This is a genomic window from Bizionia sp. (assembly GCF_048259285.1).
Classification (GTDB): Bacteria; Bacteroidota; Bacteroidia; order Flavobacteriales; family Flavobacteriaceae; genus Algorimicrobium; species Algorimicrobium hallyeonense.
Genome location: NZ_JBLXHU010000016.1, coordinates 1 through 57,671, shown reverse-complemented (window position 1 = coordinate 57,671; position 57,671 = coordinate 1). Strand labels below are relative to the sequence as shown.

54 protein-coding genes (1 of these 54 running past the window's edge) are annotated in these 57,671 nt (G+C 34.1%); 25 read left to right on the top strand and 29 right to left on the bottom strand.

Translation table 11 applies throughout. The features are described 5' to 3' along the window. On the top strand, positions 1 to 511 hold the 3' portion of the coding sequence (meaB, locus tag ACN0QX_RS09515) for a methylmalonyl Co-A mutase-associated GTPase MeaB (protein ID WP_417196617.1). It extends 578 nt beyond the left edge of the window; the window shows 511 of its 1,089 coding nt (coding positions 579-1,089); its start codon lies beyond the left edge, outside the window; its stop codon occupies positions 509 to 511. Here the strand turns inward: meaB and ACN0QX_RS09510 are convergent. Next, positions 506 to 1,447 (bottom strand): NAD-dependent epimerase/dehydratase family protein, encoded by a 942-nt coding sequence (locus tag ACN0QX_RS09510; RefSeq protein ID WP_417196615.1) that lies wholly within the window; start codon positions 1,445 to 1,447, stop codon positions 506 to 508. The two genes, meaB and ACN0QX_RS09510, sit on opposite strands and share 6 nt — an antisense overlap. A gap of 90 nt (positions 1,448 to 1,537) precedes the next feature. Here ACN0QX_RS09510 and ACN0QX_RS09505 point away from each other — a divergent pair, with 90 nt between their 5' ends. From ACN0QX_RS09505 to ACN0QX_RS09495, 3 genes are read left to right on the top strand one after another with little or no spacing between them, the layout of a single operon-like run. Further along, complete coding sequence (locus ACN0QX_RS09505) at positions 1,538 to 2,251, top strand: glycosyltransferase family 2 protein (protein WP_417196613.1); 714 nt, start codon at positions 1,538 to 1,540, stop codon at positions 2,249 to 2,251. Then, positions 2,251 to 2,880 carry a lipid-A-disaccharide synthase N-terminal domain-containing protein gene (locus ACN0QX_RS09500; RefSeq protein WP_248395144.1) on the top strand — a complete coding sequence of 210 codons (630 nt, stop codon included), beginning with the start codon at positions 2,251 to 2,253 and terminating at the stop codon, positions 2,878 to 2,880. The genes ACN0QX_RS09505 and ACN0QX_RS09500 overlap by 1 nt, the downstream gene beginning before the upstream one ends. Next, the gene (locus ACN0QX_RS09495) at positions 2,864 to 4,486 is read left to right on the top strand and encodes an ArnT family glycosyltransferase (RefSeq protein WP_417196611.1); all 1,623 of its coding nucleotides are present in this window, start codon (positions 2,864 to 2,866) and stop codon (positions 4,484 to 4,486) included. Before ACN0QX_RS09500 ends, ACN0QX_RS09495 begins: the two co-directional genes overlap by 17 nt. On the opposite strand, the gene ACN0QX_RS09490 is transcribed toward ACN0QX_RS09495, so the two are convergent. The 3 genes from ACN0QX_RS09490 to ACN0QX_RS09480 are packed head-to-tail and all read right to left on the bottom strand — an operon-like array spanning position 4,487 to position 6,678. Continuing rightward, positions 4,487 to 5,062, bottom strand: coding sequence for a phosphatase PAP2 family protein (locus ACN0QX_RS09490; RefSeq protein ID WP_248395146.1), 576 nt, complete (start codon positions 5,060 to 5,062; stop codon positions 4,487 to 4,489). 2 nt (positions 5,063 to 5,064) lie between these two features. Beyond that, positions 5,065 to 5,292, bottom strand: a complete 228-nt coding sequence (locus ACN0QX_RS09485) for a hypothetical protein (protein WP_248395147.1) — start codon at positions 5,290 to 5,292, stop codon at positions 5,065 to 5,067. A gap of 9 nt (positions 5,293 to 5,301) precedes the next feature. Then, positions 5,302 to 6,678, bottom strand: coding sequence for an MATE family efflux transporter (locus ACN0QX_RS09480; protein ID WP_417196608.1), 1,377 nt, complete (start codon positions 6,676 to 6,678; stop codon positions 5,302 to 5,304). Between the two features lie 136 nt (positions 6,679 to 6,814). On the opposite strand from ACN0QX_RS09480, the gene ACN0QX_RS09475 reads away from it, so the two are divergent. Next, the gene (locus ACN0QX_RS09475) at positions 6,815 to 7,747 is read left to right on the top strand and encodes a TolB family protein (protein ID WP_417196606.1); all 933 of its coding nucleotides are present in this window, start codon (positions 6,815 to 6,817) and stop codon (positions 7,745 to 7,747) included. Here ACN0QX_RS09475 and ACN0QX_RS09470 read toward each other — a convergent pair. Next, positions 7,744 to 8,685 carry an NAD(P)H-dependent flavin oxidoreductase gene (locus ACN0QX_RS09470; protein WP_417196605.1) on the bottom strand — a complete coding sequence of 314 codons (942 nt, stop codon included), beginning with the start codon at positions 8,683 to 8,685 and terminating at the stop codon, positions 7,744 to 7,746. The genes ACN0QX_RS09475 and ACN0QX_RS09470 overlap by 4 nt on opposite strands. 73 nt (positions 8,686 to 8,758) lie before the next feature. Continuing rightward, positions 8,759 to 9,955: a tRNA 2-thiouridine(34) synthase MnmA gene (mnmA, locus tag ACN0QX_RS09465; RefSeq protein ID WP_248395151.1), complete on the bottom strand. Its 1,197-nt coding sequence runs from the start codon at positions 9,953 to 9,955 to the stop codon at positions 8,759 to 8,761. Positions 9,956 to 10,126: 171 nt separating this feature from the next. Between mnmA and ACN0QX_RS09460 the strand changes: the two genes are divergently transcribed. Further along, positions 10,127 to 11,557: a fasciclin domain-containing protein gene (locus ACN0QX_RS09460; RefSeq protein ID WP_417196603.1), complete on the top strand. Its 1,431-nt coding sequence runs from the start codon at positions 10,127 to 10,129 to the stop codon at positions 11,555 to 11,557. Between the two features lie 311 nt (positions 11,558 to 11,868). Here the strand turns inward: ACN0QX_RS09460 and ACN0QX_RS09455 are convergent, their stop codons facing one another. The 9 genes from ACN0QX_RS09455 to bshC form a co-directional block, all read right to left on the bottom strand. Continuing rightward, entirely contained in the window at positions 11,869 to 12,573 is a 705-nt protein-coding gene (locus tag ACN0QX_RS09455; protein ID WP_417196601.1) for a toxin-antitoxin system YwqK family antitoxin, read from the bottom strand. Positions 12,574 to 12,662: 89 nt separating this feature from the next. After that, entirely contained in the window at positions 12,663 to 14,567 is a 1,905-nt protein-coding gene (gene yidC / locus ACN0QX_RS09450) for a membrane protein insertase YidC (RefSeq protein WP_417196599.1), read from the bottom strand. Between the two features lie 132 nt (positions 14,568 to 14,699). Further along, positions 14,700 to 16,340, bottom strand: a complete 1,641-nt coding sequence (locus tag ACN0QX_RS09445; protein ID WP_248395155.1) for a CTP synthase — start codon at positions 16,338 to 16,340, stop codon at positions 14,700 to 14,702. A gap of 183 nt (positions 16,341 to 16,523) precedes the next feature. Continuing rightward, complete coding sequence (locus ACN0QX_RS09440) at positions 16,524 to 16,754, bottom strand: DUF3820 family protein (protein ID WP_248395156.1); 231 nt, start codon at positions 16,752 to 16,754, stop codon at positions 16,524 to 16,526. 12 nt (positions 16,755 to 16,766) lie between these two features. After that, on the bottom strand, positions 16,767 to 17,168 hold the full coding sequence (locus ACN0QX_RS09435; protein ID WP_417196596.1) for an OsmC family protein: 402 nt from the start codon (positions 17,166 to 17,168) through the stop codon (positions 16,767 to 16,769). Positions 17,169 to 17,173: 5 nt separating this feature from the next. Beyond that, positions 17,174 to 19,093, bottom strand: a complete 1,920-nt coding sequence (locus ACN0QX_RS09430; protein ID WP_417196594.1) for a PBP1 and LysM peptidoglycan-binding domain-containing protein — start codon at positions 19,091 to 19,093, stop codon at positions 17,174 to 17,176. Positions 19,094 to 19,267: 174 nt separating this feature from the next. Further along, positions 19,268 to 20,803 carry a glutamine-hydrolyzing GMP synthase gene (guaA, locus tag ACN0QX_RS09425; RefSeq protein ID WP_248395159.1) on the bottom strand — a complete coding sequence of 512 codons (1,536 nt, stop codon included), beginning with the start codon at positions 20,801 to 20,803 and terminating at the stop codon, positions 19,268 to 19,270. Between the two features lie 59 nt (positions 20,804 to 20,862). After that, positions 20,863 to 22,233 carry a pyridoxal phosphate-dependent decarboxylase family protein gene (locus ACN0QX_RS09420; protein WP_376860210.1) on the bottom strand — a complete coding sequence of 457 codons (1,371 nt, stop codon included), beginning with the start codon at positions 22,231 to 22,233 and terminating at the stop codon, positions 20,863 to 20,865. A 3-nt stretch (positions 22,234 to 22,236) separates the two neighbouring features. After that, the gene (gene bshC / locus ACN0QX_RS09415) at positions 22,237 to 23,841 is read right to left on the bottom strand and encodes a bacillithiol biosynthesis cysteine-adding enzyme BshC (RefSeq protein ID WP_417196592.1); all 1,605 of its coding nucleotides are present in this window, start codon (positions 23,839 to 23,841) and stop codon (positions 22,237 to 22,239) included. 116 nt (positions 23,842 to 23,957) lie between these two features. On the opposite strand from bshC, the gene ACN0QX_RS09410 reads away from it, so the two are divergent. The 4 genes from ACN0QX_RS09410 (at position 23,958) to mgtE (ending at position 27,365) form a co-directional block, all read left to right on the top strand. Continuing rightward, positions 23,958 to 24,539 (top strand): tRNA-(ms[2]io[6]A)-hydroxylase, encoded by a 582-nt coding sequence (locus ACN0QX_RS09410; RefSeq protein WP_066250111.1) that lies wholly within the window; start codon positions 23,958 to 23,960, stop codon positions 24,537 to 24,539. 107 nt (positions 24,540 to 24,646) lie between these two features. After that, positions 24,647 to 25,915: a carboxypeptidase-like regulatory domain-containing protein gene (locus tag ACN0QX_RS09405; RefSeq protein ID WP_376860205.1), complete on the top strand. Its 1,269-nt coding sequence runs from the start codon at positions 24,647 to 24,649 to the stop codon at positions 25,913 to 25,915. A gap of 177 nt (positions 25,916 to 26,092) precedes the next feature. Then, positions 26,093 to 26,506 carry a magnesium transporter MgtE N-terminal domain-containing protein gene (locus ACN0QX_RS09400; protein WP_248395164.1) on the top strand — a complete coding sequence of 138 codons (414 nt, stop codon included), beginning with the start codon at positions 26,093 to 26,095 and terminating at the stop codon, positions 26,504 to 26,506. Continuing rightward, entirely contained in the window at positions 26,481 to 27,365 is an 885-nt protein-coding gene (mgtE, locus tag ACN0QX_RS09395; protein WP_417196589.1) for a magnesium transporter, read from the top strand. Before ACN0QX_RS09400 ends, mgtE begins: the two co-directional genes overlap by 26 nt. 13 nt (positions 27,366 to 27,378) lie before the next feature. On the opposite strand, the gene rimO is transcribed toward mgtE, so the two are convergent. The 9 genes from rimO to ACN0QX_RS09350 form a co-directional block, all read right to left on the bottom strand. After that, a complete protein-coding gene (gene rimO, locus ACN0QX_RS09390; protein WP_417196587.1) occupies positions 27,379 to 28,686 on the bottom strand; it encodes a 30S ribosomal protein S12 methylthiotransferase RimO in 1,308 nt (435 codons plus the stop codon). Between the two features lie 131 nt (positions 28,687 to 28,817). Then, on the bottom strand, positions 28,818 to 29,771 hold the full coding sequence (ftsY, locus tag ACN0QX_RS09385; RefSeq protein ID WP_248395167.1) for a signal recognition particle-docking protein FtsY: 954 nt from the start codon (positions 29,769 to 29,771) through the stop codon (positions 28,818 to 28,820). 145 nt (positions 29,772 to 29,916) lie between these two features. After that, complete coding sequence (locus tag ACN0QX_RS09380; protein WP_248395168.1) at positions 29,917 to 30,069, bottom strand: DUF4295 domain-containing protein; 153 nt, start codon at positions 30,067 to 30,069, stop codon at positions 29,917 to 29,919. A gap of 123 nt (positions 30,070 to 30,192) precedes the next feature. Next, positions 30,193 to 30,375: a 50S ribosomal protein L33 gene (rpmG, locus tag ACN0QX_RS09375; RefSeq protein WP_129016606.1), complete on the bottom strand. Its 183-nt coding sequence runs from the start codon at positions 30,373 to 30,375 to the stop codon at positions 30,193 to 30,195. A gap of 26 nt (positions 30,376 to 30,401) precedes the next feature. After that, on the bottom strand, positions 30,402 to 30,638 hold the full coding sequence (gene rpmB / locus ACN0QX_RS09370; protein WP_066250092.1) for a 50S ribosomal protein L28: 237 nt from the start codon (positions 30,636 to 30,638) through the stop codon (positions 30,402 to 30,404). Between the two features lie 101 nt (positions 30,639 to 30,739). After that, a complete protein-coding gene (locus ACN0QX_RS09365; RefSeq protein ID WP_417196583.1) occupies positions 30,740 to 31,987 on the bottom strand; it encodes a competence/damage-inducible protein A in 1,248 nt (415 codons plus the stop codon). Then, on the bottom strand, positions 31,987 to 32,328 hold the full coding sequence (locus tag ACN0QX_RS09360) for an Hpt domain-containing protein (RefSeq protein WP_248395170.1): 342 nt from the start codon (positions 32,326 to 32,328) through the stop codon (positions 31,987 to 31,989). Before ACN0QX_RS09360 ends, ACN0QX_RS09365 begins: the two co-directional genes overlap by 1 nt. Beyond that, the gene (locus ACN0QX_RS09355; protein WP_417196581.1) at positions 32,329 to 32,940 is read right to left on the bottom strand and encodes a fumarylacetoacetate hydrolase family protein; all 612 of its coding nucleotides are present in this window, start codon (positions 32,938 to 32,940) and stop codon (positions 32,329 to 32,331) included. Between the two features lie 44 nt (positions 32,941 to 32,984). Then, positions 32,985 to 33,761: a 3'-5' exonuclease gene (locus tag ACN0QX_RS09350; protein ID WP_248395172.1), complete on the bottom strand. Its 777-nt coding sequence runs from the start codon at positions 33,759 to 33,761 to the stop codon at positions 32,985 to 32,987. Positions 33,762 to 33,970: 209 nt separating this feature from the next. Here ACN0QX_RS09350 and ACN0QX_RS09345 point away from each other — a divergent pair, with 209 nt between their 5' ends. The 3 genes from ACN0QX_RS09345 (at position 33,971) to ACN0QX_RS09335 (ending at position 36,129) form a co-directional block, all read left to right on the top strand. Beyond that, complete coding sequence (locus ACN0QX_RS09345; protein ID WP_417196578.1) at positions 33,971 to 34,630, top strand: hypothetical protein; 660 nt, start codon at positions 33,971 to 33,973, stop codon at positions 34,628 to 34,630. A 100-nt stretch (positions 34,631 to 34,730) separates the two neighbouring features. After that, positions 34,731 to 35,261, top strand: a complete 531-nt coding sequence (locus ACN0QX_RS09340) for a DUF421 domain-containing protein (RefSeq protein ID WP_417196577.1) — start codon at positions 34,731 to 34,733, stop codon at positions 35,259 to 35,261. Between the two features lie 61 nt (positions 35,262 to 35,322). Further along, positions 35,323 to 36,129, top strand: a complete 807-nt coding sequence (locus ACN0QX_RS09335; RefSeq protein WP_417196575.1) for an alpha/beta hydrolase — start codon at positions 35,323 to 35,325, stop codon at positions 36,127 to 36,129. 96 nt (positions 36,130 to 36,225) lie between these two features. On the opposite strand, the gene ACN0QX_RS09330 is transcribed toward ACN0QX_RS09335, so the two are convergent. The 3 genes from ACN0QX_RS09330 to recR all read right to left on the bottom strand — a co-directional run bounded on the left by ACN0QX_RS09330 (position 36,226) and on the right by recR (position 39,333). After that, entirely contained in the window at positions 36,226 to 37,524 is a 1,299-nt protein-coding gene (locus ACN0QX_RS09330; RefSeq protein ID WP_417196573.1) for a dihydrolipoamide acetyltransferase family protein, read from the bottom strand. Between the two features lie 80 nt (positions 37,525 to 37,604). Then, complete coding sequence (locus ACN0QX_RS09325; RefSeq protein ID WP_417196571.1) at positions 37,605 to 38,711, bottom strand: glycosyltransferase family 2 protein; 1,107 nt, start codon at positions 38,709 to 38,711, stop codon at positions 37,605 to 37,607. 4 nt (positions 38,712 to 38,715) lie between these two features. Then, positions 38,716 to 39,333: a recombination mediator RecR gene (gene recR, locus ACN0QX_RS09320; protein WP_248395178.1), complete on the bottom strand. Its 618-nt coding sequence runs from the start codon at positions 39,331 to 39,333 to the stop codon at positions 38,716 to 38,718. Between the two features lie 80 nt (positions 39,334 to 39,413). Here recR and ACN0QX_RS09315 point away from each other — a divergent pair, with 80 nt between their 5' ends. Beyond that, a complete protein-coding gene (locus ACN0QX_RS09315; RefSeq protein WP_248395179.1) occupies positions 39,414 to 40,856 on the top strand; it encodes a sodium:solute symporter in 1,443 nt (480 codons plus the stop codon). Here the strand turns inward: ACN0QX_RS09315 and ACN0QX_RS09310 are convergent. Both ACN0QX_RS09310 and ACN0QX_RS09305 read right to left on the bottom strand, forming a co-directional pair. Next, the gene (locus ACN0QX_RS09310; RefSeq protein WP_248395180.1) at positions 40,833 to 41,195 is read right to left on the bottom strand and encodes a CoA-binding protein; all 363 of its coding nucleotides are present in this window, start codon (positions 41,193 to 41,195) and stop codon (positions 40,833 to 40,835) included. The genes ACN0QX_RS09315 and ACN0QX_RS09310 overlap by 24 nt on opposite strands. Positions 41,196 to 41,642: 447 nt before the next feature. Continuing rightward, positions 41,643 to 42,653, bottom strand: coding sequence for a 3-oxoacyl-ACP synthase III family protein (locus ACN0QX_RS09305; protein WP_248395181.1), 1,011 nt, complete (start codon positions 42,651 to 42,653; stop codon positions 41,643 to 41,645). Positions 42,654 to 42,868: 215 nt separating this feature from the next. Here ACN0QX_RS09305 and ACN0QX_RS09300 point away from each other — a divergent pair, with 215 nt between their 5' ends. The 11 genes from ACN0QX_RS09300 to ACN0QX_RS09250 all read left to right on the top strand — a co-directional run bounded on the left by ACN0QX_RS09300 (position 42,869) and on the right by ACN0QX_RS09250 (position 57,520). After that, positions 42,869 to 45,313: a prolyl oligopeptidase family serine peptidase gene (locus ACN0QX_RS09300; RefSeq protein ID WP_417196567.1), complete on the top strand. Its 2,445-nt coding sequence runs from the start codon at positions 42,869 to 42,871 to the stop codon at positions 45,311 to 45,313. Positions 45,314 to 45,840: 527 nt separating this feature from the next. Further along, positions 45,841 to 47,751, top strand: a complete 1,911-nt coding sequence (gene htpG, locus ACN0QX_RS09295) for a molecular chaperone HtpG (RefSeq protein ID WP_248395184.1) — start codon at positions 45,841 to 45,843, stop codon at positions 47,749 to 47,751. A 351-nt stretch (positions 47,752 to 48,102) separates the two neighbouring features. Further along, on the top strand, positions 48,103 to 48,996 hold the full coding sequence (locus ACN0QX_RS09290) for a hypothetical protein (RefSeq protein WP_417196565.1): 894 nt from the start codon (positions 48,103 to 48,105) through the stop codon (positions 48,994 to 48,996). A 171-nt stretch (positions 48,997 to 49,167) separates the two neighbouring features. Next, complete coding sequence (locus tag ACN0QX_RS09285) at positions 49,168 to 50,568, top strand: hypothetical protein (RefSeq protein WP_417196563.1); 1,401 nt, start codon at positions 49,168 to 49,170, stop codon at positions 50,566 to 50,568. Positions 50,569 to 50,753: 185 nt separating this feature from the next. Further along, positions 50,754 to 51,302: a hypothetical protein gene (locus ACN0QX_RS09280; RefSeq protein WP_417196561.1), complete on the top strand. Its 549-nt coding sequence runs from the start codon at positions 50,754 to 50,756 to the stop codon at positions 51,300 to 51,302. Between the two features lie 240 nt (positions 51,303 to 51,542). Then, a complete protein-coding gene (locus ACN0QX_RS09275) occupies positions 51,543 to 52,724 on the top strand; it encodes an alpha/beta fold hydrolase (RefSeq protein WP_417196560.1) in 1,182 nt (393 codons plus the stop codon). Positions 52,725 to 52,829: 105 nt separating this feature from the next. Then, positions 52,830 to 53,579, top strand: a complete 750-nt coding sequence (mddA, locus tag ACN0QX_RS09270) for a methanethiol S-methyltransferase (protein WP_417196558.1) — start codon at positions 52,830 to 52,832, stop codon at positions 53,577 to 53,579. A 226-nt stretch (positions 53,580 to 53,805) separates the two neighbouring features. Beyond that, the gene (locus tag ACN0QX_RS09265) at positions 53,806 to 54,483 is read left to right on the top strand and encodes a carboxypeptidase-like regulatory domain-containing protein (protein ID WP_417196556.1); all 678 of its coding nucleotides are present in this window, start codon (positions 53,806 to 53,808) and stop codon (positions 54,481 to 54,483) included. A 2-nt stretch (positions 54,484 to 54,485) separates the two neighbouring features. Further along, the gene (locus ACN0QX_RS09260; RefSeq protein ID WP_417196553.1) at positions 54,486 to 55,484 is read left to right on the top strand and encodes a transglutaminase domain-containing protein; all 999 of its coding nucleotides are present in this window, start codon (positions 54,486 to 54,488) and stop codon (positions 55,482 to 55,484) included. Between the two features lie 199 nt (positions 55,485 to 55,683). After that, on the top strand, positions 55,684 to 57,057 hold the full coding sequence (locus ACN0QX_RS09255; RefSeq protein WP_417196551.1) for a DUF3696 domain-containing protein: 1,374 nt from the start codon (positions 55,684 to 55,686) through the stop codon (positions 57,055 to 57,057). Then, positions 57,050 to 57,520, top strand: a complete 471-nt coding sequence (locus ACN0QX_RS09250; protein WP_417196548.1) for a hypothetical protein — start codon at positions 57,050 to 57,052, stop codon at positions 57,518 to 57,520. The genes ACN0QX_RS09255 and ACN0QX_RS09250 overlap by 8 nt, the downstream gene beginning before the upstream one ends. Positions 57,521 to 57,671 lie beyond the last annotated feature (151 nt).

Below are 57,671 nucleotides of genomic sequence, written 5' to 3'. Positions count from 1 at the left end.
GAGTGAAACGGCAGTTCATAGTATGGTAGATTTTTTCCTGCTCCTTAAATTAGCAGGTGCTGGCGATGAGCTACAAGGCATTAAACGCGGTATTATTGAAATGGCCGATTCTATAGCCATTAATAAGGCCGATGGCGAAAACATGAAAGCCGCTAAAATTGCTAAAGTAGAATTTAATCGCGCATTACATCTATATCCAGCTAAAGATTCTGAATGGCAACCCAAAGTATTATTATGTAGCGCCTTGCATGATGAAGGAATAGATACCGTTTGGGAAACTATAGATAAATATGTGACGCAAACGCAAAGCAATGGATACTTTGAGCAGCGACGTCATGAGCAAAATAAGTTCTGGTTAATTGAAACCATTAAAGACCAACTGCATGCGGACTTCTTTAATAATGAGGTCATTAAAAAAGCATTAAACGTACAGATAGCATTAATTGAGGCGCAGAAAACAACACCTTTTGCTGCTGCGGATTATTTATTGCAGTTAAAACCGGAATTATAGAAAATTGGTTTTATACCAAGCTACCTGCTTTTCCACACCTTCTAATAAGGTGGTTTGCGGATTATAATTTAGTAAGCTTCTCGCTTTATCAATAATAGCTTTGGTTCGTAATTGATCACCAGCTCTAGCAGACACATGTTGAATAGCAATATTCAGATCCATAACATGAGCAACCGCATCAATACCTTCTTGTGTAGTATGTTCTACTTCAGTTCCAAGATTAATAATTTCACCATCAACAGCATCAATAGCATTCATTACACTAACAACACCATCTACAATATCATCTACATAGGTAAAACTGCGTAAATGGGTAGAACTGCCTTGGTATAACGGAAAAGCTTCTTTATTAAATCCGCAGGCAATTAATTTGGTATACATTTTTTCAGGGCGTTCCCGAGGTCCAAAAACAGAATATAATCGCAATGAACAAGTCTTCAATTGTTTTTCTCGTGATTTTTGAAGTACCAATTGCTCGGCAGCTAATTTGGTTACACCATAATGAGAGGCCGGTTTGGGCGCTACGGTTTCAGGAAACGTTGCCTCTAGCCCGTAAATTGACGATGTACCAATATTTACAAACAACTTTAAATCCTTTAATTGCAAGGCAAAATCTATTATGTTTTTTGTAGCAATAATATTATTAGTGAAATAATCTTCAAAAGTTGAAGTAGTAGAAATACCTGGTTGTGCCGCAAAATGAAAAATAAAATCGATATCGGTTGGTAAGTTGTCAATCAAATTATTTGAACGCAAATCCAATTTTAAAACAGGAATACCTTTTTTATTTAGAGCTTTTTCATTTAATTTCTTTAAAGATTCGCTATAATACGGCGAAAAATTATCCACACCTATTACATCATGTCCCATGTCTTTTAAACGTTCAGCTGTATGCGAGCCTATAAATCCCACTGCACCAGTAACTAGTATCTTCATAAATCTAATATCTATTACAAAGAAACATTTTTTTTCTGTAAGATTAGAATTCTATAAAAAAGAATACATTTGTAGTACAACTTTAATTTTATGGATTACCAGTTTACAATTATAGTTCCCGTATATAATGAAGAAGATAATTTACCGCGAGTTGAAAAGGAATTATTAGAATACATGCAAATAGCCAGCAGAAAAACAAAGATTTTGTTTGTAAATGATGGCTCCAAAGACAGCAGTCAACAGCATATTGAAGATATTGCTAAAAGACATCCTGAATTTCAATATATTAGTTTTAAGGAAAACCGAGGTTTAAGCGCGGCTATAAAAGCTGGTTTTGATTATGCGGACACGGAATTGGTTGGTTATATAGATTCGGATTTACAAACCGATCCAAAGGATTTTAACGTGCTTTTAGAACATATTAATGATTATGATTTGGTAACGGGTGTTCGCGCAAACCGTAAAGATAGTTTTGTTAAAAATATGTCTTCTACCATTGCCAATGGAATTCGCCGTACATTTACTAAAGATGGCATGGACGATACAGGTTGTCCGCTTAAAATTATAAAAACTGATTATGCCAAGCGGATTCCCATGTTTGAAGGTTTGCATCGCTTTCTTCCTGCTATGATTTTATTGCAAAAAGGTAAGATTGTACAAGTCCCTGTCAAACACTTCCCACGGGTTGCCGGAGAAGCCAAATTTGGCGTTTGGAATCGCTTAATTGGACCGCTAATGGATTGTTTCGCGTATCTCTGGATGAAGAAAAAGTATATTAATTATACGGTTGAGAAACACAATTAATGAGTAATTGGCTCATATATAGTATTGGATTTTTAGCGCAAATATTGTTCTCGTCTCGGCTTATTCTTCAATGGCTATATTCTGAAAAACAAAAACGCGTTATTACGCCTACCATTTTTTGGACTTTAAGTTTATTTGCTTCATTCTTGCTATTTATATATGGATATTTACGTGATGATTTTGCTATTATGCTTGGTCAAGGCTTAACCTATTTTATATATATTAGGAATTTGCAACTACAAAACCAATGGCAGAAGTACCCTAAATTCATGCAGTGGTTTTTATTATTAATGCCAACATTTATTGCCATTTTCTATTTTAACAATAATACGATAGACGTGGTGAAACTCTTTAAAAACGAAGCTATTCCCGTCTGGCTACTAACATTAGGAATCGTTTCGCAGGTGGTGTTTACTTTACGTTTTGTATACCAATGGCTCTATTCGGAGAAACAAAAAGAATCAACCCTACCTTTTGGCTTTTGGTTATTAAGTTTAATAGGCTCTATTCTTATTTTAACTTATGCTATTTTCAGAAGAGATCCTGTGTTATTTACAGGTCATATTCTGGGTGCTATTATCTATATTAGGAATTTAATTTTAATCCGAAAATATGCTTCCGCTTCTTAAAAAATATCCCGTTTTATTTATTTGTTTTGGAATTGCACTGGTGTTGCTTCCAAATTTAAACGTAATGGACGTGACTATTATGGAAGCGCGAAATTTTATTACAGCTCGTGAAATGTTAACCGATAATAACTGGCTACTCACAACCATGAATGGCGAAGCCCGTTATGAAAAACCACCTTTACCAACATGGCTTACCGCTATTTCTGCTGCTATTTTTGGTGTACAAAGTGTTTTTGCTATACGATTGCCTGCGGTTCTATTTATTATGATAATTGCCGTTTTTGTTTTTAAATTATCTAAAAAAATCACAAAAAGTCAATCTTTCGGAATTTTATCTGCAATTATTGTTACCACTTCATTTTATGTTATTGGTATTATGATTGAAGCACCTTGGGATATTTTTACACATGGCTTTATGTGTGTTGCTATTTACTATTTATTTTGCTTTTTCCAAGCGACAAAAACGCAATGGAAATCAGCACTTTTGGCAAGTGTATTTATTGGTTTCTCCATATTGAGTAAAGGACCCGTTAGTTTTTACGCCTTATTATTACCGTTTTTATTGGCTTATGGATTTACATTTAAATATAACCGTTTTAAATCGAAATTTATACCCGTCCTACTTATATTAATTTTAGCGGTTACTGTTGGTGGTTGGTGGTATTTATATGTGCGATTAGAAGATCCAGCCACATTTTTAGCAATTGCAGAAAAAGAAACGGGTAATTGGAGTAGCTATAATGTGCGCCCATTTTATTATTATTGGAGTTTCTTTACGCAAAGTGGTTTGTGGACGATTCCAGCATTTGTCAGTTTGTTATATCCATACTTAAAAACCCGCGTTAGAAACCGTAAAGCTTATAAATTTAGTTTTTTATGGACTATTTTTGCCGTTATATTACTGTCTCTTATACCTGAAAAGAAATCACGGTATTTAATGCCTGTTTTAATTCCCTTAGCAATTAATTGCAGTTTTTATCTAGACTATGTAATTCGTGAATTTAAAAATTTGAAAAATAAACGTGAAACCGTTCCAGTTTATTTCAACTTTGGGTTGATTGGTATTGTAGGCATTGCGTTTCCTTTTTTAGCCTTTGCCTTTTTAAAAGATAATTTAACAGGTTATTGGTTCTCTTTTATATTAGCGTCAGTTATCGTGTTTGTTATGGGTTTTTTCATTTTAAGATTCTTAAAACACATGAATATACGCATGGTTGTCGTTTGCGCTGTAGGACTTTATGCTAGTTTACTCCTTTTTGCTTTACCGCTAAAGGAAGCTTTGAATAGTGAGGACTTCCACCCGATTACTTCTGATATTTCTGGCGATTTAAAACTCTACCAATTCAATTATATAGCACCTGAAATGATTTGGGAATATGGTCAAAAAATTCCACCAATTAAAAATGAGGATGGTACAATGACCTTACCTAAAGAACCTAACTTTGGATTATTAACGATTGGCATAAGCCCGGAAGACTCCAATAAACTTCAGGAAACCTATTCGATAGAAAAAATTAATACGTTTAATTTGAATACCGTTTCTAAAGAATCAAGACAGTATAAAGATAGACTCCTTGCTAACTATTACATATTGACAAAAAAGTAATTATTTCACACCATAACGCTTTTGTAAAAACAGGTCTAGTTTGTAAAACATGAAGCCTGACATTGCGCCAAATGCCATTCCACAAATAACATCCAATGGAAAGTGTACGCCAATATAAATACGGCTGTAACCCATAGCTACTGACCATATAAGCATTAGAAATATAAAATACTTGTATTTAAAACGGAGTAATAAACCACTGAACACAGCAACTGCCATGGAGTTAGAAGCATGACCAGAAAAGAAACCAAATTGCCCGCCACAATGTGGTTTAACCAAACGAACCAATCCTTCTAAAGTAGGATCATGACAGGGTCTTAAACGCATAACCAATACTTTTTTAAATACATTGGTCATTTGATCGGTAAACAAAACCATTAGAAATATAACAAAAATGGTTATTAAAAATAGTTTAGGCGTTCGTGTTCTGAAAATTATAAAAAGTAAAACGGCATAAAAAGGAATCCAATAGAATTTAGTGGTATAAAACATCCAAAATCCATCCCAAGTGGTTGTTCCTAAATTATTTAAATAAAGAAAAAGTTCAGTGTCGAGTTGTACTAATTGTTCAAGCATAATTAATCTTCGTAACGTTCAATTTCACGATCGTAAAAATCGGTTGCTTGCTGGATTAACGATTCAGCTTCCATCTCCAATTCTTTTTGATCATGCTGATCAAAATCCTCCAACCATTCTACATCATCATTTTCTAAATTGATAATAAATCTAGGGAAATCGGTATGAATAACGAAAATAGCATCTGGAAAATCGGTATTATCGCCTAATAAAAATTTTGGGAACTCCATATATGGTTGTTAGGTGTTAGATAAAATTAAACGTTTGGTAAGATAGTTAAATCGGATAAATAATAAAATTGCTGCTACGGTTAATCCTGCTAATAAACCCATCCATATTCCAAAACTAGCATAGCGTTCGGCACTCCCAAAGTATATACTTATGGGAAACCCAACGATCCAGTAGGAAATAAAGGTTATAATAGTGGGTATTTTTACATCCTGCAAACCACGCAATGCACCAAGCATAACCACTTGAATACTGTCACTAATTTGAAAAATGGCAGCCGCAATTAATAAATTGGCTGCTATACGTAATACCTCAGCGTTATCCACCGCGTTTAGAACATCTGAATTATCTAAATACAATGTTGGTAATTGCTGATGGAAGATAAAAAATAACAGCCCGAAAGTGACCGCCAAAATCATTCCTAGTAAAAAAATTGAAAAGGCAATTCGGCGCAACTCGAAGTAGTTTTTTAATCCTTTTTGGTTACCAACACGTATCATGGATGCGACACTTAAACCGGTTGCCACCATAAAAGTCATGGATGATAAATTTAAAGCAATTTGATTGGCTGCCTGTGCATTCTTACCTAACAAACCACTCAACCAAATGGCGGCTGTAAAAATGGCAACCTCAAAAAACATTTGCATAGCACTTGGTGAGCCTAAATTAATTACTTTTTTGAGTTCTAATTTATCTAGCGCAAATATTTTGATATTAGTAACGTAATCTCTCGATTTTTTATGTCCTTTAAGAATCCACCAAAGGAAAACAACCATGACCACACGTGAGATTAATGTGCCATAGGCTGCTCCAACAATACCAAATTCAGGAAAACCAAATTTTCCAAAAATAAGGACGTAGTTTAAAACCACGTTAACAACATTGGCTACAATAGTAGCATACATAGGATAACGGGTCATGGATAAGCCATCACTAAACTGCTTAAATGCCTGAAAAACAATTAAAGGCACTAGTGAAAAGGCTACCCAATCCAAATACGGAATAGCTAATTCTACTACCTCCAAAGGCTGCTTCATTAGGTACATTAACGGTTTGGCAAATAAGAGTAGTAAAAATAAAAATAACCCTAAAGATGTACATAAAAACAAGCCATGCTTAAATGCTGATTTACCTTTAGCAAAATTTCCTTCCGCATCGGCTTCCGCAACTAAAGGCGTTATAGCTGTTGAAAAACCAATTCCTAAAGACATGGCAATAAACATAAAACTATTACCTAAAGACACAGCCGCTAATTCAGCGGTTCCTAATTGGCCAACCATGATATTATCTACAAATCCTACAAAAGTGTGTCCCAACATACCCAACATAACAGGAGCTGCCAGTTGCCAGTTGTATTTAAACTCTTTCGTGTAGTCGCTTAAAACCATTTTGCAAAAGTAGTATATTCCAATGGGTTTACATATTATGTAAAGGTTCTTTTATTCTTATTTTGCTGGGATTAACATTGTGTTAAGATTTCCATATTATGTATTATATTAACTTGTCAGCCTAATTTAGTTTTTTATGAAATTTAGTTACCTCTTTGCGTTTTTGTTATGTTTAAATTATGGTTTGGCTCAAGACAGTCCTGAACCTTTTTTGCCAGAAATAGCTGGGCAATTTCCAAATGTTAGGGATATAGCCATTGCACCTAATGGCAATGAAATTCTATTTACGGCACAAAGTGTAATGGGTAATCTTTCCGCTATAATTTCGTTAAAAAAAATTAATGGTGTTTGGCAAGAACCTCAAGTAGCTGGCTTTTCTGGCCAACATTTTGATTTAGAACCTTGTTTCTCAACAGATGGATTAAAACTCTACTTTGCTTCCTCAAGACCGCTTAATAATGAATTAAAACCTAAAGATTTTGACATTTGGTATGTGGAAAAGAAAAATATAAATGAACCCTGGTCTAAACCTAAAAACTTGGGTGAACCTGTTAATTCTATTAATGACGAATTTTACCCATCCATTGCAAATAATGGGAATCTCTATTTTACAAGAGCTGATAACTTGAAGAATACGAAAGATGATATTTATGTAAGCTTATTTAAAAATGGTACGTATTTAGAACCAGAAACCCTGCCTAACACCGTAAATTCTGATGGCTATGAATACAATGCTTTCATTGCGCCCGATGAATCCTATATTATATTTGGCGCTTATAATCGGCCTGATGGATTAGGAAGTGGTGATTTATATATTAGTAAGAAATTAAAAACGGGTTGGTCTTCAGCCGAAAATTTAGGCCCTTTTGTAAACTCGGAGAAAATGGATTATTGCCCATTTGTTAAAAATGACACTTTGTACTTTACAAGTAAGCGCGATAACACTATAGTTGAACACGAGAAACCGTTATCAATAAATAGTTTATTAGCGGAATTCAACAAAACAGCAAACGGGTCGAGTAAACTGTTTGCTGTTCCATTTAAAATTTTCAATCAGAAGGTTGATTAGAATGTGGCTACCACTTGTTTAGCTAAATCAAATTCTTTCAGCATATCCTTTACAATTTCTGCTACAGGTTTTATATCGTGAATAAGTCCTGCTATTTGACCAATTTCCAATTCGCCATCTTTCAAATCACCTTCAAACATACCCCGTTTAGCACGCGCACGACCTAATAGCTCTTTTAATTGTTCTGGTGATGGAGATGATTTATAAAGTTCCTGAATTTCGTCGTAGAATTTGTTTTTAACCAAGCGTACTGGTGCCAATTCTTTTAAGGTTAATTGGGTATCACCTTCCTTGACATCCACAACAACCTGTTTAAAAGCTTGATGGGCTGAACTTTCCTCACTAGCCACAAAGCGACTTCCCACTTGAACGGCATCGGCACCTAAAATCATAGTAGCTAACATGGCTTTTCCGGTAGCAATACCGCCAGCTGCAATTAATGGAATGGTCAGCTGTTCTCTTACCATGGGAATTAATGTTAGTGTTGTGGTTTCATCGCGACCATTATGTCCACCAGCTTCAAAACCCTCGGCTACAACCGCATCCACACCAGCATCTTGTGCTTTTAAGGCAAATTTTACACTGCTCACCACATGGACAACCGTAATGCCACGCTCTTGCAACCAGCTTGTCCATGTTTTTGGATTTCCTGCCGAGGTAAAAACAATTTTTACACCTTCTTCCACAATAATATTCATGATTTCTTCCACATTTGGATATAACATAGGCACGTTAACACCAAAGGGTTTATCAGTTGCTTTTTTACATTTCTGAATATGCTCACGTAACACATCAGGATACATACTTCCCGCTCCTAACAAGCCTAGAATTCCAGCGTTACTAGATGCTGAAGCTAAACGCCAACCTGAATTCCAAATCATTCCAGCTTGAATAATTGGATATTGAATATTAAAAAGTTTGGTGATTTTATTGGACATAATATAATGTGTTTTTAATTTGAAATATAGTAACTAATAAAGACGATGCGAAATATATAAACGTACCTAATCCCTATGAAATTACGCCTGAACCAATAAGTTCATCATTTAAATACCACGCTGCAAACTGCCCTTCAGCTATGGCTGACTGTGGGTTTGAAAACTCAATATATAAACCAGATTCTACACGATATAACGTGGCTTTTTCTAATGGTTGCCTGTAGCGAATACGCGCTAAAACCGTCATGGTTTCCCCTTTGGATAGTGCTAAATCTTCACGAACCCAATGCAAATCATCATTTGAAATAAATAAAGCTGATTTATATAATCCAGGGTGTGCTTTTCCTTGACCTGTGTAAATCACATTCTCGTTAACATCAGTATCAATGACAAATAATGGTTCCACGGTTCCTCCAACCGCCAATCCTTTGCGCTGTCCTTTAGTGTAAAAATGAGCACCTTGGTGTTTACCAACTACTTTTCCGTCCGTAACGTTATAATCCGCTTTTCTAGATAAATAGGCTAATTCCAATTCTTTAGAATCAAAAATCGGGTTTGAAATTTCATAATCTGCATAGGTGCTTGGAATTTCAACTATAACGCCTTCTCTTGGTTTTAACTGTTGTTGTAGAAAATCTGGCAACCTAACTTTTCCAATAAAGCACAAACCTTGAGAGTCTTTTTTATCAGCTGTCACTAAATCCAATTTTGTTGCTATATCTCGAACTTCTGGTTTTGTTAACTCGCCTATAGGAAATAATGATTTTGCTAATTGCGCTTGCGATAATTGACATAAAAAGTAGGATTGATCTTTATTGTCATCCACGCCTGCTAATAATTGATGAATAGTTTCACCGTTTTTATCAAAAGATGTTTTACGGCAATAGTGACCTGTTGCTACAAAATCCGCTCCTAAATCTAAAGCGATTTTCATAAACACATCAAACTTGATTTCCCGGTTGCAAAGCACATCAGGATTTGGGGTTCGCCCGCTTTCGTATTCCTTGAACATATAATCAACAATACGCTCTTTGTATTCTTCACTTAAATCGACTGTCTGAAATGGGATTCCTAATTTATCCGCCACTAACATGGCATCATTACTATCATCTAACCAAGGACATTCATCAGATATCGTTACAGAATCATCATGCCAATTTTTCATAAACAAGCCAATAACCTCAAAGCCCTGCTCTTTTAAAAGATAGGCTGCTACACTGGAATCTACACCTCCAGATAATCCGACGATAACACGTTTTTTGTTTTCCATAATTGGGTGCAAAGATACGAAAATCAAGTAATATCTCTTCTTCCTAAGCGGTCCTAATTACAGGCTAAATAATTTATTTTGTTTAAAGTTTTGTTAATTTTAATAAACATAATTAGGGTTTTTGTTTAATGTTTTGTTATATTTGCTAAACAAACATAAAAACTTAACAAAATGAAAACATTAACAGCATTAAAAAGATTTTCGGCTACATTACTAGTAGTCTTATTTATCACATCCTGTAGTAGTGATGATGATAACAACATTTACACGCCGCCAGCACAACAAAATAACATTGTAGATCTAGCGTTGGCCACGCCTGAATTAAGTTCGTTAGTAGCTGCATTACAAGCTGCCGACGGAGATTTAGTTTCAGTATTACAAGGATCAGGACCATTTACCGTTTTAGCGCCTGATAATGACGCGTTTGCAGCATTTTTATCAGCCAATGGATTTGCTTCCTTAAATGATGTACCAACAGATGTATTGTCACAAATACTTTTAAATCATGTAATTTCTGGATCTGTGCCTTCAACCGCTTTGGTAAGTCAAGGCTCTGGTTATGCATCTACTAATGCAACAGGTGCAGGTGGTGCAAGCATGAGTTTATATTTCAATACAGCCAACAACGATGTACGTTTTAATAATGTATCATCTGTTTCAACTGCCGATATTGAAGCATCTAACGGCATCATTCACATAGTTGATGGTGTTATTGGCTTACCAGACGTGGTAGATCACGCCCTTGCAAATTCGAGCTTTAGTAATTTAGTAGCCGCTTTAGGTGCTGCTGATGGTGATTTAGTTTCCGTATTACAAGGAGGTGGACCATTTACAGTTTTAGCACCAGTTGATGCAGCTTTCGCTAATTTTTTAGCGGATAACGGATTCTCTGGGTTAGGTGATGTACCAACCGATGTATTATCGCAAGTACTTTTAAACCATGTATTAGCAGGTGCCACCTTTTCTACAGATTTAGTAAATATGGGTGCGGGTTATACCACAACTAGTGCAACTGGTGCTGGAAACAACCCAATGAGTTTATATTTTAATACTGCATTTGGTGTTGAATTTAACGGAATTTCTACGGTAGCCATAGCAGATGTTGTGGGAACAAATGGTGTTATCCATGCTGTGGATGCGGTTATTGGATTACCAACTGTAGTCGATTTTGCATTAGCGGATCCTACTTTTGAAACTTTGGTTGCAGCATTAACAAGAGACGATTTAACGTTTGACTACGTAGGGACACTTTCTACACCAAATGGAACAGCTCCAGCACCTTTTACAGTTTTTGCACCTACTAATGCAGCCTTTGGTGATTTATTAACAGAATTAAATGTAGCAACTTTAGGTGATATCCCAGAACCAACTTTAAAAGCTACGTTAGATATGCATGCGGTTGCAGGTGCAAACGTAAGATCAAGTGCTTTAATGGATAACATGACTGTTGGTACTTTAGGTGGAAACATAACAGCAAATATTACTGGTGGTGCAACCTTAACTGATGCAAACGGCAGAGTAAGCAACATAATTGCTGTTGATGTTCAAGCTTCCAATGGCGTTATTCATGCTATCGACAAGGTTGTTTTACCACCTTTATAATAGTAAGAAATTTATAGTGTTCAACATTATTGATCGCTATAAATGTGATTAAATTGCTTTGAAAAAGAGAAGCTGTTCTTTAATTAGAACAGCTTTTTTTTATTAAATAACCATAAAACTAGTAGGTGAAAGTTTACAATTAATATATTAAAATCGATTTTGAATTCATGAATATATTACATAGATTGCAGTCCTTATGTTTAGGTATTCCCCATTTTGATTGATTAATAGCTAAAAATTACAAATGCATACCTAACAAAATAAAGCTCCTTAAATCTTTAAGGAGCTTTTATATTTTATGAGCGCAATTCCTAATTAGACTTCTTATACGGATTATTGCTTTTTGGAGTAAAATCCTTTTCTTCCTTTAACGTCCCATTTTCATAATACTTCCAAATTCCATGTTTCTGATCATTACGGTAAGTGCCTTCCACTAATAAAACACCCGTTTCGTTATAAAATTTGGCTTCTCCGTGTAAATTGCCCATTTTATAATGGTGCTCCTTAATAACTGTTCCGTTTTCTGCATAGCCCAAAGTCTTACCATGTAGCTTTCCATTTTCGTAAAGTGCTTTTTCAGCTACTTGCCCACTTAAATAATAAACAAATCGCGCTCCTTCTAGCAATCCTTTATTATTATAATGTTCCAAGGTCATGATTTGCGTTCCATTATTATGGTAGTATTTCCAATCGCCAATATATGTTTTGTCTCGCATGAGCCCTTCGCTTATTACTTTTCCTGTACTACCAAAAAAGGTCACTTTTGCAGTGTCTGTATTAGGATTAAACTCACGTGTAGCAGTCAAAACGGCTTCCCCTTTAATATTTTTATAGAACTTAAACACGCCTATTTCTTTTCCATGTTGAAAAGCGCCTTCATAACGAACAACATTTGTTCCTTCAAAATTCTTTTTCCACTTACCGTCGCGTTTACCGTTGGCATCAAACTGATTAAATGTTTGCGCGAAACTCATAAAACCCATAAATAGTGCTAAAACAAAAAGTATCTGCTTCATAATTATAACCTGTGTATTAAATATCTAAACGAAATAATATAGCATTTGTTATATCAAAAAAGCTGCCAATTAAGGCAGCTTGATTTTTTTTATTTCTTACGCTTTTCTTGCGCTTGTTTCTGTAGTTCGGCTTGCTCCATCATATCAGCCATTTTCTTCTGAAACTTACTTTGTTTTTTCGGTTTCTTCTTATTAATCTGAATTTGAGCATGAATTTTATTTTCATCAAGAATGTAATTCTTAATTACCAACATAATTCCAATACTAATAACGTTAGAAATAAAGTAGTACAAACTTAAACCGGATGCATAATTATTAAAGAAGAATAACATCATTAATGGTGATATGTAAATCATGTACTTCATTAGTTTAGCCATATCTGGCATGCCCTCTTGAGTTGGTTGCGATGCCATTTGCTGTCCTGTTGTCATTTTCATATAAAAGAAAATAGCAATAGAGGCTAAAATTGGAAATAAACTAACGTGATCACCATACCACGGAATGGTAAATGGTAAATTGGCTACAATATCATAAGATGATAAATCGTCTGCCCATAGGAAACTTTTCTGTCTTAAATCGAAAGCCGATGGGAAAAATTGGAATAAAGCATAGAAAACGGGCAACTGTATTAAAGCTGGTAAACAACCACTCAACGGACTGGCACCTGCCTTATTTTGCAAAGCCATAGTTTCCTGCTGCGCTTTCATTTTATTATTCTTATGCTTCTCACGAATAGCATCTAATTCCGGTTTTAAAACTTTTAATTTTGCCTGCGACAGGAATTGCTTGTACTGAACAAATGATAATAAGAACTTTATTAAAATGGTCATTACAATAATAGCCACACCATATGGTAAAAAGCTTGCTAAAAAGGCAAATAATGGAACAAAAACATAACGGTTTATCCAACCGAAGATTCCCCAACCAAATGGAATACTATCTTCTAGACCAATATCATATTTCTGTAAAACCTTGTTGTCTGTTGGGCCAAAATAAAAGCCTAGTTCTTGATTTAACTCACCAGCATTTGCTTCTAAAGCAAATCTTGTTTGATACGCCTTTGTAAATACGGTATCAACTTCTTCATTTTCCACCAGATCGGTTGAATTGAATTGAACGGATTTTAATGGCACTTTGGACGTTAAAATACTGCTAAAGAAATGCTGTCTGTACGACAACCAACTTACATCAACTTCTGTTTCTTCATCTTCACCCGTTGGGCTTAATTTATCAATTTTACCACCTTCATATTGATACGTTAATCGCGTGTATCGGTTTTCATAACTGATACTTTTATCATGACGATAGGTTTGTAATTGCCAGTCTAAATTTATGGGTTGCGAGCTATTAATAACATTACTTAAGCCTTGGGAACGGATTGTAAAACCAACCATATAATCATTTGGTTGAATTTCATAACGATATTCTAAAAACTGATTCGCAGACACTTTAAGTTTCATGGAAACGACCGTGTTTTCACCATTTTTAGTTACCGTTGGTTCAAAATATAAATCTTGGGTATTTAGAATGCGACTATCCGTGGTACCGAAATTAATATTAAAATCCGTATTCCCATCTTTTATAAGATAGATTGGAATGGAATCAAAATCGACAAACTTCTTTAATTTAACTTCAGATAAATATCCCCCTTTATTGCTAAATTTTAAATCTAAAACCTCCGTTTTCACTTCTGTTTCATTGGATTTTGCAGATGGCAGGCTTGCGGAATAGGCAAAAGCACCTAATTTATTTTGTAAGGCTACAAATTGGGTAGAATCTTGGGCGTTAGCTACTGAATAATCTTCCGCCGTTGTAACAGCAGTTTCTTTCTGATTTTGAGCTTGCTTTTCAGCTTCAACTTGCTCTTGTTTAGCGCGTTCTTGTTCTGCTAATTCCTCTGGAGTTGGCTGGTTGGCGTACATCATGTACACTAATATTCCAAAAATTAGGACAAACCCTATTATCGAATTCAGGTCAAATTTCTTTTCTTCCATATATTAAATTGGTTGTCGTTTTAAAACTACCGATGGCAAACCAATGCGTTAAATCGATATATTTCAAATAGGACACGTATAAAAAATTATCAAATAAATAGTTTTATGCTGTTCACAAAAAACTATCCAAAATTATTTTTGTGCCATAGTGGCACTTTTATTCTTGTTTTTATGTTTTAAAGCTGCTTTAACAAAAGCCACAAAAAGTGGATGCGGATTAGCAACCGTACTTTTATATTCTGGGTGATATTGCACACCAACAAACCAAGGGTGTTCTGGAATTTCTACAATTTCAACCAAGTTGGTTTCCGGGTTTATTCCTGTAGCCACCATTCCTGCAGCCTCAATCTGTTCTTTATATGTGTTGTTAAATTCATAACGATGTCTATGGCGTTCCTCTATAGAATTAGATTTATACACCTTATGCGCAATACTATTGGCTTTCAAATTACAAGTCCAAGCACCTAAACGCATGGTACCACCCTTTTCCGTGACATCCTTTTGCGACTCCATTAATCCAATTACGGGATTTGTAGTTTTAGGATCCATTTCTGTTGAATTGGCATCTTTTAAATTCATCACATTTCTACCAAATTCAATGACTGCCATTTGCATTCCTAAACAAATTCCAAAAAATGGCATGTTGTTTTCACGCACATACTTTACAGCATCAATTTTTCCTTCAATACCACGTTCACCAAAACCAGGCGCTACTAAAATACCATTCAAATGTGATAGTTTTGCGTGGATATTATCTGCATTTAAATATTCTGAATGAATAGGTTCTACATGAACTTTAACTTCATTTTCGGCACCTGCATGAATAAAGGCTTCTAATATGGATTTATACGAATCTTGTAACTCAACATATTTCCCAATTAAACCGATAGTAACTTCGGTTTTAGGGTTTTTTAGTCGTGTTAAAAATTCATTCCAACGGGTTAAATCTGGCGCGTGACTTTCCAATCCTAATTTTTTCAAAACAACGGTATCTAAACCTTGCTTCAGCATTAAATTAGGCACATCATAAATAGTAGAGGCATCAATAGATTGGATAACGGCTTCTTCACGAACATTACAAAACAACGCTAATTTTCTCCGTAAATCCATTGGGAGTTCATGCTCTGTACGGCAAACAAGAATATCTGCCATTACACCACTTTCCATTAACGTTTTAACACTGTGTTGGGTTGGTTTTGTTTTCAGCTCGCCAGCAGCCGATAAATACGGCACCAAGGTTAAATGAATAACTAAACCATTCTTTTCCCCTAAATCCCAACGTAACTGTCTCACGGCTTCAATGTATGGTAAGGATTCAATATCACCTACTGTTCCACCTATTTCCGTAATTACAATATCAAAATTACCAGAATTACCCAGCTTTTGAACGCGTTCCTTAATTTCGTCGGTAATATGAGGAATAACTTGAACCGTTTTTCCTAAAAATTCCCCACGACGTTCTTTATCTATAACGCTTTGATAAATGCGTCCTGTTGTAACGTTATTTGCTTGGCTAGTTGGTACGTTTAAAAAACGCTCGTAATGACCTAAATCCAAATCGGTTTCTGCACCATCATCCGTTACATAACATTCGCCATGCTCGTACGGATTTAATGTTCCTGGATCTATATTAATATACGGGTCTAATTTCTGAATGGTTGTCCGGTATCCTTGAGCTTGCAAGAGTTTCGCCAATGAGGCTGCTATAATGCCTTTACCGAGAGAAGATGTTACACCTCCTGTTACAAATATGTATTTTGTTGTAGTTGTCATGTTGCGCTGTTAAACGCCTGCAAATTTACAATATTAAGTTTAATAGTTTGGGTGTTTCGGAGTTTATTTTGAAATGAAATTGAAGAGGAAATAAGTTGCGGAGATGTTTGTTGCCTAGCTACCGTTAGGAAGGTGGAAAGGCGCAAAGTTTTGACTGATTCCGATAGCTATCGGGACTGAAAACTATCGCTTCGGGAAATTGCGTTTAATGTTATGGATTAATTCTTCCAATCCATTTAATTTTAGTTCGTAAACGGACTGTAGCATCTCGCCTAATTTACCGGTCGGAAATCCTTTATTATGATACCAAACTATATAATATTCGGGTAAATCTATTAAATACCGATCCTTATATTTGCCATAAGGCATTTTAGTATGCGCGAGTTTTATAAGAAACTCTCTGTCTGGTTCCATGATTAGTGGGTTTTATTTCCAGTTGAATGATACAACTTTTTCTATATCAGGATGTAAACTGTAAAGCACAGGACAAGTATTAGCCGTATGTTCTAAAATTTTACGGGTTTTTATACTAGCTAACTCTGGAAAACTAAAAACAATTTCAATTTTTGAAATACGACGTGGATTGGAAGCCATCGTTTTTCTTACTTCTGCTTGGGTTCCTGCCATTTCATAATTCATATCTTGGGCTTTTATTCCCATAACCGTCATCATGCAATTTGCCAATCCAGTAGCAACTGTATCGGTTGGCGAAAATGCTTCGCCTTTGCCATTATTATCAACGGGCGCATCCGTAACAAAGGTGTTTCCTGATTTTACGTGGGTGTTTTCTGTGCGTAATTCGCCTAAATACATTACGGTTGCTGTCATAATTATTACTGTTTTATCTCTACGATTTTTAAATCTTCATACTTTACCAAATACACCGTATTATTAAAATAACCTCCTAATAATTTCTTTTTATAGGCGAATTTATTTTCAACATATTCCGTTAAAGGGGCCTGATTTACAGACTCATAAAGAGTATCGTAATTTACCAAACGCAATACCACGTCCATTGTTAAATCGAAACCACGCACGGCAATTTTGTTAGGTGTTACACCAAACCGCTTGACATAATTATTAGCAAAACTATTATTATCATCTTCATTATACGTTTTTGCAATGGTTGGAAATGTTAATTGCAAATTAGATAAGTGATAATTTGAAACCTCATCATCTTCAAAGGCACTTCCCATTTCCGTGGTTGCTAAAATAATTTTTCGGTCTTTAGAAATCAAAGAATTCAATTTACTCGTTACATTGGATACGAATCCGGGATTAGAGGTTTCTAAAAACACCATATTTTTACCAGGTTTAAGCTTTGAAATAATATCGGTATCATAAATATAAAATGCATCCTTTTGTTCTTTATCTTTTCGAGAATAGATTTGAGAAGCTGTTGGGAAATGCGTTTTTAAATCGTTAGAAACTTTTACGCGACTTTGATCGGCAATAATGATAATTTGACTAATTGAAGAATCTTTCTTTACGTAATTTACAATTTTATCCTTTAATAAATCTTCCGAAGGCATGGTTTGAAAAACATGATCTGAAAGTTTTAAATCCTTTAAATTAGGCGAAATTAGCGGGATATTGCGACTTTGTAATTGGGAAGAAACTTTTTCAAACGTTCCAGACATTAATGGCCCTATAACGGCATGAACCTCATCAAAATTATTTTCGTTTAATATGGTTGATACTTCACTAACCATATTTTTAGTATCATAAACATCTACTTTTAAATTAACGCCTATTTTTTTAAGAGAATCTAAAGCTACAACCACACCGGAATAAAAATCTAATGAGGTATTTAAAAATGGGTCTTTTTTAATTTGTGCTTTCGCATCAGCAACGGAATCTACATTGACACGATTTAGTTTAAACGGCAACATGATAGCTATATGTTTCTGTTTGTAACTTGAAATAGAGTTTGTTAAATCCGTGCTTTCTAATTTTATGTTTTCATCTTCAATAGTGGCATTGAAAGGGACTTTTAAAATCATCCCTACTTTCAGTCCGCTTTCAATTAATTCTGGATTTAACGTTTCCAATTGACTTTGCTCCAAACCTAATTTAACTTTCAGACGGTAAAAACCTTCTTTAGGCAAAACCTCATAATATGAATATTGATTATCTACGGGCTTCTCTTCTGTATTACCAATATTTGGCACATTAATAACTTCGCCTTCTTGTAAAACAGGACTCATTCCAGGATTTAAAGCCTCCAATTCAGCAACTGTTATTCCAAATTTATAAGCAATACGCCATTTTCCTTCTTTTGGTAAAACGGTATAGGTTTTGGCTGTTTCTTCTGGTTGAGAAACTGTAAACACTTTTTTATAAACAGGTATTTTTATTTCATCGCCTTTACGTAGGTTGTTGGCATATAAAAAGGTGTTGTGTTTTTTTATTTCGTCTTGTTCCACACCATACTCTTTAGATAAGCTGTATAATGTTTCTCTACGCTTTACTTTATGAGTTTTAAATCCTGTTAGCTCCTTTTCAATAGCGGCATGTGGTGCTGATTGATTTATTTTTTTATTTGGAATAATTAAAACCGCATTGGTTTTTAATTCCTTTTTGGCATCCGGGTTTAAAGCGTAAATATCAAAAGGCGTTAGCTGATATTGTCTGGCAATAGCCTCTATGGTTTCACCAGGTTTTACCTTATGTGTTTTATAATTTTGTGCTTGCGATGTGGAACCACAACCAAATAGTATTAGGATGCTTAAAATGCAAAATAATTTCTTCATAATCTATATACGTTCTGCGTTGCGTTAGCGATTGCAACGTTATCCTTTTTATTCTTTTTTATAAATATAAGCGATATAAAAAGATTTAAGTGTAAAGCGCGACCCTTGTGGTAACGCCCAACTTCACGATATCATTTTTTAGTTCCTTAAAAATAACGCGATAGCACATTTCGTTTATTCCCACTCAATGGTTGCTGGTGGTTTAGAACTAATATCATACACTACTCTATTAACGCCTTTTACTTTATTTATTATCTCGTTTGATGTTTTTTGTAAAAACTCATAAGGTAAATTTACCCAATCGGCTGTCATACCATCGGTACTTTCTACGGCTCTTAAGGCGACACATTTTTCGTATGTACGCTCATCACCCATTACACCAACGCTATTGACAGGCAACAAAATAGCACCGGCTTGCCAAACGCTATCATAGAGATTCCACTTTTTAAGGTTACCAATAAAAACCGCATCAACCTCTTGTAATATACGTACTTTTTCAGCTGTAATATCTCCTAGAATACGAATAGCCAATCCAGGCCCTGGAAACGGATGACGCCCCAATAAATTTTTATCCATATCCATGGAAGCACCTACACGACGGACTTCATCTTTAAATAAAGCTTTCAAAGGTTCCACAATTTTAAGTTTCATAAAATCGGGCAATCCACCAACATTGTGGTGACTTTTAATCGTGGCACTTGGGCCTCCTGTTGCCGAAACACTTTCAATAACATCTGGATAAATAGTGCCTTGAGCTAACCATTTTACATCAGAAATTTCATGAGCTTCATCATCAAAAACTTCAATGAACACACGACCAATGGCTTTACGTTTTTCTTCGGGATCGCTTTTTCCTGCTAGTGCATCCAAAAAACGTGCCGAAGCATCTACGCCTTTTACGTTAAGCCCCATGTCCTTGTATTGATCCAACACATCTTGAAACTCATTTTTACGTAAAAGCCCATTATTTACGAAAATACAGTAGAGGTTTTTTCCAATAGCTTTATGCAATAACATAGCGGCAACCGATGAATCTACCCCTCCTGATAATCCTAGAACAACCCGATCATTTCCTAATTTATTTTGTAGATCTTCAACGGTTTCTTCTACAAACGACTGTGGCGTCCAATCTTGTTCTACTTGCGCTATATGAACTAAAAAGTTTTCTAGTAATTGTTTTCCGTCCTTGGAATGGTATACTTCTGGGTGAAATTGAATGGCATAGGTTTGTTCGCCTTCAATTTTGTAAGCTGCATTTTCAACATCTTCCGTGCTGGCTAATAAAATGCCATTTTTTGGAAGTGTTTTAATGGTATCACTATGACTCATCCAAACCTGACTACCTTGGTAAATATTGTGAAAGAAATCTTCCTTTTCCTTTATAAACGATAGATGAGCACGACCATATTCACGTGTGTTGGAAGGTGCGACTTCGCCTCCTGAAAAATGCGCTAGATATTGCGCACCATAACAAACGGCTAATAAAGGTTTTTCACCACGAATATGTTTTAAATCGGGATGTAAAACCGCCTCACCTCTTACAGAATTTGGACTTCCTGAAAGAATAACCGCTTTATAGGTTTCTAAATTGTTTGGAATTTTGTTATACGGATGAATCTCACAGTAAATGTTGAGTTCTCTAACGCGACGCGCAATTAGTTGTGTGTATTGCGAACCGAAATCTAATATTAATACGTTGTTGTGTTGCATGTGCAAAAATAACAATTGATTTATGAATAGCTATTTATGAGTTGTACTTTTTTGAATAATTAATTCATGGATTCTAAAATAAGCTGAATATCTTTTTCGGTTGTATCCGGATTGATAAAGCAAAAACGGGAAACTGTTTCATATTCATCTCCATTTTTCCATTTCGTGGGCGTTACTAATGCAAAGCCTTTTTCATGATTATCATAGGTCCAATTCGTATAATCTTCCGGTTTCCAACCAATACGTCTGTATAATACACATGACAAACTTGGCGCTCTTACCAATTCTACATTTGGGTTTTCCTCAATCATTTTCCCTGCAAGCTGGGCCAATTCCAAACCACGTTCAACAGATTTTTTATAACGATCTGTTCCATGTGTAGCCAAGGAAAACCATAAAGGCAAACCACGGACGCGACGTGTTAATTGAATTTGATAATCCGTTGGGTTAAACCCATGCGCGCCTTCATCTTTAAAAATATCTAAATAAGATCCTTGTTGGGAATGTGCTTCTTTAGCCAGTTCTGGTTCTTTATAAATAACAGCACCACAATCATAAGGTGAAAACATCCATTTATGCGGATCTATTGTAATACTATCTGCACGTTCAATACCATTAAACAAATGTCTTACCGAATCGGCTGCTAAGGCACCACCGCCATAAGCGGCATCTACATGAAACCATAAGTTTTCTTGCTCACAAACATGGGCAATACCGTCCAAATCATCAATAATTCCAGCATTGGTTGTTCCCCCAGTTGCCACAACCGCAAATAACCGTTTGCGTTGGTGAAAGTTTAAACCATCAATGGTTTTTCGTAAATCATCACCGGTTAATCGTTCTTCTGTATCCACCAATAAAATATCCACATCAGCTACTTTTGCCATGGCCTTAATAGACGAATGTGCTCCAATAGATGTAATGATTAAGCCTTTTTCACGCTTGTAGGTGTCATCGCGTCGCCAAAATTCCCGTGCTGTAACAATTGCCGATAAGTTAGCTGCAGTACCACCACTTGTAAATACTCCAAATGCTCCTTCTGGCAAACCAGTTAAAGAAACAATCCAAGACATAGCTTCATTTTCGCAGAAAATACCACCAGCACCTTCCATCCAATACGCCCCGTGAATACTAGAAGCTGACGTTACCAAATCGAACATAATGGCTGCTCGTGTTGGTGAGGCTGGAACAAAAGCTAAATTTCTTGGATGATCTACTGGAACATTAGCTTTGGACAAATGCTCTTTCCATAAATTGAAAGCGTACTCACCACCAACACCTTTTTCTGTTACGGTTTCGCCAACAATAGCTTTTAATTCTTCGTATTTTTTAGGCTTCCCTATTGGGTGTTCGGTAGATGAAATTCTACCAATAGCATATTTCATGACATCTAATGTCATTTCAATAAGCTCCATATCAATTTTATGCATGAATTACTCTAAATTTAATATTATAAACTCGTTTTTCAACGGTTGCAAATTTACCATTAACTGTTGAATTAATTGGTCTCCAAACTCTAAATAAAAGGTAGAAAAATTGGTTTGACGCTCTTGTAAACTTTGGTTTGGAAATAATTCATTCTGCATACTCTTAACACGCTGTAAAACATCCGATTGCTTTCGTTTTTGTGCTTTTAGCAGGCGTTTTTCTAAATGTTCTAATCCATTTATTTGTTTTGTTTCTTGAGCCGAAACAGCACCTTTAAAGGATTTATCGGTTTGTTCGGCCAACTGATATAAATCATCAAACTGCTTTTTAAGATGGTCTTTTTGTTCCGAGAAATCGATTTTGATTTTTGAAATGTCTTTGGTTACTTTCGTTAATAAATCCGACTGCTTTAAAAACAGATCTTTATTTTCTAGCCCTAGTTTTTCTAATTTTTCTTCCTGTTTGTTAGTCGTTAATAACACCGAATTCCGCAATAATAACATGGGAAACGGAATATTCTGAGCTTCAAAGTTTGACTTCAATTGAAACCAATAGGCCAATTCACCTCCTCCTCCAATATAGCAGAGATTTGGCAACACCACTTCTTGAAATACGGGTCTTAAAATAACATTTGGACTAAAGCGCTCCGGATGATTTTCAACCTCTTCTAGTAGTTGCTTTTTACTCCATGAAATTTCTGTTTCTAAAACCTGATAAATACTATCAATTTCTACAATGCGTTCACGCAAACCAGATTTAATATAGAACAGATTAATCTCACGTGGATTAACTTGAATTTTATAGTTTTCTGATAGTGCGTTTAGCTTTTCATTAGTTTTCGAAACGTTTTCAAAAGAAGACTGATTAATAAGTTCTTCTTTTATATATGGACTGAACGCATTCTTTAAACTTTTATCATTTCCGTCTATAATAACCAATCCAAATTCTGCAAATAAGTGGTTTACCAAGTAACGTGTAGCTTCAGTAAGGTTATCATTTTCCAAATAGCTATTCTGAAAAAGCTCGATTAATTTATCACTATTTTTACTTTTAGGAAGTTGCTTGGAAAACACTTCGAAAACGGATTTAAAACCTTCTAAATCTAATTCGCCAACTGGACCAGAAGCCTTTCGGTTCCAGGATACTTTTTTGCCATCAAAATTAAAGTAATTAATTTCTTCAAAATCATGATCTTCCGTTGCCATCCAATAAAAAGGCACAAAATGATAATTAGGGTTTACTGTTTTTAATTCTTTACATAAATTAATAGTCGAAATAATTTTATAGAAGAAATAAAGTGGCCCCGTAAAAATATTTAACTGATGTCCTGTTGTAACCGTAAAGGTGTTTTCGTTTTGTAATGCATCAATATTTTTACGCGTTTGTGGAGATATTTTTGTGTTTTTATATTGTTCATTTAAACTAGCTACCAAAACCGATCGTGAGGTTTTACTAAAAGACGCTTTTTTTTCGGCAATCTGATCTTGAAAATTTTCTAGTTTTGGAAACCTATTATAGAAAGGTTTTAAAATAGATTTTTCATCTAAATAATCACATATTAATGGCGAAAAATAGTTGGTGTCTCTAAACGGAATACAGTGGGTTGGCATAGTTAGGTGTTGCTATTTTTAAAAAAGTAAAGATACGTTTTCTAGTCTTAAAAATAACTTAAAATATATACAGACAAGCACTAGAAAGATTGCTTATATTTACCAAAAATGAATTTATGTTAGGATTAAAATTAGCTACAGACCCACGATGGGTGGATATTGCAGAATCAAATTTGGAAGAAATATTAACCGATCATGCGTGGTGTGAACAAAAAGCAGCTACAAATGCTATTACCATTATTACGCTTAATTCGGAATATACGGATTTGGTAACGGAATTATTAGCTTTGGCAAAAGAGGAGTTGGAACATTTTGAAATGGTTCATGACATTATAAAAAAGCGTGGTTACAAATTGGGTCGTGAGCGTAAAGACAGTTACGTAAACGAGCTTTATAAATTTATGAATAAAGGCGGTAGTCGCATTCAAGCAATGGTAGACAGACTTTTGTTTTCTGCAATGATTGAGGCTAGAAGTTGCGAGCGTTTTAAAGTGTTATCTCAAAACATTAATGATCCTGAATTGGCTAAATTTTACCATGAATTAATGATTAGTGAAGCAGGACATTACACCTTATTTATAGGTTTTGCTAGAAAATACGGCCAAGATGTGGATGTGGATAAGCGCTGGAAAGAACTTATTGACTTTGAAGCAGAAGTGATTCAGAACTACGGAAAATCGGAAACCATTCATGGATAATTGTGGATTATATTTGGAATGGATTATACGAAATTAAAATATATCAACCCCCAACACTAGTCGGTTTCATGATTTTTCAGTAACTTTTATCTCATAATTTTTAAGCTATGAAAAGATTAGTATTTCTCAAGTATTATTTCAGTTTTCTTCTGATGTTTGGAATGTTTGTTTCAGGATTTTCACAGATAGCAAACGATTCTATAGTAGAAATAACCGGAAAAATTATTGATAGCAAAACGAATGACCCTCTGGTGTTTGCAGATTTATTAGTTTCCAATTCTAATATGGCAACTATTTCCAATACAGAAGGTAATTACCTGTTAAAGTTACCTTCAGATTACATAAACCGTTCCATCTCCATTACCTATTTAGGCTATGCCGAAAAGAAAATTCCAATTTCTACAATTATAAGCAATAGCACCATTTCTCTAGACCCAACATTTACACCTTTGGATGAAGTTAATATTTCCAGACCAAAAAGTGCAGAAATATTAGTGCGCTTAATGTTAGAGCGAAAAGAAGAAAATTATATAGAATCTGGTTTAGAAATGACAGGTTTTTACAGAGAAACCATAAAAAAAAGACGTCAAAACGCGTCCTTATCCGAAGCCGTTGTTTCCATTTATAAGCAACCAAACAGCACGAATAGACAGGATGCTGTTGAAGTTATAAAAGTTAGGAAAACAACTAATTACTCTAAACTTGACACCCTGGCTTTCAAACTTCAAGGTGGTCCTTTTAACAATTTGTATGTGGATATTATGAAGTACCCACAATATATCTTTAATAAAGATAATTTAATTCATTATGATTTTTCTTTTGATAGCTCAACTATAATAAACGACCAGCTGGTTTATGTTGTTAATTTTAAACAAAAGCCCGAATTACAAATTCCGCTTTATTATGGTAAACTTTATATAGAATCTAATAACTATGCGCTGACTAGCGCTATTTATAGTTTGAATGTAGAAAACCAAGATATGGCTAGCGAATTATTTGTGAAACGGAAACCTAGACGTGTTAAAGTGTATCCAGTAGAAGCCAATTACCGTGTAAACTACCGTAGTAGCAATGGAAAATGGTATTACAGCTACAGTAATATTTTACTAACTTTTAAGGTAAATTGGAAAGGACGATTATTTAATAACCAGTATACTTTAAATAGTGAAATGGCCATTACCAATTGGAACTATGCCGATGAACGGTATTCCAGACCTGAAAACAAATCTGGTATTTTAAAACCTTCAAGCATTTTAATTGATGAAGCTTCAGGTTTTCTGGATACGGAATTTTGGGGACAGTATAATATTATAGAACCTGAAAAATCTATTGAATCTGCCATTAAGAAAATTCAAAAGCAATTGGACAAATCGTAAATTCGTGTTCTTTCTATTAAAATTATTTCTTAAAAATGACTAAATTCAACTAAAGTCGTTCAAAAGGAAATCAGGATTAATGGCATAAACCCATTGCAACAAACAACTATGCGCGCGACTAAAACAGAACTTTTACAACTTATTAAAGAAAAAAAATGGCGCTCATTAAAGCGTTCTATGAAAAATTTCGACGCGCTAGAAGCTGCTAATTTGGTAGAAGAAACCCATAAAGCTAATAAAATAATTTTATTCCGGTTACTTTCTAGGCAACAGGCGAAAGGTGTTTTTAAAATTCTTCCGCATTCCGAACAGGAAATAATTATTCAGGGTTTGGCAGAAAACTCCCAAAAACTAACGCGACTTTTAACGGATATAAATCCCGATGATAGAACAGCGTTTTTTGAAGAATTACCCGGTGATATTGCGCAGCGACTTATTGAAAAACTGTCGCCGGAAGAACAGAAAATTACAAATCAACTTTTAAGTTATCCCAAGGATAGTATTGGCCGAATGATGACCCCGGAATTTGTTGCCATCAAAGATTACTTTACTGTGGAAGAAGCTTTTGCTCATAATAAGACAACATGGTAAAGATTCTGAAACGCTTAATGTTATTTATATAATTGACTCGCTTTGGAAACTTATTGATGATATAACCATTAAAGAATTAATTCTAGCAAATCCAAATGATCTTGTAAAGAATCTAATTAATGAACGGTTTGCATCCTTAAACGCGCTAGATGACCAAGAAACGGCCATTTCTGTTTTTAAAAATTACGACCGGGTTGCTTTGCCAGTATTGAGTGAGGAGGTTGTGCTTTTGGGCATTGTAACCTTTGACGATATTATGGATGTAATTGAAGAAGAATCTACAGAAGATTTTCATAAGTTCGGATCCATACAAAACGTGAGCAAAAACCCTTTGAAGGAACGCATATTCACTTTATATAAAAACAGAATTGTCTGGTTGGTGCTTCTGGTATTTATGAATATATTTTCAGGCGCGGCTTTAGAAAATTTTGAAGACGTTATTCAGTCCTTTGTTGCACTAGTTTTCTTTTTAGCATTGTTAATAGATAGCGGCGGAAATGCTGGGTCGCAATCGGCCACACTCATGATTCGCTATTTAGCTTTAGGTCAAATTCAAATTTCTGATTGGTACAAATTAATTGGCAGAGAACTATTAGTATCCTTTATGTTAGGTATAACTATGGCTATTAGTATTGCTGCTGTGGCAAGTTTTAGAGCACCAGATGTTATTGTTGTGGTCTGTATAGCCATGGTTTTAAATGTTATGCTTGGCAGTATCATTGGATTGCTGCTTCCTTTTTTATTTACAAAACTAAAAATAGATGCGGCTACGGCAAGTGCGCCTTTAGTGACGTCACTTGCTGATATATGTGGGGTTTTAATATATTTTTCTTTAGCCTCTAGTTTATTAGAGTTTTAATAAAAATGGCCCTTTATGACACAATAACCTCTGCATACAAATCAAAATCGGCTGCTTCTGTAATTGTCACAGTTGCAAACTCACCTGTTTTTAAGTATGTTTTTGAAGCGTTGATTAAAACTTCGTTATCCACGTCTGGCGAATCATACTCTGTTCGACCTACAAAATATTCACCTTCTTTTCTATCAATAACAACCTTAAAGGTTTCACCAATTTTAGACTGATTTAATTCCCAAGAAATTTGCGATTGAATTTCCATAATCTCATTGGCACGCTCTTGTTTTACATCTTCCGGCACATCATCCACTAAATTAAAAGCATGTGTGTTTTCCTCATGACTATAGGTAAAACAACCCAAACGCTCAAAACGCATGGCTTTAACCCACTCTTTTAATTCTTGAAAATGCGCTTCTGTTTCACCAGGGTAACCAACAATTAAAGTTGTTCTAATGGTCATTTCTGGAACGGCTTTTCTAAATTCTTTTAGTAATTTAGTCGTTTTTTCATTGGTTGTACCACGACGCATACTTTTTAAAATTTCATCTGAAATATGTTGAAGTGGTATATCTAAATAATTACATACTTTAGGTTCCCGCTTCATTACATCTAACACATCCATTGGGAAACCCGTTGGGAAAGCATAATGCAGACGAATCCATTCAATACCATCTACCTTCACTAAAGCTTCTAATAATTCAGCTAAATTTCGTTTTTTATATAAATCAAGCCCGTAATAGGTTAAATCCTGTGCAATAAGTATTAATTCTTTAACGCCATTAGCTGCTAATTTTTCAGCTTCGGTCACTAAATCTTCAATAGGCGTACTTTTATGTTTTCCACGCATAAGCGCAATAGCACAAAAACTACATGGACGATCACAGCCTTCAGCAATTTTTAAATAGGCGTAGTTTTTTGGTGTGGTTGTTAAACGTTCACCAATTAATTCATGTTTATAATCAGCACCCAGTGCTTTTAGCAAACCTGGTAATTCTGTTGTTCCAAAATATTGATCAACATTAGGAATTTCCTTCATTAAGTCTGGCTTGTAGCGTTCACTTAAACAACCGGTAACAAAAACTTTATCCACTTCACCTGCTTCTTTTTTCTGCATGAATTCTAAAATAGTATTCACACTTTCTTCTTTGGCATTATTAATAAAACCGCAAGTATTAATTACAACGACATTTCCCTCCTCTTCATGAACCACGTCTTTTCCACTAGCTTTAAGCTGGCCCATTAAAACTTCACTGTCGTAAACATTTTTACTACAGCCAAGTGTTACTACGTTGATTTTATTCTTTTTAAGTGTCTTTGTTCTCATAACCCTTTTCCGCTAAAACGGAAATACCTTTAATTAATACCTATTTTTTACAGGCTGCAAAGATACAACATGTTTATAAACAAAAAGACCTCAATTAAATTGAAGTCTTTATTACTTTAGTTATAATCCATTTATTTAAAAAACGAATCTACAAACTCATATTTATTAAATACTTGCAAATCTTCAATACCTTCACCCACACCAATATACTTAACGGGAATTTTAAATTGATCGGAGATACCAATAACCACACCACCTTTGGCGGTTCCATCTAGTTTGGTAACGGCTAATGATGTGACTTCGGTAGCGGCTGTAAATTGTTTGGCTTGCTCAAACGCATTTTGACCCGTTGAGCCATCTAAAACCAACAACACATCATGCGGTGCATCGCCAACAACCTTTTGCATGACGCGTTTAACTTTAGTCAACTCGTTCATTAAATTGACTTTATTATGTAAACGACCGGCTGTATCAATTATAATGACATCAGCATTTTGTTTTACACCAGATTCTAATGCATCAAAGGCCACAGAAGCGGGATCCGAACCCATGTCTTGCCTTACCATTGGCACATCTACACGATCTGCCCAAACCTGCAGTTGCTCTATGGCAGCAGCTCTAAACGTATCTGCAGCACCTAAAACAACATTATGACCTTGCTTTTTAAATTGATAAGCTAGTTTTCCAATAGTCGTTGTTTTTCCAACACCATTTACACCAACAACCATTAAAACATACGGTTTTTTGTTTGCTGGAATGGTAAATTCAATATCATCACCTGAATTCGTTTCACTTAAAAGTCCAGCAATTTCTTCGCGAAGAATGGTATTTAATTCCGCGGTTCCTAAATATTTATCTTTAGCAACACGCGCTTCAATACGCTCTATAACTTTCAAAGTCGTATTAACACCAACATCACTACTGACGAGGATTTCTTCTAGATTATCGAGAACTTCATCGTCCACTTTCGATTTTCCAGCTACGGCTTTACTCAACTTTCCTAAAAACGAGGATTTAGATTTTTCTAAACCTTTGTCTAGGGTTTCTTTTTTTTCTGAAGAAAATATTTTTTTAAAAAAACTCATGGTTGTAAATTTCTATATAAATTGATTACCAAAAGTCTTGCCCAAAATTAATAGACTGCACTTTTGTCATTCGCTTATAAAGATAAAACAAAAAGCTGCTTTCGATATACGAAAGCAGCTTGAATATTTTAAAGCGTTAGTAAACTTATTGTTTCCCTAACCAATCATTTACAAATTCTGGAGCCATAACAGATTCTACAAACATGTAAGATCCCGTTTTAGGAGATTTTACCATTTTGATAGCTTTTGTTAATCTTTTAGATCCTGTTTGTAATGATGCTACTGATTTCTTTGCCATGTTTAAATGCTTTTAAAACATTTTTTACTTCCGTGAAAAATGCATAATTTGTACTACTTGAAATATTACTTCCGTAAAATTTCTAATTTGAATTATTTGAAATTTTGTTTAAAAAATTTCTAATTACTTAATCTCTTTATGAACTGTCATACGCTTAAGAATTGGATTAAATTTCTTAATCTCCATTCTGTCTGGTGTATTCTTTTTGTTCTTCGTTGTAATATACCTAGAAGTTCCTGCTTGTCCAGACTCCTTGTGCTCTGTGCACTCTAATATTACCTGTATTCTGTTACCTTTTTTTGCCATTGTACTCTTTTTTTATAATAAGCCTATTACTTAATAAATCCTTTTGCCTTTGCTTCTTTTAAAGCAGCAGTAATTCCGATTTTGTTAATAGTCTTTAATGTTGATGTAGCAACTTTTAAGGTTACCCACTTATCTTCTTCTGGAAGGTAAAAACGTTTTTTAATTAGATTTGCATCAAATCTACGCTTTGTTTTGTTCATTGCGTGAGACACGTTGTTTCCAACCATCGCCTTCTTTCCTGTAAGTTCACAAACTCTTGACATTGTTCTATCTTTAAAAGTGTTATTTCGACTATTTCAAAACAGACGTTTCAAAACAGGCTGCAAATTTAGTAAATCTTTATATTATCAACAAACTAAAATCGTTACTTTTTTAAAATTTCTTTCTGTAACATTTCAAATGCCTTATTTACAGCTTTCATGATGACTTTAGTTCGGTGGTTTCCTAACTCAAATTTCTCTGAATACACCTCGTCCTTTGTCGCAATAGCTATAAAAACTGTTCCTACTTCGGCATCTGAATCACCCTTGTCCGGTCCTGCATTTCCGGTTGTAGCAATAGCATAATCGGTTTTAAATAATTCCCGAGCGTGTTTTGCCATGGCTTCAACAACTGGAGCACTCACCACAGAATACGCATTAATTAAGGCTTCTGGCACTTGCAATACATCCATTTTAGCTTCGGTAGCATAACTCACTACGCTGCCTTTAAAATACCTGGAAGCACCTGCGTTTTTGGTGAACAGCTGTGCTATTTTACCACCTGTACAACTTTCGGCTGTACTAACGGTTTTATTTAATGCGGTTAATTGCTTCCCGATGATGGCTTCAATAGAATCATCGGTTTCAAAACCTACAAAAATATCGTCTATCTGTGGAAGCAACGCTTTTATTTGAGCTTCCATTTCGGTTTCTACCAAATGCTTATCGAATGCCTTTGCTGACAAACGTAAACGAACACGACCTAATCCTGGTAAATAGGCCAATTTTATAAAACTAGGTAGATTATCTTCCCAAGCTTCAATGCGTTCGGCCAAATTACTTTCACCTAAACCATAGGTTAGCAAGGTAACATGCTTGATATAAGGAAATTTATAAGTTTTTCGCAGCTTTGGAATAACTTCATCTTCCATGAGTGCTTTCATTTCATAAGGCACACCTGGAAGCGAAATAAACACTTTGCCGTTACGTTCCATCCACATACCTGGAGCACTACCATACTTGTTCATCAACACTTTGGCTTTGGATGGCACTAAAGCTTGATCTATATTAACTTGAGCTAAAGGCTTTTTAATATAGGTTTTCCAAATGTGTTTAATATTATCTAAAACGGCTTCGCTTGGAACCAACGTATCTTGAAAATATTCACAAATAGTACGCTTGGTAATATCATCTTTTGTTGGCCCTAATCCGCCAGTAATAATAATGATATCGGCATTTTCTTCTGCTTCTTTTAAAGATTTGGTAATATGCGCTAAATCGTCTTGAACAGATGTGATTTGATATACAGAAACACCTATTTTATTGAGTGCCTTACTAATAAAGGCAGAATTCGTATCAACAATTTGGCCAATGAGAATCTCATCACCAATGGTAATTATTTCTGCTTGCATTATAGATTAAAATCTGCTTTCATTTCGGCAACCGTATTTTCTACAGCTCCAACTACAATAGCCAATTTAACCGAAACATCTGTATCTGCTTTTTCAAATTTACCCCAATCCTGAACCTCAATTAGGTCTTCTAAAATACCTAATTCAAATAAATCTACTGTAGGTTTCATTTTGTGGGCTGCTTGATATGCCGAATAGAAATCGTTATTGGCAACAGCTGCTTTTAGGTTCTCTAAATCTTCTGGCACCTCTTCTAAAAATGCAGCAGCTAGCGTTGCTACAAAGTCCTCATCCCCATCAGCTAATTCGCGCACTCGAAATAATTTATAATGTTGTTCCATTTATTTTACTGTTATTGAAAACATCCGTTGATTTTCTATGTATCCTTGTAATTGATCATTGGGCTCTACTCTTCCAACGCCCGCTGGCGTTCCTGTAAATATAATATCTCCAATCTTTAAAGTGAAATATTTTGAGACATATTCTATTAACGCATCAATTTTCCAGAGCATGTGACTAGTATTTCCGTTTTGAACCAATTGGTCATTCTTTTTTAAACTGAAGTTTAAGTTATTAATATCGTTAAACTCTGTTTTTGGCAACCAATTTCCAATTACTGCTGCACCATCAAAAGCTTTGGCTTTTTCCCAAGGCAAGCCTTTTTCTTTAAGTTGAGCTTGCAAATCGCGTACTGTAAAATCGATTCCTAAACCTATTTCGTTGTAATATTTATGGGCAAATTTTTCACTTATATGCTTTCCTACTTTATTAATTTTCACCAAAATTTCCACCTCATGATGCACATCATTAGCGAAATCAGGAATAAAAAAAGGTTGTTTTTTTAATAAAATAGCGGTATCGGGTTTTAAAAACACCACAGGGTCTGTGGGTCTTTCGTTTTCCAATTCTTTAATATGCTCGGTGTAATTCCGACCAATACAAATGAGTTTCATTGATGTTGTATGTTGTTAAGCTTTAAATCGTTTAAGCTAAATGACTAATCCAATTTATTATTAAAGGCTCTTAATTTAATAGCTGTCAATACTTTTTTAGTATATAATGGAAAATCAGCATTTAGCAACCAACCGAAATAGCCTGGTTCCTTTTCTAAAATTTCAGTTACTAATTTGCCTTTATGTTTTCCAAAAGAAAAACACTCTTCACCTTGCTTATTATATGCAATAAAACCAGCAAAATCTGCAAACTTTTTGCGCGAGCTAAATTCTGCTAAAAACTGTGTATCGTTTTCTAGCGTGTCATACTTTGCTATTTGCGCTTTAAGAACTTCGTATGTGGCATTGGTATCTGCTTCAGCACTATGCGCTCCTTCTAAAGTTTCATTACAGTAGAATTTGTAAGCCGCACTTAATGTACGTTGCTCCATTTTATGAAATATGGTTTGCACATCCACAGATACGCGATTTTTCATGTCAAAATCCACATCAGCGCGTAACATTTCTTCGGCTAAAAGTGGAATATCAAATCGGTTAGAATTAAAACCACCTAAATCTGAATCTTTAATCATCTGATTCACCTCCTTGGCCAATTCTTTGAAGGTTGGGGCATTGGCAACATCAGCATCTGAAATACCGTGAATAGCAGTAACTTCTGCCGGAATAGGCATTTCCGGATTTACCAACCAACGTGTAGATTCTTCTTTTCCATTTGGGTGAACTTTTAAGATGGCTATTTCTACAATCCTATCAGAAGTGATACTGATTCCGGTTGTTTCTAAATCGAAAAAACAAATGGGTTTGGTAAGATTAAGTTTCATATTATAAATTTTGCACAAAGGTAAATAGAATAAATAAAAAAGCCCTTTTGGAATTGATAAACCTTAGTTAAACATTTTAGTAATTTTAAAAAAGGCTAACATAACCATTTATTACAACTCGTCCATAAAAAGAAACAGTTGAGATCCTTAAAATTCGAGAACCATTTTATTTAGATGATTTTTGACTTGCAAATCAACAAACCAACCACATGGAAGATATCATTAAAATAGCCATTTATATTCATGCCTTTTTTGGAGGCGTGGGACTTATAACGGGAATGGGTAGTATTATAGTTAAAAAAGGAAGTCCACATCACAAACAAATGGGGAAATTGTTTTCCATTGGCATGCTAGCAAGTTCGCTAATTTCTATTCCCATTTCATGGATGCCAAATCATGAAAACGTATTTCTATTTGTAATAAGTGTCTTTACCATTTATTTAGTATTAGCTGGGAACAGCGCACTAAAATTCAAAAACAATACACAAGCCAATTGGTTTGACATAACCATTTCGGGCACCATGTTCCTATTCTCTGTATTCATGATTGCTTTTGGAATCTATTTAAGCACTAATAGTAATGCTATGAGTATTTTATTTTTGTTTTTTGGTGGATTTGGCATGCTACTAACTATCAAAGATTTTCTCTTTTATAACAATAAAAGCAAACCCAAAAATGCTTGGCTTATTGCACATCTTGGCAAAATGAACGGCGCTTTAATAGCATCTATAACCGCATTTTTTATTGCTGGAATTGGTGTAAATAATCTCATTGCATGGTTATCACCTACAGTAATAGGCACTATTTATATTATTTATTGGAAGCGAAAAATGACTATTAAAACAAAAGAAAAAAGGACTGTGAGTTAAAAGAAATTGTGTTTCGTAATACAGCACATATATTTTTTATTATGATTAGTTTACCAATAAGGAAACCTGTAAATTTTGGTTCTAAAATAAATAACATATTATGGACTGGATTTACAAAATAAACGACCCTATTTTAATCACCTTTTTAGCAAGTGTTTTATTGTTTATAGTTGTTATATTGCTTACGCGACTTATTGGTTTACGATCTTTTGCTAAATTCACCGCTTACGACTTTGCCTTTACCATTGCCATTGGTAGTATTATATCGGCAACGTTGACATCCAGCACAACAGTTGCTCATGGCTCCACGGCTATTGCTAGTTTATTGGTGCTGACTTTTATATTTTCATTCTTACAACGGCGTTTTCCTGCTCTAAACTCCTTAATCTCCAACAAGCCATTATTATTAATGAAAGGAAACAGCATTTTGGAATCCAACTTAAAACATGCGCGAATTCATAAATCGCAGCTCATAGCTAAATTGCGCGAAGCAAATGTGACAAATTTCGACCAAGTTCTCGCGGTCGTATTAGAAACTACAGGTGATATTTCAGTTTTACATAAAGCATCAAGTTCTGATTCTGTTGAATTGCAATCCGATATTTTAAAAGATGTAAGAGAAACCCCATAATTTCCATCTGAATTAGATAAAATATTTATCTTTAAAATTCTAATTCAAATAAAATTGAAAAATGACTAAATTATTTTCGGCAATTAGTTTGCTTATTTTCTGCGTGAGTTGCAATAACAGTCCGCAACCTAATGACCCGATTCCTACGCATGATAATTTTACTTTAGAATCCACTGCCGTTAATGAAACACGCGTAATTAATGTTTGGACACCATCAACTTACGAAACTTCAGAACAATCATTTCCGGTACTTTATATGCCTGATGGCGGTATAAAAGAAGATTTCCCGCACATGGCAAATACCCTCGCCAAACTTATTGCCGAAAAGCAGATTCCACCTTTTATTTTGATTGGGATTGAAAACACGGAAAGAGGACGCGATTTAACAGGTTTTTCTGAAGTAGAAGCCGATGCCGAATATTGCCCATTAACAGATGGCGCCAAAAATTTTCGCGCGTTTATAACCGAAGAATTAGTTCCAGATATTAATACTAAATATAGAACAACCAATAAAAAAGGAATTATTGGCGAATCGTTAGCAGGACTTTTTGTTATGGAAACGTTTATGTTACAACCACAAGCTTTTGATATTTTCATTGCGATGGATCCATCACTTTGGTGGAACGATTTCAATTTAATCAAAGAAGCCAAAAATCATTTAAGTCAGTTTCCTAAGGAAGATAAAAAACTATGGTTTGCCGGTTCTGGAGCAGAAGATATTTCCAAACATACTAGAAGTCTTGAAACGATTTTTAAAGAAGCAGCACCTGAAAATTTAACGTGGACCTATTCTGATGAACCGAATGAAAAACACAACACTATTTTTAGAGCAACGAAGGAGAAGGCTTTGGTTTGGAGTTTGAATTAAAATATTGTAGAATTAACTAATCAAAAAAAAGCACAATCCTCCGATTGTGCTTTTTGCTCATTATATTTTAAGATCCCTTTTTTCAAAGGGATTTAATTATATCTCGCGATTAGAATCCCAAGCCTCTAAATAATCTTTAACGGCTTTTACAAACTGACCTCCTAAAGCACCATTTACAACACGATGATCATAAGAATGCGATAAGAACATTTTGTAACGGATACCAATAAAATCGCCTTCAGGTGTTTCCACAACTGCTGGTACTTTTCTGATAGCGCCTAATGCTAAAATTCCTACTTGTGGCTGATTGATAATTGGTGTTCCCATAATACTACCAAAGGTTCCAACATTCGTAACGGTGTATGTTCCACCTTGGATATCGTCTGGTTTCAGTTGGTTTAATCTAGCTCTGTTAGCTAAATCATTTACCTTTTTGGTCATTCCAACTAAATTCAACTGGTCTGCATCTTTAATTACGGGTACTATTAAGTTACCATCGCCCAAAGCCGCTGCCATACCTAAATTAATATGCTTCTTTTTAATAATAGTGTCTCCTTGAAGGGAAATATTCATCATTGGGAAATCACGTAACGCTTTTGCAATGGCTTCCATGAAAATTGGTGTAAACGTTAAGTTTTCACCTTCACGCTTCATGAAACCATCTTTTACTTTTTTACGCCAATTCCATATTTTGGTAACATCAGCTTCAATAAAACTCTGAACATGAGCAGATGTTTGCACCGATTCTACCATGTGATGTGCAATCAATTTGCCCATTCGGGACATCTCAATTATTTCATCATCACCTGAAGCAATTACTGGGGTTGCTTTTGGTTTTTCTGCTTGTTTTGGAGCTGCTTGTTGCGCTGGCTGAGCTTTTGGAGCTGCCGAACGGTTTTCTAAATACCCAAGCATATCGTTTTTTGTAACACGACCATCTTTACCTGTACCAGAAATAGCGTCTAATTCCGATTGTGAAACGCCTTCTTCTTTCGCCATGTTTTTCACCAATGGTGAGTAAAAACGATCATCTGACGATACAACAGGAGCTGCAGTTTCTTGAGCTGCTGTTACTGTTTTAGAAACTTCTGCTACTGGTGCTGATTCTTTAACAGATTCTGATTTTGGAGCCGATTCAACTTCGTCAGAACCACCTTCTGTTTCTATGATAGCAATGGTTTGACCAACTTGAACCACATCGTCCACGTTAAACAAGACCTCAACTAAAACACCATCAACCTCACTAGGGACTTCACTATCCACTTTATCCGTTGCAATTTCAAGAACTGCTTCGTCTGCTTCAATAGCATCACCTACTTCTTTTAACCAAGATGTAATGGTTGCTTCTGCTACACTCTCTCCCATTTTCGGGAGTTTTAATTCAAATTTTGCCATATCTGTAACTAAACCGTATGTTTTTTAATTTCGACTGCAAAATTAATGAAAAATCATCAAATTCATTGCCGTTTTATTATTTAATTCTTTTTTAATAGTTGAATTTCTCCGCGATTTTTAGAACTATTACTACCAATTATAAAATCGGAATTGTTTGGTAGAATTTTAAATGAAATACCTTCATATGCCTTTAAATCGGTAATATGCTGAAAAATTGATTTGTATGTGAAGGTATTGGCGTCAAAAATAACCTCCGTAAATGGATCTACATAAGTTACTTCTTGGACTAAAGCCACGGGTTTTTCTAAAGTCGTTTCTAGAAGATGTGTCGCTTCTTTTGTTAAAAAAACATAAGATTGGCGCTTACTTTTAACCACTTCCGGCTCTGAACGCATGAAATATGCGGCGCGAATACCAAACCAAACCATACTATCAAATAACACATTGCTCTTAAAGTGTTTCTTATAGAAAATCTGCATAGCGCCATAAAAACGTTTGGCGTAATTGGCATCTTTCAACGTACTTTCACCTTTATAATGAATAATCGTTGTGCTACCATTGTAAAAATTGTTATATCCTGCTTTTAAAACTTTGTAAGACAAATCAATATCTTCACCATACATAAAATAGTCTTCATCAAAACCTCCAACTTTTAAATACACGTTTTTTTTAAGCAACATAAAGGCACCAACAAAAATAGGAACTTCACCAGTTCCATACTCATCCAATTGGTTGGCATAATATGAATTTGGGTTGCCTAATAATTTTTTAAGAGCTACAGCTGGTTTTGGAACATTACGCTTGCTTTCTGGCAGAAAACTTCCCGTGCCATCCATAAGTCGGCAGCCAACAATTCCTAAATTAGTTTGTTTATCGGCAAATTCTAACAGTATTTTAAAAGTATCCTCGGCAACAATGGTATCCGGATTTAGAATACACAAATATTCTCCTTTGGCTTGTTTTACGCCTAAATTATTACCTTTTGAAAAACCATCATTCGACGGATTTTCAATTAATTTTACATTTGGAAACAGGGCTTTTACCATCTCGCAACTGGTGTCTGGCGATTGATTATCCACAACAATAATTTCGGCATCAAGTCCTTCAATGGCTTTTTCAACACTTTTTAAACAAAGCTCCAAAAAATAGCGAACGTTATAATTTAATATAATTATGGATAGTTTCAAATACTTACGATTTTAGGGATGCTTCAAAAGGAATGCGGTTTACAATACTTCGTCCAAGGGTGATTTCATCAGTATATTCCAATTCGTTTCCTACTGAAATACCTCTAGCAATGGTGGATGTTACCACATTATAATCTTGAATTTGTCGGTAAATATAAAAGTTGGTCGTATCGCCTTCCATGGTGGAACCCAATGCGAAAATTAACTCTTTTACATCACCTAATTTTACTTTTTCTACTAAAGTTTGAATATTTAAATCCTGCGGACCAATACCATCCATAGGCGAAATTTTACCACCCAAAACATGATACAACCCTTTAAAAGAACTGGTGTTTTCAATAGCCATAACGTCGCGAATATCTTCCACTACGCAAATTACATCACTAATCCGGTTGGGGTTTGCGCAAATTTCACATAATTCTACATCACTAATGTTATAACAACTTTTACAAAACTTAATATCCGAACGCATGGTTTTTAAAGCACCTGCTAACTGAACCGTTTGATTTTCAGGCTGATTTAACAAATGCAAAACCAAACGCAATGCCGTACGTTTACCAATTCCTGGTAATTGGGACATTTCGTTAACCGCTTTCTCTAAAAGTTTCGATGAAAATTCCATAGCCGCGAATTTACGATTTTCCATTTAAGAATTGCATATACAATGGTAATTTGTATTTTGGCGCTACATTTTATAGCTATATGAGCCCAACGCAAATTATTTTTCTAATTGCCGCATATTTTATTGTTTTGATTCTGATCTCCTATTTTACGGGGCAGGAAGATTCCAACGATGCCTTTTTTAAAGCGAATAAATCGGCGCCTTGGTATTTAGTAGCTTTTGGAATGATTGGTGCATCCTTGTCTGGTGTCACTTTTATTTCGGTTCCAGGTGCGGTGGAAACCAAACAGTTTGGGTATTTGCAAGTGGTATTTGGTTACTTTTTTGGCTACCTCGTAATTGCTTATGTGCTTTTACCTTTGTATTACCGGATGAATCTAACCTCCATTTACACCTATTTACGGGATCGGTTTGGAAACACGAGTTATAAAACAGGTTCGGTAGCTTTTTTAATTTCCCGTACGGTTGGCGCGGCCTTCAGGCTCTTTTTAGTTGCCAAAGTATTACAGCTTTTGGTGTTTGATAATTTAGGTATGCCGTTTCCTGTAACCGTAATTATTACTATTGCGCTTATTTGGTTATACACCTTTAAAGGTGGAATTAAAACCATTATTTTTACCGATACCTTGCAGACACTGTTTATGTTAATTTCGGTAGTCGTTACCATTTCATTTTTAGCCACGGCTTTAGATTTAAATGGTATGTCTGAAATCTATACGAATGTGAAAGATAGTGCCATGAGTAAAGTTTTCTTTTTAGACGATTCTAACGACGCACAATTCTTCATAAAAAGCTTTTTAGCTGGTATGTTCATAACGATTACCATGACAGGATTGGATCAGGATATGATGCAGAAAAACTTAACCTGTCGAAATTTAAAAGATGCCCAGAAAAACATGGTTGTTTTCAGTATTGTACTCATTTTCGTGAATATATTATTTTTAGCTTTAGGGTTAATGCTAACCCAATATGCGCAACAAAATGGGATTACGGCAACCAAGGATGATTTATTTCCAACTATTGCCATGATGCCTGAAATAGGCGTGCTCACATCGGCATTTTTTATTCTTGGATTAATTGCAGCAGCCTATTCTAGTGCAGATTCGGCATTAACCTCTTTAACCACCTCATTTTGTATTGACATTATTGAACTCGATAAAAAACCTGAAGATCAACAAAAAGGCATAAGAAAACGCGTTCATATTATGGTGAGCATTGTTTTAGTGGCTGTCATTATTCTTTTTGACTCGCTTTTTAAAGATGTATCCGTCATTTGGGAATTGTTTAAAGCAGCCGGTTATACCTATGGTCCATTATTAGGGTTATTTGCATTTGGAATTTTAACCAAAGCCGAATTAAAAGACAAGTACGTGTGGATTATTGCTGTAATAGCACCAATCCTATCTTATTTTATAAATATGTATTCAGCGGAATTGTTTAACGGTTATAAAATTGGTTTTGAAATTTTAATTGTAAACGGACTCCTCACCTACTTGGGTTTAATATTGATTCGTAGAAAGTAAAACGAGTGTGCACGCTACTTCACTTTCAATATTTGCCGTGTCCAAACGTTTATAAAATTCCGGGTTTTCAGTTCCAGGATTGAAAATAACACGCTTCGGATTTAAGGAAATAATATAATCGTAGTATTCCACTTGACGTTGCGGATTTAAATAAAGGGTAACGGTATCAATGTCTGAATACGACTTTAATTCGGTATCTATTTCAACACCCGCAACCGTGCCTCCACGTAATCCGAAAGCCACCACCTCATGCTGATTGTTTACTAAACGATTAATGGCAATATTGGAATACCGATTTGGTTTTAAGGATGCACCTACTACTAATGTTTTTTTACTCATAGCTGTTAATTTAGCGTTAAACTCGAAAATAAGCGTAACGTTTTTCAAATGTACTCGTCTATATTGATATATACCAATTTAGGTATTTAAAATAAATATTTAATAGTCTACTTAATAGTTGATGGTTAGTGTTAGTGTTTGACTATTAAATACAGAAAACCCAAGGTGTAAAAGCCTTGGGTTTTTGCTTTTTGTGTTAAATGAACGTTAAAAGTAAAAAGCTATGAAATAAAAACAAACTTTTTACGTCTATATAGGTAAGTGATAAGTTTTAAGTAATCATTCAAACTATTTAATTTATAGTTTAGTGTTAGTTAAATTGGTTAATAGGAGAAAACCCGAAGCAGTAATGTTTCGGGTTTTTTTATGCGTTAATAGTTCAATTGTTTTCGAGAATAGCTACGCAGAACCCCTTGTCTATTTAGAGGTTCCTGAGCTCGCAGGAATTTACCATTTGATAATGACACTTCCCCAAGTAAAACCGCTACCAAAAGCGGCTAAAACAACGGTATCGCCTTCTTTAATCTTACCTTCTTCCCATGCTTCTGTTAATGCAATTGGAATAGAAGCCGCTGTGGTATTTCCGTACTTCTGGATATTATTAAAGACTTGATCGTCATTTAATTTAAACTTCTTTTGAATGAATTGAGAGATTCGTAAATTCGCCTGATGTGGAATTAACATATCTATGGCATCTACAGGAAGCTTATTTTTTTCTAAACCTTCCATAATCACTTCGCTAAAACGCACAACGGCATTTTTGAAAACAAATTGACCATTCATATGTGGATAATAACTTTCATCATTAGGATCGTTATCCTCTAAAATATCATTCACCCAACGTTTCCCCATCCCAGGTGCCACTAGAACTAATTCTTCAGCATGTTCACCTTCTGAATGTAAATGGGTGGATAAAATTCCTTTATTTGGATCCTCTTCACGGGTTAAAATAGCAGCACCTGCTCCATCACCAAAAATAACGGAAACACCACGACCACGCGTTGTTAAATCTAATCCATGTGAATGCAACTCACTACCAATAACAAGAATGTTTTTATACATGCCCGTTTTAATAAAATTATCTGCTACAGAAATCGCATAAACAAAACCTGAACATTGGTTCCTTATATCTAAAGCACCAACAGTTTTAATACCCAAAGCATGCTGTACTTGCACACCAGGTCCTGGAAAATACATATCTGGACTTAAAGTAGCAAATACAATAAAATCAATATCATCTTTATCAATTCCCGCACGTTCAATAGCTACTTTTGCGGCTTTTACACCCATGGTGGCTGTAGTATCATCAGATCCTTTTACAGCCCAACGACGTTCTTTAATACCGGTTCGTTCTTGAATCCAAGCATCATTAGTATCCATCAATTTAGACAAATCGTCATTTGTAACCACATTATCAGGCACATAATGACCTAAACCGATTATTTTAGAATTATACATTGAAAGTTGTTTGTTATTCATTTCCGGATTCACTAAAACCTGTCGGAAATTGCATGATTAATCTGTGCGCAATTTAACTATTTACTTTGTAAGAGTTTTCAAAAGCGAATCGTATTCGTTATGCACGCATAATAAATAGGCGTTCCTATGCCAAGTCACCTTGGTTTCAAAAATGTTTTTGATATCTTTAGGCTTCATTAAAACACCCTCTAAATATGAAATCATTGCTGACATGCTGCCTGTTTTTATTTGTAATTTCAGGTTATGCACAAGAAAATCTCACCTATCAAAAACCCCATCAAAACATTTTAGAATTAGCGGAAGCGCCACTTGCGCCAAGTATTCGCATGGATAGTAAAGGCGAAAATATTGTATTCCTATACCGAAGTGCTTATAAAACGATTGAGGAACTCTCGGAAACCGAAATGCGTTTGGGTGGTTTACGGATTAATCCAGTCACCAATATTGGAAGTCGAACACGTTATTACACCAATATAGAAGTTCGAAATAATCAAAAAGGAAATCCGAAAACGGTTGCAGGATTACCTGAAAATGGTAGATATGCTAACTTCTCTTGGTCGCCAAATCAAAAATACATGACCTTTACTAATACCGTAACATCTGGTGCTGAACTTTGGGTTTTAGATATTTTAAAGGCTTCAGCTAAAAAACTAACAGACGCCAAATTAAATGCCAATATGGGCAATCCAGCCGTTTGGATGAAAAACAGCGAAGCCCTTTTAGTTAAAATGCTTCCCGAAAATAGAAAAGCGTTAATTAACACCAAAGAAGCGGTTCCAACAGGTCCAACAATTTCTGTTAGTGAAGCTGGTGTAAAAGCCCAAAATAGAACCTATCAGGATTTACTTAAAAACCCTAATGACGAGCATAATTTTGAGCAATTAGCACAATCAGAGTTGTACAAAGTGACATTGGATGGCAACACAAGCCTTTGGAAATCGACTGCCATGTATCGTGGATTATCGTTTTCACCAGATGGAAATTATGTGATGATTACCACTATTGACAAACCATTTTCTTACTTGGTACCTTATTATAGATTTCCGTCCGAAACGAGCGTTTACAAAGCTAATGGCGATTTAGTAAAATCCATGCTCCAAGTGCCATTAATTGAAGATTTACCACAAGGTTTTATGGCGGAACGCACAGGAATGCGCGACCTTAACTGGCGAAATGACAAACCGGCAACCCTGTATTGGGCTGAAGTTTTAGATGGAGGTGATCCGGAAAACAAGGTGCCTTTCCGAGATGAAGTGTTTCAGCAAGATGCACCATTTACGGGGAAAGTCTCTTCCCTTTTAAAAACGAAAGATCGTTTTAGTGGTATTACTTGGGGAACCGATAACGTTGCCATTGCAAACGATTATTGGTGGAACACCCGAAATACCAGAACCTACCTGTTTAATCCATCTAACGCCAACCAAGAGCCAACGGTTTTATTCGACAGAAATTACCAAGATGTGTATAGCAATCCAGGAAGTTTTGTGTACACTAAAAACGATTTTAATGAATATGTTTTAGATGTAGATTCTAACAAAGCCTATTTAATTGGTGATGGGTATAGCGATGCTGGAAAATTCCCATTTATAGACGAAATGAATTTGGAAACCCAAAAAACCACACGTTTATACCAATCCACCTTAACCGACAAAGTAGAAAGTATTAGTTCGGCAATTAGCGCAAAAGACGGTACATTTTTAGTGCGAATAGAATCGAAAAATGAATTTCCAAATTACTACATCCGACATATTAAAAAACGGAAGAGCCTAACCCCATTAACTACATTTGAAAACCCATTTAAAAGCATACAAAATGTTAAAAAAGAAGTTATTAATTACAAACGTGATGATGGGTTAGATTTATCGGGCACCTTGTACTTGCCTACCGATTACGAAAAAGGCAAAAAATACCCAATGATTTTATGGGCCTATCCACGTGAGTTTAAAGATAAAAGTAGCGCAAGTCAAAATACATCCAGTTCTAATGAATTTACCTATCCATATTACGGCTCCCCTATTTATTGGGTAACCAGAGGTTATGTGGTTTTAGATGATGCTGCTTTCCCAATTATTGGTGAAGGTGATGAACAACCAAACGATACCTTTATCAAGCAATTAGTTGGAAACGGAAAAGCAGCTATTGATGCGGTTGACGCTTTGGGTTATATTGATAGAGATCGCGTTGCTGTTGGTGGTCACAGTTATGGCGCCTTTATGACGGCGAATTTATTAGCACATTCCAATTTATTTGCAGCCGGAATTGCTAGAAGTGGCGCCTATAATAGAACGTTAACACCTTTTGGTTTTCAAAGTGAAGAACGCAATTATTGGGAGGCGCCAGAAATATATTATAACATGTCGCCTTTTATGCATGCAGATACCATGAAAACGCCTTTATTATTAATTCATGGTGAAGCCGATAATAATTCAGGAACCTATCCGCTACAAAGTGAGCGCTATTTTAATGCGTTAAAAGGATTAGGCGCACCCGTGCGTTTGGTTATGTTGCCAAGAGAAAGTCATGGTTATGCAGCAAAAGAATCTATTTTACACATGCTTTGGGAACAGGATGAATGGCTAGAGAGGTATGTAAAAAATAAGAATACAGTCGAGAAGACTGAAAGTTCTATAAAAGAATAAACTGAAATATAAACTTATTTTTTAGAGAATATAGGTCGTCCTGATAATTTTCGGGACTTCATTAAAAAAGAATATTAAATTAATCGGTAATTTTTTATACGATCTTTTTTTCATTACCAAAAAAAGAAACAAAAAAGTCTAGGCTTACAAACCTATATCTAAATTTATTATTTGATACCTAAATTTCAGCAACTCGCAATGAAAATTTTTCATTCTTAATGATTTCGCTTGCTCAAACAGCCTGAAATTTTTCGGCATCATCATTTCAAATTTTACGATAAATCTTCGGTAGGCCCAATTTGGAAGTTGTCAAAAAACATCTCAATACTACCCATATTTTGTAATTGATTAAACCCTATTTGTCTGAAACACCTAAATGCCATTCTTTGAGGAATGGCATTTTTTTATCCTGCAAATGTCAGTTTGTCACGTTTTAACACTTGGTACTTTTTTTGACTCTAACAAAATCGAAGAATGACGTTTAACAGTTTTCCACATTTGTGGAAATAATTTAATAAATTAAATTTATGGCAAAAGGAAACATTAATGTATCGGTAGAAAATATCTTCCCACTCATTAAAAAGTTTTTATACAGTGATCACGAAATCTTTTTACGTGAGCTAATTAGTAATGCAACCGATGCAACATTAAAATTAAAGCATTTAACAAGTATTGGCGAAGCTTCTGTTGAATACGGAAATCCACAAATTGAAGTTAAAATTGATAAAGATGGCAAGAAATTGCACATTATAGATCAAGGTTTAGGGATGACTGCGGATGAAGTTGAAAAGTATATTAACCAAGTGGCATTTTCAGGTGCAGAAGAGTTTTTAGATAAGTATAAAGACTCGGCTAAAGACTCTGGAATTATCGGTCATTTTGGTTTAGGTTTCTATTCGGCATTTATGGTTGCTGAAAAAGTAGAAATCATTACCAAATCTTACAAAGATGAACCAGCAGCACATTGGACTTGCGATGGCAGTCCAGAATTCACTTTAGAAACAGCGGACAAAACAGCCCGTGGAACCGAAATTATTTTGCATATCGCAGACGATTCTACCGAGTTTTTAGAAGAAGCACGTATTCGTGAATTATTATTAAAGTATAACAAGTTTATGCCTATTCCAATTAAATTTGGAACCAAGGAAGTAAACGATCCAGATTTTACACCAAAAACTACAACCGATAAGGATGGTAAGGAAACTACCGAGCCACATAAACAAATTACGGTTGATAATATTATAAACAACCCAAATCCAGCATGGACTAAATTGCCAACAGATTTGGAAGCGACGGATTATAATAACTTTTATCGCGAGTTATATCCAATGCAGTTTGAGGAGCCGTTATTTCACATTCATTTAAATGTGGATTACCCATTTAACTTAACGGGAATTTTGTATTTCCCAAAAATGACCAACGACCTCAACATTCAAAAAGATAAGATTCAATTGTACCAAAATCAGGTATATGTTACCGATAATGTGGAAGGCATTGTTCCCGAATTTTTAACCATGTTACGTGGTGTCATTGATTCACCAGACATTCCATTAAACGTATCGCGTAGTTATTTGCAAGCGGATGGTGCTGTTAAGAAAATATCATCTTACATCACGCGTAAAGTCGCTGATAAATTGAAATCTCTTTTCAATAATAATCGTGAAGATTTTGAAAAGAAATGGGACGATATTAAGATTGTGATTGAATACGGAATGCTTTCAGAAGATAAATTTTTTGATAAAGCTGATGCGTTTGCATTGTACCCAACCGTAGACGGTAAATATTTTACATATGACGAATTATTCAACGCTATAAAAGCCAAGCAAACCGATAAAGATGGTAAGTTGGTTATTTTGTACGCATCCAATCAAGATGCACAACACAGTTATATTGAAGCGGCTAAAGCTAAAGGTTATGAGGTGTTGTTATTAGATTCGCCAATTGTATCGCATTTAATGCAGAAGCTAGAATCTAGCAAGGAGAATATAACCTTTGCTCGTGTGGATGCCGATCACGTGGATAATTTAATTAAAACCGATGATGCCAAGATTTCTAAATTATCAGACGACCAAAAAGGCGCGCTTGAGGATTTACTGAAAGAAGTAATTCCACAGGAGAAATTCTCGGTACAGTTAGAAGCCATGGATAGTGATGCGTCACCATTTATGATTACGCAACCCGAGTTTATGCGCCGTATGAAAGAAATGCAGCAGACAGGTGGCGGCGGTATGAACATGTTTGGTAATATGCCAGAAATGTACAATTTGGTAGTGAATACAAATTCCGCTTTAGTTGGCGAAATTTTAGAAACCAAAACCAAGAAAAAGCAAGAACGTTTAATTACACAGAGTTTGGATTTAGCGCGACTTTCACAAGGTTTACTGAAAGGTGAAGAGTTAACCAACTTTATTAAACGTAGCTATGAGATGATTAAATAAGACGATTATTGTTCTGTGTTTTAGAAAAACGCAGCTAACACTAACGCACTTATAAGATTAATCAGCGAAGCTAAATGATAAAATAGATATTAGACCGCTTCGCTGTTAAATTATAGAATCAAAACAAAACCACTTCTTTACGGAAGTGGTTTTTTTCTGGGATAAAGTTACGTAGAACTACGTAGATGATTAGTTGTTTGAATTTGTTAGATTTGGTGTAGATATAATAGATATATATACCATTACGTATATTCATACATTGCCACACATTTGAAAATAAGAACATTGAGAAAAATTTACTTACTGACTTTAATGTCAATTATTTTATTTAACTGCCAAAACAAAACGGAATTGAGAACTGATTTACAGCCAATTTATTCAGATTTTAAAAACGTTTTACAAGGAAACAATCTGTATGGAAAAGTTAAAAAAATTGAATATTACAAAACAACTTTTCAAAACACAGAAAATGAAGACAAACCCGTTCTGAACAAAATAGAAGAATTCACCGATTTTGGGGAATTGAAAAAAGTAGAATACTTCGATAATTATGGAGAACTTTTACAAACCAATGTTATTGATTATAACAAAAACCAAAAGTTCATTAAAAGTGTTTCAATTAATAAAGCAAACAAATCGAAAATTATTCAAACTTCAGAATATGATTCTATTAATAACACAAGTGAATTGACTGTTTTCGTAAATGACACAATTGACCATAAAACAACTTTTTATTATGGGAAAAATGATTATCAAATAAAACGAATTTCTGTTAAAGGAAATGATACGACCGAAGTTAATTCAGAATACACTTTTGACGATAATGAAAAAATAATATCTTCTACACAAAAAGAAAAAGAGAATGACAAATCAATGACAACTAATTTGTTTAGATATGACAAAAACAACAATCTAATAGAATCGTCATATAAAACAGAATGGATGGAAATTATAAGCGAAACGGAATGGAAAGACGGAAGAATTTTTAAACAAACTTCCTATACAATATCAGCGGATTTAAAAAAGTATACAGACAACATAACTGAATTTGACATTTTATATAACCCTATCAATTCAAAAGAATTTGAGGGTTCAAAATTAAATCGAGAATTGAAATTTGACTATGAATTTGACGAAAACGGGAATTGGATTATGAAAAATACATCTATGAAAGAACATTTTAATAACGCAAAGGAATTCGTTCCAATTTATGTTGATACGAGGAAAATAAGTTATTGGAAATAAAAAACGTGTGGCAACACCGTATATAATTTATTGCTAGTTCCAGCCTACTTACGAAAATCCTCGCGGATTTTCTATTCGGTTTTTATTTGCTAAATTAGGTGCTTAAACCACGCAACAAACCATATACAAAAACGTTGTACACAAGTGCTAAAAAACAAGTATATTTCTTAAATGAATAAGACTAAAAATACCACAATTAATGATATCTATACAATATCCTTTACTTCATTAGGAAAATGTTTAAGGTTTTTAAAAAATAGTCTTGATAAAAAGGAGCATAAAGTCATTCTTTTGTTAATTGCCGAAGTTAAGAAAGACCAAGACAGAAAACTTTACGAATGGTTAAGGAGAAATACAATAAGAAACAAGGAAAATAAATATACACCTAACAGTCTTTTAAAGTCTTTAAACCTGTTGGCTAAAAAATCAAATCTTCTAAAAACAATAAATAAAGAGTTTTATTCTCAAAACTCGATTAGACAAATATCTTATACTTCTATACGAAAATGTTTAAAGTTTTTAAAAAATGGTCTTGATGAAAATGAACATAAAGATATACATATTTTAATTACTAAAGTTGAGGAAGACCAAGACCGAAAACTTAATAAATGGTTATTAAAAAAAACAATTAGAAACAAGGAAAATAAGTTTACACCAAAAAATCTTTTAAAGTCTTTAATCTTATTGAATAAAAAATTAAAAAAAAATAATATAAAAGGTGCTCTAAAGTCAAAACTTCAGAAAACAACAATTAAAGAGTCGAATTCTCAAAACTCAGTAAAACAAATTTCAGAAGCAGACTGTGAAAAAATATATTTCACTTGGAAAAATCTTATTTTTACTCCAAGAGGTGTTAAAGTAGACCCAAACATAATATATCTCCCAAAAGAAATAGATGGCCCTACAAACCTTTTAAACAACATAAACGTTTCATATTTTCAAAAAAAATATTCTGATGATTTATATAAAGTATATGTTGATAGGGCTACAAAAAAAATTATTTATAATCTTTCAAATGATATCGATAAAATTAGGATTATAGTATTAAACCATATTAATAATCATAAAGACCTACAAATAAAAAGCTATCTACATCAAGAAATACCAAACAAAAAAATTAAAGAAAATTATACAATATCAAAAGAGATAAATATTAACGAGATTGGTGAATTATATAAAAACAACATTTTTATTAAGCAAGCATCTAAACTTTTAAAAAACGACAATAAAGCTGTTTCATTATGGGAAAATAATAATTCGACATTTGAAGAGGCACTTCTTATTATATTAAAAAACAGAAACTACAATTTTGTCATATGGGAAAATATAAATCAGAATAGAGCTTGTTATATTTTTAAATATAAAAATGTGAATTTTGATAAAAAGTTTAAGGCATTAAAAAAATTCATAAACTCTGATTTAGAATATAAAAGATGGGATTTATTCAATAATAATAATGGAAATCACAGTCAATTAAATTATAAGGAATATTATACTGTAGTTCACGAAAGTGTTGATAGCTATAAAAAAAAATTAAATATTTATTTAAAACCACATTTTAGAATAAAATAAATACCAGTGTACAACAATGTGTATAATTCATTGCTAGTTCAAGTTTACTTACGAAAATCCTAGCGGATTTTCTATTCGGTTTTTACCTGCCTGCCGGCAGGCAGGTTTGCTAAATTAGGTGCTTAAACACGCCACTAAAGAAACACGTTGGCAGGCAAATCAAGCATATATTATAAACTTTAAAAATGGAACAAATAAAAATACTTTTCTTTGTCTTAAGTTCCTTTTTCGGAATTAATGATAGTCAAATTGCTGCCGAAAAAACTACAGTCATCATAAGTCCAAAAAGTCAGGAAATAGAAATTATTCAAGAAAATTTATTTACAGTTATTCAATCAGAAAAAGACACAACAAGTGTATTAGAACAATGGAAAAAATTAGTCAACGCAGAAGCGGATAATACATACGCTTGGGCAAAAGATTTAGAAAATTTCCCTATCAAGAACCTTACGCTTAAGTCAATAAAAAAAAATATTCAACCACATTTAAAACTTAACTATTCAACTGAAAAAGATTTACGTGTAATGGGAATTTGGTATAATAAAGAGAAAAATCAATTTTTCATTAACCATATTCCACAACAGAATCTCAAAACCACAGATGGAAAATTAGTCGAAAATTATTGGATTTTTGATGGCGCTAACACGTTCAGTTTTACAATAGAACCATTTTTACAAATGCCAGAGAATTATAAAAAATTTAAAAAACCTCTGAATGAAATTGTAAATAAATAACAGATAGCATCATCCAGCAGATAATAATGTACAAAACACATTATTAGGCGCTTATATACTTACAAATCCTGATAGCCATGGAGACGCGCGCCTGCCTGTCGGCAGACAAGTATTTCCTATTCGGTTTTTATTTACTTCAAATTTATAACTTTATTACAAAATCGAACTTAAGTTATACAAAAACGTTGTAGCACATTGTGAAAACCCATATAAATTTTGAAATTGTATTAATAAATCTATATGAAACCAAAAACTAACTATACTAAAAGCGGAGATTTTAATATTGCCTATCAAGTAGTAGGTGAAGGATCAATCGACATTTTATATATTCCAGGTTGGGTTTCAAACATTGATATGATGTGGGCAGAACCTAGGCTCGCTTCCTTTTTAACTAGGCTTTCCATATTTTCTAGATTAATAATTTTCGATAAAAGAGGTACAGGGCTTTCAGATCGTTCAGATGAATATTCCACCATGGAAGAGCGTATGGATGATATCAATGCGGTATTAGATGCAGTAAATTCACAAAAGGCATTTTTATTTAGTCATTCTGAAGGAGGATCTGTTAGTCTTCTATATTCTTTAAAGTATCCTCAAAAAACATTAGGCGTTATTGGTTTTGGGATATTTGCAAAACGCAGGTATTCCAAAGATTACCCTTGGGCTCCTACAGATGCTGAACGTGAGGTTTCTAATAAGGCAATTGAAGATAATTGGGCACACGGAAATCTTGATGGATTAAAAACTTTAGTGCCTTCATTAGCGCATGATAATGCATTTTTAGATTGGCTAGCTAGTTATTTACGTTCTGGAGGAAGCCCTAAAGCTGCATTGATTTTACATAAGCAATGCACGAAAATTGATGTGACTGGAATTTTAGGCTCAATTAAAGTCCCAACTCTTCTTCTATATAGGAAAGAGGATATTGACATCCTTGTTGAAGAAGGTAGATATTTGGCAGAACGAATACCTAATTCCAAACTTGTTGAATTTAATGGTCGAGACCATCTTTTCTGGACAGGTGATACCTATCCAATTTTAGCAGAAATAGAGGAATTTGTTACAGGAATACGTCCAAATAAATCAGACTTTCAAAAACATAAAAAAATAGGAATAGATATAGAAATTGTCATGTTAGAAAAATTTTTATATAATTTGAAGGTTGAAGAATTCGCCAAATTATGTGGTCGAAGTTTATCAGCCTTTAAAAGAGATTTCAAAAACACATTTAATACGACACCTTCGAGGTGGATAAAATCTAAACGTCTGGAACATGCCAGAGTGCTACTTATTGAAAGTAATTTAAATATTAACCAAATTAGCTATGATTGTGGTTATAGAAATTCATCGCATTTCATAAAATCTTTTAAAGAAAAATACAATTTACCACCTCACAAGTACCGATTAAATAATAATAAATAGACAATAATTTGTTGTTTGGACGTTTTAGAATGTTTTTTGAACGTATTTGAAAGTTATATGACTTTTGTTTTTATGAATTTTGGGATATAAACAAAACCAATAGTCATGAAAAAATTATTAATCTTTATTTATGGAATAATAGCCTATTGTATTTTTCTAATTGCATTTTTATATGCCATAGGATTTGTTGGTAATTTTGTTGTTCCAAAAACAATTGATTCAGGCGTAGAGCCAACTTTGTTAAAAGCTATTTTAACTAATACAATTTTATTAAGTGTATTTGCTTTGCAACATAGTATAATGGCGAGACCAAAATTTAAAGAATGGTTTACATCTATCTTCAGTCAAGCTATGGAAAGAAGTACTTATGTATTACTTTCTAGTTTGGCATTAATATTAGTTTATTGGCAATGGCAACCTATAACAACAATAGTTTGGAAAGTTGAAAACAATATTTTTTCTATTGTTTTAATTGGATTATTTTTTACTGGATGGCTTATTGTGCTGTTATCAACATTTATGATTAATCATTTTGAACTTTTTGGTTTAGTCCAAATTTTTGATAATCTAAAAAACAAAGTAACCCCAAATCCAAAATTTCAAACTAACTACTTATATAAATTAGTAAGACATCCAATTATGTTAGGATTTCTAATTGTTTTTTGGGCAACACCAACTATGACTGTTGGGCATTTATTCTTTACATTAGTTACAACCATATATATATTTGTTGCTGTAAAGTATTTAGAAGAAAAAGACTTAAGAAAGTCTATTGGTAAAACATATGAAAAGTATCAAAATGAAGTGCCAATGATAATTCCATTTATAAGAGGTCAAAAACAACCTAAAATTTAAATAGGAATCGAGCTATAACAAAGTACTTGTGGTAAAAACTGCCGAGTTCAATAAACTAAAAAACCTAATTCTTACTGTATCCAAACCACTTCCCAACCGAAGTGGTTTTTTGGTACGCTAACCAAAACGTAAGTTTCACGCACTCAAAAACCCGTTTGTCTCATTGGTTATTTCAAGATACCTGATAAACCGCTAGGTTTGAATCATAATCATAAAAATAACCATCATGAAAAACAATCTAAACGTAAGTATTAAAACACCATGTTCTGAAAATTACAAGCACTTTTCGCCTACAAAAGCAGGTGGATTTTGTAATTCCTGTGAAAAAGAAGTCATTAATTTTACCAACATGAAACCTGAAGCAATTATCAATTATTTCAAATTGAAAAGCAGCCAAAATACATGCGGCAGATTTAAAACCGCTCAATTAAAATCATTTAATCAATTACCTAAAACCAATAAAAGGCGCAATCTCATTGGTGGTTTTGGTTTAGCAATGCTGTCTTTTTTTAGTTTCAATGCTACTCACGCACAAGACAAGAAAACCGATACAACGAATACCAATTCCGAGGCAAAAGATATCCATCAAGAAAAAAACATTAGCGTAAAAGGAACTGTTTTAGATGAAAATGGTTTACCGCTACCTGGCACCAACATTATTCTTAAAGGCACAGCCATTGGGACACAAACGAATTTTGATGGTGAATTTGAATTTCCTGAAAAATTAAAAAAAGGCGATGTTCTTATTTTTAGCTTTATAGGTTATAGCTCTAGAACCATTGTTATTAATAATGAAACCGCCTCACCCACCGTTGAAATGGAAGTTAATATGGATGCTGTTACATGTATCGTTATGGGAAAAGTAGCCGTAAAAAAAGTTTACAAATCCAAGAAAAACAGATAGGTATGTCCATCCGGTATTTCTTAATTATCGTTTTTATAAGTGCTATTTCACAGGCGCAAATATCAGATTTCAAGTCTGTTAATTTTAAGCAAGCAGATTATAATGCTAAAATGAATAAAGGTGCTAGTTTGGATAATTTACCGCTTTTAGCGCATAAGCTGACATCCAAACTACCAACCGATGTTGAAAAATTCAGAGCTATTTATACGTGGGTTTGTCAAAATATAACAGCCGATATAAATCAACAAAACAAAATTTTTAGAAAACGAAAAAAGTATAAAAACGATAGTCTAGGATATATTGCATGGAATAACACCTATTTAAAAACCACGTTTAAAAGGCTGCTAGAAGATAAAAAAACCATGTGTACCGGTTATGCTTACTTAATTAAAGAATTATCATTTTTAGCCAATATAGAATGTGAAATAGTAAATGGATATGGCCGTTCTGTGGCATCCAATATTGAAGCACTGGACATAGCTAATCATTCATGGAATGCCGTTAAATTAAATAACAAATGGTATTTAACCGATGCCACTTGGTCTAATGGATATATAATTAACAGCACCTTTATAGAAGATTATAATGACGGTTATTTTTTAACAGATCCTATATTATTTTCTAAAAGTCACTATCCCATTGAAAAAAAGTGGTTACTAAATGGTTCAACCTCAACACAAACATTTGTATCAAGTCCATTAGTTTATGGGGAAACTTATGAACATAAAATAATCCCGATGAGCCCCAAAGAAATGAATATTGAAATAGGCAAAAACCACGAAATACAATTCAGTTTTAAATCCCTTAAAACCATTTCTACAGATTCTATTTCGCTTATTAAATACGTTGGAATTACAGAACAGCCATTAGAAATTTATAACATACATCATGACGCTGGCCTAATTTCCTTCACCTATAAATTTAACCACAAAGGTCATTATGATATACATGTAAAAATTAACAAAGATGTGGTTGCTACCTATGTGATAAACGTATCTTGATATGGATAAATAGATTTTTTTTATATAATGTATTCTAAAACCGCTTCTAAACCGAGGTGGTTTTTTTGTGTATTGGAATTACGTAGAACTACGTAGATGATTAGTTGTTTGAATTTGTTAGATTTGGTGTAGATATAATAGATATATATACACCATTACGTATATTCATACGTTGGGCATAATTTAAAAAAATAACCAAATGAATAAACATTTAGACCATATGGAAGTCAGATGGAAAAACTTTAAAGGTTTTGAAGATACTGATTGGGTAAAAATAAAGCCTATAACTATAATTTTAGGGAATAATAACTCTGGAAAGACGAGTTTTTTAGCGCCTTTATTATTAATGAATCAGACTATTAATTCTAGAGATAGAGATTCGCCTATTATCTTAAAGGGCGATATTTATGATGGTGGAAACTTTCAAGAAATAGTAAAAGATTATGATACTAGTAAAGAAATCTTTTTTGGTTACAGATATCATATACACGAATCGGATGAAAAGCTTGAAAAGGTTGGTCGTTACTCACCTGGCGCATTTGAAATTTTATTAGGTCAAAATCAAGATACTGAAGAAATTGAATTAAAAGAAAGTTCTATATATGATATTTTTAAAAGACCTTTTTTGAGTTTAAAAAAATTAGGAGATAAATATAAATATTCTGGAATTGGAAGTAAACTTTTCAAAAAAATAGAAAGAATGACAATTTCGGATTCATCACCGACAAACTTTCTGTTTTCCCCAAATACTATTTTATCAAATTTAGAAAATAATGAAGAAGATGAAAATGGCGAAAAAATAAAAGGAAATATCGACCAGTTCTCTAAAGGATTTTCACAATTTTTATCAGCTATATCATATAATAATTCTAGAGCGCGAAGATATTTTGGAGAATTAAGTTTCATCGGTCCAATTCGTGAAAATCCCCATAGAATTTATGAAATAACTAACGAAACATATAATACAGTTGGTTCCAAAGGACAAAATATGCCAAATCTTCTTAAAAAAATTGGAGACAATAATGAAGAACTAAATAATTGGATTAAAAAGTTTGGATTTGGAGATAGAATTGAATTAAAACATCATTATAGTAATACATATTCAATTAGATTTAGAAATAATGATGATGATAATTATTATACAAGCATTGCAAATGCAGGTTTTGGCGCATCCCAAGTATTGCCACTGATTTTACAATCTCTTGTATCACCAAAAAGAAGTATAACCGTTGCAGAACAACCTGAAATTCATCTTAATCCAAAAATACAATGTGTGCTTGCCGAACTTTTTATAAGTATGGCAAAAAAAGGGCAAACGATTATCACTGAAACTCATAGTGAACATTTACTTTTAAGTTTAAGAAGACTTGTAGCAGAAGGAGAAATAGATTCAGAGGATGTAGCTATATATTTTGTTGAAAAAGAGGATAAAAATTCTAAAATAAGAGAAATAAAATTACAGGAAAATGGACATATAAAACCTATTGATTGGCCTAAAGACTTTTTTGCAGAAACGTTAAAAGAATCAATTGCATTAGCGTCTGAACAAGCAAAAAGAAAAAAGAATGGCTGATATAGTATTAGACACTTGCACTTTGGTTCACGCCAATGACGAAAATTCTGAACATCAAGAAAGCTCAATTGAATTAATTACTAGTATGCTTGGTAATGATTTAAATGTTGCGGTAGATGAAGGATTTGATATGATTGATAGTAATAACTCAAGCTATATTGGTTTGGAATATACTAAACATTTAATTCCGGGAATGCTCGGTTTTAGCCTAATTCAAACATTAGCTATTAACGGAAGGTTCAACTTTGTTCCGAATAAAGTAATTCAAGGAACAAAAAAATATATTGACAGGATTATAAAAAATAAAAAAGACAGACATTTTTTACGAGTAGCATTCAACTCGGACGATAAACTTTTAATTTCTCACGATTTTACTGACTATCAGGTTGCAAAGAGAAAATCTATAAAAAAGGATATTAAAGTTATAATATTAACTGCAACTGAAATAAACATATCACTATAAAAAAACTATGCCCAACAACGTATATAGCTCATAGCTAGTCAGTTGATTAATCGAAGTTAAGGTATATTTGGAAAGTCGCCAAATTTTTAAATTTGACGATTTCCAATAAAAAAGATAAATAGTAAAATTTAAAAATCTGGCTTGTGCTTAA

What these genes read in the sequence shown, in the direction of transcription:
- ACN0QX_RS09440 (WP_248395156.1), bottom strand. Translation starts at nt 16,754, where the DNA reads ATGGAACCAGACAGAGAGTTTCTTATAAAACTCGCGCATACTAAAATG.
- ACN0QX_RS09505 (WP_417196613.1), top strand. Translation starts at nt 1,538, where the DNA reads ATGGATTACCAGTTTACAATTATAGTTCCCGTATATAATGAAGAAGAT.
- mddA (WP_417196558.1), top strand. Translation starts at nt 52,830, where the DNA reads ATGAAAAAATTATTAATCTTTATTTATGGAATAATAGCCTATTGTATT.
- ACN0QX_RS09340 (WP_417196577.1), top strand. Translation starts at nt 34,731, where the DNA reads ATGGACTGGATTTACAAAATAAACGACCCTATTTTAATCACCTTTTTA.
- ACN0QX_RS09285 (WP_417196563.1), top strand. Translation starts at nt 49,168, where the DNA reads ATGAATAAGACTAAAAATACCACAATTAATGATATCTATACAATATCC.
- ACN0QX_RS09435 (WP_417196596.1), bottom strand. Translation starts at nt 17,168, where the DNA reads ATGACAGCAACCGTAATGTATTTAGGCGAATTACGCACAGAAAACACC.
- ACN0QX_RS09330 (WP_417196573.1), bottom strand. Translation starts at nt 37,524, where the DNA reads ATGGCAAAATTTGAATTAAAACTCCCGAAAATGGGAGAGAGTGTAGCA.
- ACN0QX_RS09495 (WP_417196611.1), top strand. Translation starts at nt 2,864, where the DNA reads ATGCTTCCGCTTCTTAAAAAATATCCCGTTTTATTTATTTGTTTTGGA.
- ACN0QX_RS09350 (WP_248395172.1), bottom strand. Translation starts at nt 33,761, where the DNA reads ATGAAACTTAATCTTACCAAACCCATTTGTTTTTTCGATTTAGAAACA.
- ACN0QX_RS09410 (WP_066250111.1), top strand. Translation starts at nt 23,958, where the DNA reads ATGTTAGGATTAAAATTAGCTACAGACCCACGATGGGTGGATATTGCA.
- ACN0QX_RS09305 (WP_248395181.1), bottom strand. Translation starts at nt 42,653, where the DNA reads ATGTATAATTCTAAAATAATCGGTTTAGGTCATTATGTGCCTGATAAT.
- ACN0QX_RS09445 (WP_248395155.1), bottom strand. Translation starts at nt 16,340, where the DNA reads ATGACAACTACAACAAAATACATATTTGTAACAGGAGGTGTAACATCT.
- ftsY (WP_248395167.1), bottom strand. Translation starts at nt 29,771, where the DNA reads ATGAGTTTTTTTAAAAAAATATTTTCTTCAGAAAAAAAAGAAACCCTA.
- htpG (WP_248395184.1), top strand. Translation starts at nt 45,841, where the DNA reads ATGGCAAAAGGAAACATTAATGTATCGGTAGAAAATATCTTCCCACTC.
- rimO (WP_417196587.1), bottom strand. Translation starts at nt 28,686, where the DNA reads ATGAGAACAAAGACACTTAAAAAGAATAAAATCAACGTAGTAACACTT.
- ACN0QX_RS09420 (WP_376860210.1), bottom strand. Translation starts at nt 22,233, where the DNA reads ATGCATAAAATTGATATGGAGCTTATTGAAATGACATTAGATGTCATG.
- ACN0QX_RS09405 (WP_376860205.1), top strand. Translation starts at nt 24,647, where the DNA reads ATGAAAAGATTAGTATTTCTCAAGTATTATTTCAGTTTTCTTCTGATG.
- bshC (WP_417196592.1), bottom strand. Translation starts at nt 23,841, where the DNA reads ATGCCAACCCACTGTATTCCGTTTAGAGACACCAACTATTTTTCGCCA.
- ACN0QX_RS09255 (WP_417196551.1), top strand. Translation starts at nt 55,684, where the DNA reads ATGAATAAACATTTAGACCATATGGAAGTCAGATGGAAAAACTTTAAA.
- ACN0QX_RS09280 (WP_417196561.1), top strand. Translation starts at nt 50,754, where the DNA reads ATGGAACAAATAAAAATACTTTTCTTTGTCTTAAGTTCCTTTTTCGGA.
- ACN0QX_RS09355 (WP_417196581.1), bottom strand. Translation starts at nt 32,940, where the DNA reads ATGAAACTCATTTGTATTGGTCGGAATTACACCGAGCATATTAAAGAA.
- yidC (WP_417196599.1), bottom strand. Translation starts at nt 14,567, where the DNA reads ATGGAAGAAAAGAAATTTGACCTGAATTCGATAATAGGGTTTGTCCTA.
- ACN0QX_RS09510 (WP_417196615.1), bottom strand. Translation starts at nt 1,447, where the DNA reads ATGAAGATACTAGTTACTGGTGCAGTGGGATTTATAGGCTCGCATACA.
- ACN0QX_RS09265 (WP_417196556.1), top strand. Translation starts at nt 53,806, where the DNA reads ATGAAAAACAATCTAAACGTAAGTATTAAAACACCATGTTCTGAAAAT.
- rpmG (WP_129016606.1), bottom strand. Translation starts at nt 30,375, where the DNA reads ATGGCAAAAAAAGGTAACAGAATACAGGTAATATTAGAGTGCACAGAG.
- ACN0QX_RS09315 (WP_248395179.1), top strand. Translation starts at nt 39,414, where the DNA reads ATGAGCCCAACGCAAATTATTTTTCTAATTGCCGCATATTTTATTGTT.
- ACN0QX_RS09480 (WP_417196608.1), bottom strand. Translation starts at nt 6,678, where the DNA reads ATGGTTTTAAGCGACTACACGAAAGAGTTTAAATACAACTGGCAACTG.
- ACN0QX_RS09335 (WP_417196575.1), top strand. Translation starts at nt 35,323, where the DNA reads ATGACTAAATTATTTTCGGCAATTAGTTTGCTTATTTTCTGCGTGAGT.
- ACN0QX_RS09475 (WP_417196606.1), top strand. Translation starts at nt 6,815, where the DNA reads ATGAAATTTAGTTACCTCTTTGCGTTTTTGTTATGTTTAAATTATGGT.
- ACN0QX_RS09490 (WP_248395146.1), bottom strand. Translation starts at nt 5,062, where the DNA reads ATGCTTGAACAATTAGTACAACTCGACACTGAACTTTTTCTTTATTTA.
- ACN0QX_RS09485 (WP_248395147.1), bottom strand. Translation starts at nt 5,292, where the DNA reads ATGGAGTTCCCAAAATTTTTATTAGGCGATAATACCGATTTTCCAGAT.
- rpmB (WP_066250092.1), bottom strand. Translation starts at nt 30,638, where the DNA reads ATGTCAAGAGTTTGTGAACTTACAGGAAAGAAGGCGATGGTTGGAAAC.
- ACN0QX_RS09455 (WP_417196601.1), bottom strand. Translation starts at nt 12,573, where the DNA reads ATGAAGCAGATACTTTTTGTTTTAGCACTATTTATGGGTTTTATGAGT.
- ACN0QX_RS09360 (WP_248395170.1), bottom strand. Translation starts at nt 32,328, where the DNA reads ATGGAACAACATTATAAATTATTTCGAGTGCGCGAATTAGCTGATGGG.
- ACN0QX_RS09275 (WP_417196560.1), top strand. Translation starts at nt 51,543, where the DNA reads ATGAAACCAAAAACTAACTATACTAAAAGCGGAGATTTTAATATTGCC.
- guaA (WP_248395159.1), bottom strand. Translation starts at nt 20,803, where the DNA reads ATGCAACACAACAACGTATTAATATTAGATTTCGGTTCGCAATACACA.
- ACN0QX_RS09380 (WP_248395168.1), bottom strand. Translation starts at nt 30,069, where the DNA reads ATGGCAAAGAAATCAGTAGCATCATTACAAACAGGATCTAAAAGATTA.
- recR (WP_248395178.1), bottom strand. Translation starts at nt 39,333, where the DNA reads ATGGAATTTTCATCGAAACTTTTAGAGAAAGCGGTTAACGAAATGTCC.
- ACN0QX_RS09250 (WP_417196548.1), top strand. Translation starts at nt 57,050, where the DNA reads ATGGCTGATATAGTATTAGACACTTGCACTTTGGTTCACGCCAATGAC.
- ACN0QX_RS09430 (WP_417196594.1), bottom strand. Translation starts at nt 19,093, where the DNA reads ATGAAGAAATTATTTTGCATTTTAAGCATCCTAATACTATTTGGTTGT.
- mnmA (WP_248395151.1), bottom strand. Translation starts at nt 9,955, where the DNA reads ATGGAAAACAAAAAACGTGTTATCGTCGGATTATCTGGAGGTGTAGAT.
- ACN0QX_RS09400 (WP_248395164.1), top strand. Translation starts at nt 26,093, where the DNA reads ATGAAAAATTTCGACGCGCTAGAAGCTGCTAATTTGGTAGAAGAAACC.
- ACN0QX_RS09310 (WP_248395180.1), bottom strand. Translation starts at nt 41,195, where the DNA reads ATGAGTAAAAAAACATTAGTAGTAGGTGCATCCTTAAAACCAAATCGG.
- ACN0QX_RS09470 (WP_417196605.1), bottom strand. Translation starts at nt 8,685, where the DNA reads ATGTCCAATAAAATCACCAAACTTTTTAATATTCAATATCCAATTATT.
- ACN0QX_RS09345 (WP_417196578.1), top strand. Translation starts at nt 33,971, where the DNA reads ATGGAAGATATCATTAAAATAGCCATTTATATTCATGCCTTTTTTGGA.
- ACN0QX_RS09460 (WP_417196603.1), top strand. Translation starts at nt 10,127, where the DNA reads ATGAAAACATTAACAGCATTAAAAAGATTTTCGGCTACATTACTAGTA.
- ACN0QX_RS09365 (WP_417196583.1), bottom strand. Translation starts at nt 31,987, where the DNA reads ATGCAAGCAGAAATAATTACCATTGGTGATGAGATTCTCATTGGCCAA.
- ACN0QX_RS09500 (WP_248395144.1), top strand. Translation starts at nt 2,251, where the DNA reads ATGAGTAATTGGCTCATATATAGTATTGGATTTTTAGCGCAAATATTG.
- ACN0QX_RS09300 (WP_417196567.1), top strand. Translation starts at nt 42,869, where the DNA reads ATGAAATCATTGCTGACATGCTGCCTGTTTTTATTTGTAATTTCAGGT.
- ACN0QX_RS09260 (WP_417196553.1), top strand. Translation starts at nt 54,486, where the DNA reads ATGTCCATCCGGTATTTCTTAATTATCGTTTTTATAAGTGCTATTTCA.